A 55,112-nucleotide genomic window follows, 5' to 3' on the forward strand; every position below is an offset into this window, starting at 1 on the left:
TCTGGATATAGACCAGGATAACAACCTTACAGAAAGTGAGTACATAATTCATGGAGTCTATAGAGATACCCTCGACTACATAGTTACCCCGGAGAACCTCTCAATAGCTTTAGCAGACTTCTCTCCAATAAATTCAACGAATGCAGAGGCACACTTCTTCTGGGATGGACATGGTCACGGAACTCACGTCTCCGGAACAATAGCGGGAGTTGGCCTTCCAACGGATCCACTATTCAACGGAACCTATGGAATAGCACCAAACGCCCAGATAATGGGAGTTAGGGTCTTAGTGTCTGCAGGGTATGGATATGCCAGCTGGATAATAGCGGGAATGCTATATGCTGCAGTAGGTCCAGATGGAATCCCAGGTACCGGAGATGAAGCAGATGTCATCAACATGAGCCTTGGAGGATGGCTAGATTACAATGATGGAACTGATAATCCAGAAGACTTCTTTGTAAACTATATAACAGAGAAATTCGGAGTTGTGTTTGCAATAGCTGCAGGAAACGAGGGTCCAGCCCTTAATACTGGAGGATCCCCCGGAACAGCCGACTTCGCAATTACCGTCGGAGCATATGCTGAGGGAATAAGATGGGAGGTATTCTATGACATCCCAGGAGTACAAAATGGCATGGCATACTTCTCCTCAAGAGGTCCTAGGATGGATGGAATGCTCGACCCCGACATATCAGCACCTGGAAGATTAATATTCTCATCCCTACCAATATGGAGGCCAAGAAGGTATGGAATTTGGAGTGGTACCTCAATGGCAACACCGCATGTTGCAGGAGCAGCAGCATTGCTGATTAGCTATGCCAAGTCTCACAACCTTAATTATGATCCATTCAAGATAAAGCAGGCACTAATGTTATCAGCAACCAAGACAGAAGGGCTTAGCTATGCCGACGAGGGATTCGGATTCCTCAACATACCGGGAGCAATCCAGATCCTTGAGAACTTAAGCAACGAGAAGTCAGTTATCATATACGCCGGAGTTCCCGTTACAACATTCAAGACTCCTCTAGGAACTCCATGGATTCCAGCCAATAAGCTTAACTCCTACATGGTAGTTGAATATGGATTGCCTTACCTGTACAGAGGTATCTACCTGAGGAATGAGCACCCTGCCTCTGTACCAGTAGAAGTTTATAGCCTCAACTACAATGGCACTCTTAAGGTTTACACCACGGCAGACTGGATTAAACCCTCAGTAACTGAACTTAATGTATCTACATCAAAACCATCTTCCTTCACTGTAAGCATTGATTATACTAAACTCCAGAAACCAGGGTTGTACGAAGCGATTATTTACATCGATGATCCATCTACTACATACATTGAAGGATATGTGCCAGTAACAATACTCATTCCAGAGAAACCAGAAAACGGAGAAGTGAAGTTTGTAGGGGAGTATGATACAAAGTCAATGAGGGTTAACAGGTACTTCTTTGAGATCCCTGAAGACGTAAGTAAAGTAGAAGTGAGTGTTACAACTAACTCACACAATGACATTTGCTTCCAGCTAGTACCACCACAAGGAACCCAGATGCTAAGATACATTGGATATGATTGCTTTGGATTGAGAAATAGAACAATAACATTCAACAATCCAACGCCAGGAACCTGGGAGCTTGTAGTATTTGGAGAGCCACAATGGACAGACAAGGAAAAGATAACATATGAATTTGACATTAAGCTCTATGGAATAATGGCAGAGCCAAACGTCATAAGGGTTGACCTACAGCCTGGAGAGGAAAAAACTGTTGAAGTAAAAGTCACAAACAAATACTCAACATTCCTCGGTAAGACATTCACAACAGATAACGTAGAGAAGATCACAATGGTACTAAATTCAGGGAACTGGACATATTTCGGGTTCCCAGATACATCAGACATCCTATACTTAGAAGCAGGGACAATTCCACTTGACTCCCTAGAAGAACTATGGATTGAGATGGGCACAGACCTAAATTCAGATTATCCAATGTTCAGAGTCGCAAGGGGAGGAGTTGTTGACGCTATTCTCCCTAAGGCCCCAGCATATGTCTACGCAGAAGGATATTATGGAGAATGGGTGTTCTACCTCCTCACAATAAGGAAAGGAGACAAGGAATCATCAATGCTCACAGTATCACCAACTGACTTAGCATACTTCTTCCCAGGGGAATCAAGGACGCTCAAGCTCAAAGTGAAGGCTGGTGAAAAAGAAGGAACATACTTTGGAGCGATAGGGATAGAGGATCAATTTGGAAATGTCCTAGGAGTAATCCCAGTTATAATCCAGGTAGGCATGCCAGAGCTTGAAGTGAAGCTAGTACAACCAGAAAGCCTTGAAGTGGGTGAAGAAGGTAACTTCACGCTATGGATACTAGACAAGGCAACATCAGAGCCAATAACTGGGAAGCTACTCAAAGTCATAATAAACGGAGTCGAATATTATACCAATGATGGAAAGGTAGAGTTCTCATACACCCCAACCAAGCTGGATGATAAGATAGCTGTGGATGTAATCTCAGAAGAGTACCAAGACTTCCATGGAACATTCAATATAAATGTAAAAGAACCAGTAACAACTTATGTAACCCAGCCACAAACTAAGATCGTTGAGGGAACAAACGTCAAGATAACTAAGGAAACAAAGGTATCTGATGGACTAGAAATTACAGTGGAGGGCGAAACAGGTACTACGGCAACTCTCATGATCATGCTTCCAGAGAATGCCAAAGTTACAGGAGTTGAAGCAGAAGTTGGACACGTACTCAGCTGGTGGGTAGACAAGGGAGACAAGGCCACATACCTATTCGTTGAGGTCAAGTTCTCATCACCAGTAGTTCTTAAGGTAAGGTACTATATCCCAAGACCCGTGTCAATAGAATCATTGAACATGCTAAGCTATGCATACTACAACATTTATCTCGAAAAATACAAGGAGATCTTGAAGAAAGCCAAAGAAGTTGGAGTAAGTGACGATGTCCTTAAACAAGCAGAAGCCCTATACAGCCAAGCTCTTGAATATTATCAGAAAGTCTTAGAGCTCACGGGAGGGGACATAATAGGACACCTCAGAGACATAAGGATGCTACCATTCCTAAGACAAGCATACGTATCATTGAGAAAAGCAACAGAGTTACTAGAAGAAGCTATAGCAGAAGCACAAGGAGGCTCTGAGTAGTTTCTCTAATTCTTTTTCTCTCCTTTAATTATCTCATATATCTTCTGGTATGCCTCAATTATATCCCTCGAGTCTTCTTCGATATTAAAAAAGGATATATCACCAGCAATGATTCTATTAAGCAAAGAGCAAAAGTATTTGACATTACTTCCTGACATCCCCAATATGTGCCTAATGAATTCTTCAGAGTCATTCAGCACAAAAAGTCCATATGTTTTGAGAAGCTTATGGGAAGTTCCACCAAATTTATCCAAATCGAACTCATGAGTGAGCTTCAAATATGCCAAGCCAATTGCATATGGAACACCAATTACAAAACCCATCATCCTATCATGAGTTTCAGCATCAACGACAACAACTTCTCCTCCAAAGTCTTCTGATATTATAGTCTTAACAACATCCCCATCCATTTCCCTTCCTGGAACAGGAACAATTAGAAACTTCTCTCCATGGAACGAATTAACACCCGGCCCAAACATCGGATGTACGCTAGCAACCTTCACTTCTTCAGGAAATCCGGAGTAGAGTGGAACAATTTCTCTTTTGAAAGACGCTATATCAAATATCACGATATCCTTCGGAACTTCGGAGCTTATTTCCTTAAGTTCAAGTATCTGAGCCTTAATTTTCTCTATTGAGGTTGCAAGGATCATTAAATCGGCCCACTCATAGGCATCTTTTAAGGATGAGAAATCTAAAGAAACATGGGAAGAATAAAACTTTACATCATGCTTTTTCTTCAGAATTTTTCCAAATAGTTTTCCCATTTTCCCATAGCCACTTATTGCAATGCGCATTCTACTTCCTCCCTAATAATTTTAAGCCCTTCCTCAAGCCTGTCACTTGTAAGTGAGATCCTAATGAAGTTCGAGTAGTTTCCGAAGGCTATTCCAGGGAATGCAGAGACTCCTCTATTCAAGATTCTCTCAACAAACGCTAAGCCGTCAGTAGGAACTTTCAGGAATAAGTAGAATGCTCCCTCAGGTTCATAGAACTCCAATCCCCTTAAAATCTTTGAAGCAAGCTTCGCTCTCCGCTCGTACTCCTTGGTCACAGTCCTAATTAATTTATCTCTCAGTTCGAGAGCCTTCACTCCAGCCTTCTGAACAAAAGGAGGAACACAAGTTACAGTGGATTCAATGAACTTCCTTATTCTCCTAATCTCATCCTTACTACTAATGGCATAGCCGAGTCTAAAGCCTGTCATCGAGTACAGCTTAGAGAATCCCTTTATTGTAACCACGTTGTCATAGAGATCCCGAGCAGGGGTAAATTCCTTGAACGATATTTCAGCATATATTTCATCGGATAGAACCTTCATTCCCTTATCCTCTGCAACCTCAAGAATACTTCTCAACTCCTCTCTAGACAGAACCCTTCCAGTTGGATTATTGGGATAGTTGATTATCAGCAAGTCAGCGTCAGCCCCATCAACTTCAGGTACCCATGCGTTTTCTAGTGTTGTTTCTATTATTGTTACATCTTTCCCAAATTGACTGGCCATGAGTAGGTAGGCATTCCAATACGGGGAGATTACCGCTATCTTTTCCGCCATAGCTATTTCTGCAGCTATGAGTATTTTAGCTCCTGGCCCCACAATAACTTCTTCTGGTTCTACTCCCTCAACTTCTGCTATTTTCTCTCTGAGCTCAGGGATTCCTGCAGTACTCACATATCCCGTCTCCCTATTTCGGAGAGATTCTATCGCTGCACTAATAATTTCCTCTGCAACTGGAATATCAGGTTGCCCAACGTCAAGCCTTATCCTCGGCTTTAATTCATTGATCTTGTTGAAAAGTTCATAAACGTTGAACATCCTTACTTACCTCCAGGATTTTTTCAAAGATTTCTCTAAACCTACCTGCCCGGGATAGAATCTCCACTTCTCTTTCCTTATCCTCTATAGGAAGGCCCAAGTTCTTCTTAATTTCCCCAATTTGCCTTGCAATGTCCAATCTCTTTTCAAGAAGAGCTATTATCTGCCTATCTATTTCGTCTATTTCTCTTCTCAATGATTTCAGCTTCGTCATTCCTTCACCCTTATCTATGTATATTGGCGTGGCATCACCAATCCCCGCAGATAAGTTGAACAAGAATATAAAACAATTTGGCCAGGATCACATGTCCATAAAACTTTCCCAAGATTTCCTAATGAGAAGATGATCTGCCAAGACAAATGACATCATAGCTTCAACTACTGGCAGGGCTTTTGGAACTATGCATGAGTCAAACCTACCTCTAAGCTTTATTTCAACCTCCTTCATTTTCTCAAGGTCTACAGTCCTCTGGGGAAGATAAATTGAGGGGGTAGGTTTGAAGGCGATTCTAGCAACTATCGGCATTCCAGTCGTTATTCCTCCCAATATTCCCCCATGATTATTAGTTTCAGTGACGACCTTACCGTCTTTTATAACAAATGGATCGTTAACTTCACTTCCTCTTTTTTCAGCAAATTTAAAGCCCAAGCCAAACTCAACGCCCTTAACGGCAGGTATCCTGAAGAATGCCGATGCCAAATCGGCTTCTATGTCTTCATCGTGAGGACCCCCTAAACCCGGAGGAACGTTGATTGCAACAACTTCAACGACCCCACCGATACTGTCTCCAGCCTTTCTGACACTTTCCATTTCTTCAAGCATCTTTTGAAAGGCTTCCTCATCCGGACAGTAAGGGTTAGGAGATGAGAATATTTCAGAAATCTCTACCTCCCTAGCTTCCACTCTCCCTATCCTTTTTATGTAAGCCTTTACCTTTATCCCATACTTCTCGAGGATCTTCTTAGCAAAGTATCCAGCTATAACGATGCCCACCGTGAGTCTTCCCGAAAAGTACCCCCCACCCCTATAGTCGTTGAAGCCAAAGTACTTGAGTTTAGCAGGATAATCGGCATGACCTGGCCTCGGAGTGTTCTTTATCTCCTCATAATATGAGGAATCAACATCCTTATTCCATACAACGACTGCAATTGGCGTCCCAGTTGTGTAACCCCTAAAAATCCCAGAAATTATCATCGGCTCATCTGGTTCCTTTCTCTTCGTTGAGAATCTCTGAATGCCTTTTCTCCTCTCCAGCTCTTTCTTGATCTCTTGAACATTGACCCTAATTCCGGGGGGGATGCCCTCAATTAAAACCCCAACACCCTTACCATGGCTTTCCCCAAAGAGCGTGAAGCTTAGTATCCTTCCCTTCATTGAGACACCCTCCTCAAATCCTCAAAAAAGCCAGGATAGGATTTATTTACAACATTGGGATCAGGTATTACAACTCCCTTTTCAGATCCTAATGCTAGAATTGCCATTGCCATTGCTATCCTGTGATCCCCAAATGTTTCTACTCTACCTCCTTTTGGTCTCCCACCATTAATTTCAAGGCCATTGGGAAGCTCTCTGACATTAACTCCAACTTTTGAGAGATTGAATGCCATTGCCCTAACTCTATCACTCTCCTTCAGCCTAAGCTGTTTACCAGTTATAATGCTCCTTCCGGGAATATAAGAAGCTAGGACAGAGAGTATTGGAAATAAGTCTGGAAAATTAGAGCAATCGACTGAAAAAGGTCTGAGTTCGCCTTTTTCTACCTCAACATAATCTTTCCCTACTCGAACTTTCGCTCCAACTTTCCTGAGAATTTCAATGATCTTCATGTCAGCTTGCACATCATCGGAATGAAGGTTCTCAACCCTAACTCTCCCAAATAAAGCCCCTGCAATAAGAAAGAATGCCGCCGATGAGTAATCCCCTGGAACCCTAAACTTTGAACCCCTAACTCCTGGCTCTATTTCGAATGTATTCTCAAATACCCTAAACTTCACACCAAACGCCTTCATTGTTCTGAGTGTCATATCTATGTACGGCCTAGAGACAGGATTTAGGGCTGTGATTTTCAATCCAGCCCTTGAACCCAGTAGGAGGAGAGCCGTTACAAACTGTGATGACTTTGAGGCATTAACAACAACTTCATGTTTGCTTAGTCCTCTCCCCCCATAAACTTTAACAGGCAATGTTTTTCCATAAACTTTAACCCCCATTGAAGATAATGCCTTAACTAAGTCCTCCATCGGCCTCTCCTTAAGTCGGCCTCTCCCCTCCACAATACTTATGCCATCTGCAAGTGACGATATTGCCACTGTTATTCTAGCCGTCGTACCTGATTCTCTGACAAAGAAGTAATTTGGTCTGAGCTTCTCGGGAGGAATAACAATAGAATCTATAAAATCTGCTCCAAACCCCCTAATTACATTGATTGTAGCAAGTGTGTCATCACTGATCAGAGGATTTATTATCTTACTTTCTCTTTCAGCTAGTAATGCCAAAAAGAAAGCCCTATGCGTGTAACTCTTCGAGGGAGGTGCACTTATTTTACCCTCCACATTATTCGCTGGTTCAATTTTCAACATGGATGCATAATGAAAGTTTTATTTTATCACGTTTTAGCTAGGTGAACATAGCCTAAAGTTCGTCCATATAATTGGAAAGCATTTAAATATATTCAACAAAGAAATAATGAGGAGAGACCATGAAGATAAGGAGTTTTTTAGAAGATATAAAGCAGGGAATAGTACTTATAGAATATTTTCCCCCAGATCATCCAGAGAAAGTGCTGTATGAGCTTCTAACATACTTCAAAGATAAAAACATTCGCCCATTGCTGATAGACATTAGGGATACTTTGCACGTATTCCTACAACAACTGAAGCTCCAAGGGATAGACATCGATGCAGAGGGTTACCCAACAATAAAAGAGGGAGGAAAAGTAAAGATAGGAAAGATCATTGGAAGTATTAACGTGTTTGAGGATTTTGAACATCATCTAGGAAAATATTTACAATTATGCAGGGATGTACCGGATGAGATAAAGAAAGTTACAATAGTTCTTGGCATAAACAAGTTCCTTGACCAAATAAACCAAAATTATAGCATTGTAGAGAGATACTTTGAAGTTATAGGAAGAAGACACCTCGAAGATTACGATAGACTAGTCTTTATCTTCATAAATGTGGCTGCATCTTCCCAGTATTTCTTGAAGTCATTTGAAGAATATTCAGACTACGTCGTTAGAGTAACTAAGGGAGGAGAATTTATACTTCAAAAGATTCCGGGGGGAGAAACATGAATATTTCAGAAATATTAAATTCAATAAATCCTGGGGAAATTGTTCTAATAGAGCACACTTCCCTCTCACCCTATCCTATAGTATTCTCAGAGGTTCTCAAGAATAGCAAAAATACATTGATAATTGATTTTCTTGACTCAAGCCTCTACGTTATAAGATGGCTCAAATTTGCTGGTTATGAGATCCCAGAGAAATTAAAAAGAATCAAGATAGGTGGAACGTCAAAATGGGGAAATGTAATAGCAGAGATAGACCCGTACAAAGATCCACTTGTTCTAGTGACGAAGTTCATAACCGAAATTATGAAGGTATACAAGGAGAACCCGAATACCACAACGATAGTCCTAAATCATGAGAAGTTACTTGGTTTGTACAACTATGACCAGTACCTTGTCCTGGAAGTTCTCTCTATCCCCACAAGCCTAATTGGGAATCCTCTTAGAAGAGCATTCGTGTTTATGAATTATGAACTTACAGAACCAAAATATCTGGCCCTCTTTGAAGAAGTGGCAACGAGAGTTATAAGAATCGGAAATAAAGGAGAAGTAAAGATTATAAAATCGATAAGACCTGAAGAAGAGGACATAGTCTTCAAGCTCCAATTGTTGTAGGTGAGAAAGTTATGAAAGCATTAGTTCTCCATGGTCCTGGAGATATAAGGCTTGAGGAAGTTGAAGATCCCAGCATCACTAAAAATTGGGTGAAAATCAAGGTGAAAAGAGTTGGTATTTGCGGAACCGATAAGGCTTTCTACAAAGGAACGTACAAGCCACTTAGGCTCCCCATAATTCCAGGCCATGAGATTTCTGGAGTTATTAAAGAGGCACCCCCAGAGTTTGAACATCTACTTGGAATGAGAGTCACAACTGAAATCAATGTTAATTGTGGAAAATGCTGGTACTGCAAGCATGGAATGCCCACTCACTGTCCATATAGAGAGACAATAGGAATTAGCATCAACGGGGGAATGGCGGAATACATGATAACTAGTGTTGACTTGCTACATTCCATAGAGGGACTGTCATGGGAAGAAGGTGCGATGGTCGAGCCATTAGCAGCCGTTGTTGAGATGATTGAAATGGAAAACGTAAAGCCTTCCGCAAACGTCGCTGTTATTGGTATAGGAACTATAGGAATACTCTCCATGCAATTACTTAGTCTTATAACACCAAATGTTATCGCCATAGCCAGAGAGGACTCACCAAAGAGGAGAATAGCAGAGAAGTTCGGTGAAGTTTTAACGTTTGAGGAGGCCAAGAAGTGGATTAAGGAAAAGACTCCAGAAGGTCAAGGGTTTGACTATGTCGTAGAAGCAACTGGAAGCTCCCAGGGGCTTGAAATGGCGCTAGAACTTGTTAGACCTAGAGGAGTAATAGCAGCAAAATCAACCCATGGAAGCCCAGTAACATTCAACTATACCATGATGGTCGTTAAAGAGGCCAGGATAGTAGGTAGCAGATGTGGACCATTTGACAAAGCAATAACATTAATAAAGAGCGGAAAAATTGACGTTAGTTCACTGATAACATCAAAGTATAAACTTAATGAGGGAGTTAAAGCATTTGAAAAAAGCTTTGATAGGAAAGAAATAAAAATCCAGCTTATTCCTTGATGTAAGGCTTTCCTAGAGCCCTTGGCATTTTCACTTTCTTCATTATTATTGACACGATTATCAACGTTGCAAGATAAGGAATTGTCCTGAACAAGTTTGATTCGGCCGTTATTATTCTTCCAGTCATCTCTTGTAATTTTATTGGAATATATATCGAGAGACCATCAAAGAATCCAAAAAGAGCACCACCAATAATTGCCATTAGTGGATTCCAATTGCTGAACGCCACATTCGCTAATGCTATAAATCCTCTTCCGGCGGATATGAACTTCGTAAACTGACCGAGCCATCCAACGACCAAATATGAACCAGCCAAACCAGTCAAGGCACCACCAAAGACTGTTGCATAGAACCTTGTTCTATGAACATTTACTCCCATTGCCTCTGCAGCTCTTGGGTCTTCACCGCAAGCCCTAAGCTTAAGCCCTCCTGGAGTTTTATAAAGCCACCACCAAGAGACTATTCCAATTGCGATTGCAACTATCGTTAACGGAGAAAATGTCAGGGGGCCGATAATTATCATGGATATCTTGTTTACAGGCGGCGAGGAGCCATGGCTCTTCCATAGGGCCACAAGGGAAAGGAGACTTATTCCATATGCGAAGGAATTAAATCCAACTCCCGCAATTATCTGATCCCCATTAAGGTAAACACTTAAGAATCCATGAAGAGCTCCAGAGAGTATTCCAACAATTATCCCCACCAACAGCCCCAGATAGGGATTTCCAGTATAAAAGGTGACCACAGATGATGTGAATGCGGAAAGGATTAAAATACCTTCTAATCCTATATTTACCACACCAGATTTTTCTGTTATTATCTCCCCAACAGCTGCAAGGGTTAGAGGAACCATAGAGATCAGTGTGTTTGAAATTATTGTAAAAATATCCTCGATCATTTCCTACCCTCCTTAATTCTTCTTATGATTTCCCTATAAGCATAAGGAACGGCAAGAGCCAGAACTATAACTCCGATGAGGGTATCTGCAAGCTCCGGAGGAGCACCGGTTTTTAGCTCGACCCACTGCCCACCTATCAGAAGACCGGACATGAAAATTGATGAGAATATTATACCAATGGGATGATTTCTCCCAAGGAGTCCTATTCCTATTCCCATGAACCCTACCCCATAAACGGTCGATAGCGTGTTATCTATACTATAGGTAATCCCCAAAACTAGCAGAGACCCACCTAAACCAGCTGATGCACCTCCAAGGAGCATTGAAAATATTGCAGATTTTCTCGGATCAAAGCCAGCATACTTTGCAGAGGCAGGGGATAATCCAGAAACTCGAAGCTTGTATCCAACATCAGTAAAGTACACTAGGAAGTAATAGAGCACTGCTACTAAAGTTGCTATTATAAAAATGCCCCCTATCCTTGCACTTTCGGGAACCGGGACAGATTCATAGGGAATTTTTGGATTTGAGTATTTGGCCGTGATCAAGTATGCTAAAAGAAAGTAGAAAATCCAATTGATCATTATAGCCGTTATCACCTCGTTTATTCCCCTATAAACTCTAAGAGCTGCTATGAAGAACCCAAGAGCTGCTCCTGCTAAGATTCCCACAATTATCGCCAATAATGCATTCCCAGTATAGTAGGCAACGAGCAGGGAAGTAAAAGCCCCCACGTAAAGTTGACTCTCTCCCCCTATATTAAAGAACCCAGCTATTGCAGGGATTGAAAAGGCTAAACCCGTTAGCAGAAGAGGAGTTGCCTTGTTTAAGAGATAATCAGTATTTCCATATCCATATTTGAAGAGTATCCCATAGACCTCAAAGGGATTATAGCCGAGAACAACTAGTGCGATAAACCCAATTGCAAATGCTATCACTAGGGACATTGCTATCTCAAATACCCCTTCTAACCTAACACCTCTAGGCATTGACACCACCCATTAAGAGGCCTAACCTTTCTACGGTAAATTCCTCAGGTTTTCCTATGGCCATAATCTTCCCCTCATATATAACGGCAATCCTATCACTTAGCTGGAGTATCTCATCCAAGTCTGTAGAAATCAATAGAACAGCCTTTCCTTTATCCCTCAACGAAACCAAGGTTCTTCTTATGAATTCAGTCGCTCCGATGTCTAAACCTTGGGTAGGTTCGGAAACTATGAAGACCTTTGGCTCTCTAACTATCTCCCTCCCCACCATAACCTTCTGCTGATTTCCTCCACTCAAATGCTTTATCGGTGTTTTTAGTGATGAAACAACAACTTCAAACTCTTTGACTACCTTTCTCGCAACCTCCTCTGCTTTATTCCAACTTATTCTTCCAGCAGATGTTATGCTATCTAAATTTGTTAAAATTGAGTTTTCCACAACGTTCATCTCTGCTATAAGCCCAACTTTTCTTGAATCTGGAACGTAAGCAATTCCCAGCTTGTATCTCTCACTCGCTGACAAATTTGTAATGTCCTTTCCAAGAAGATATATTTTACCCTTCTCAACTTTTCTAATACCAGCCAAAACCTCTGCAAGCTCTTTCTGTCCATTTCCTTGAACTCCAGCTATTCCTAGAATCTCACCCTCTCTTAGCTCAAAGGATGCTCCCCTTACGGCCTCAACTCCCCGATCATCCCTGGCCCAGACATTTTCAACCTTCAGAACAATTTCACCAGGATGTGCGGGCTTTTTCTCTATTTTCATCACGACTTCCCTTTGAACCATCATTCTTGCAAGATCTTTCTCGCTAACCTCGGCCGTTTTTACAGTTCCAACGACTTTTCCTCTTCTAAGAACCGTGACTTTGTCAGTTATCTCTTTGACTTCCTTGAGCTTGTGGGTTATAAAGATAGTCGTTATTCCTTTTTCCTTTAAAGATCTCAAGGTCTTGAAAAGTTCCTCAACTTCTATTGGAGTTAAGACAGAAGTAGGCTCGTCAAGAATCAATATCTTAGCGTTCTGCATGAGTGCTTTAATTATCTCTACCCTTTGCTGAACTCCCACAGGGAGATCTTCAACTACTTCATCCAAAGGGATAGAGAGACCCGTTTCTTTCATTTTCTCTTCTGCTAATTTTCTAACTTCATTAAGGGTTATTTTTGGGTTTAATGGGAGCATGGCAAGGTAAAGATTTTCAAGAACAGTAAAAGTTGGGACAAGAGTAAAATGCTGATACACCATTCCTATCCCATGTCTTATTGCATCCCACGGCCCAGAAAATTCGACTATCTTACCAAAAACCTTTATTGTTCCTTGAGTTGGTTTTATTTCCCCATATAAGATTCTCATAAGAGTCGATTTTCCGGCTCCGTTCTCCCCAAGGAGTCCATGAATTTCACCCTCCTCAACAATGAAATCAACTCCTCTAAGTGCAACAACGCCATCGGGATAAACTTTGACTATCCCTTTCATTTCTACAGCGTTCATAATTAACACCTTGATAGTAGGGGAACAAAACCTAAATAAAAAGCTTTCACTAGAACACAACAAAATAAATAGGGTAGAAAAAAGAGGAGACATCAGTCAACAGAGCCCTTTTCAAGGGCAGCATTGAGGTTGCCCTTTTGGAGTTCATTTATTATCTGTTCATACTCCTCATGAGTCTTAGGAGTCTTAAACACTATCTCCCCGTTCTTGATTTTTTCTGAGAGTTCGTTGACTATATCCCAGACATACGGCTTTATGTACTTCTCCCTCTGCTCCTTAACTATCTCCACAACCTGATCTGGGGTTAAATCCTTGAGCTTTCCTGCCTCTTTGGCAAATTCTGCAAATTGTCTGACTCCATCAAGATCCCAATAGCCAACGCCGTTCTCCTTGAGGCCAAGTGTTATTATTCCCCCCTTCCACGTGTTGTCGACGACCATCTTTATTGCATCGTAAACGGCCACATCGACTCTCTTCGCACCACTTATTGGAATATACTTAGGAGCATACCACTCTTGGCTAGCATCCTGACCCATTGCAAGGGCCTTTCCTTTACCCTGCTCATTCCAGTCCTTTACTGCATCGAACATTCCAACGTGAGTAAGGCCTGCAAGACCATAAATCACCTTAACTCCTTGCTGAAGAAGTTGCATTCCGGTGTTATAACCTACCTGTGTATCAGTAAATGTTCCCGTATACTGCCAGATGAGGGTTACTGGCTTTCCAGTCTTCTTCTCGAAATACTTTGCTCCGAAAAGATAACCTATGTGGAACTTCCAGAGTGGTGGAATGTCCATACCTGCAACGGCACCGATTTTATTTCCTCCAAGCTCATAAGCCATCCCAGAGGCTATGACCCCCATAAGAGCGGCAACTTCCTGCTCCCTGAAAAGAATGTCAACTTCATTATTCCTAACCTTTCCAGTAGTCGAGTCTATAAGAGCAAATTTCTGGTTAGGGTATTTATCGGCAACTTCGTCAAGAGGCTTGGTCCATAAGAAGCCTATGAGGACAAGTAAATCGTACTCTCCACTACTAGCTAGTTGCTCAAGGAGAGGCACCATGTCCTCGGGCTTCTTTGGTGTCATGTATTCAATCTCTACTCCAAGCTCCTTCTTAGCCCTTTCAGCTCCAAGATATGCCATGTCATTAAAGCTTAGGTCACCTCTTCCTCCAACATCAAAGAGAATTGCAACCTTGACCTTCTTTTCCTGTGTCGCCGTTTGCGTTCCTCCTATACACCCACTTACAATTGCCATGAAAACTAAAGCAACAACAGCAATTCCTACCTGAAGCCTTCTCATCCAGATCCACCCCTAGCCTTCGTTCTATTGGGATTGATGTCATTACAAGATTGCTGGATTAGGATATATAATTTCTGATCCCAGGAACCTCAGATAGTATGAATACTACCCATATTTCCATAAGTTAAGGTTCCTATTTTCAAGGTGTTATGATCTAATTTTAGTTACTAAAGTGTTACCAAGACCTTCCCAGGCTTCAATTATTTTTTCCGGCTCTTCAGTTACAGCAAATACTGTTGGACCTTTACCACTTAGGCCTACAACAGCCCCCAGCTTTAAAGCTCGGGATATTGGTTCCGGGTTATAGGAGAAGAATGTTGAGTACACTAGCCCATTTAGCACCGTTGCCTTTTCCCATTCTCCCCTTATGGCAAGTTTAAATGCCTCCTCTATATAAGGAGATATCACAGAAAAGTCTATCCCCTTAAGAGTCTCCGTTAACTTAATTTCACTTGGAACAAGCAACACTACAGGGTAAGCCTCCAGTTCCCTTCTTATCAACAGCTCCATTCTTATGTTGTCAGTTATGCAGAGACCCCCAAAATACGAAGCAGATGCATCGTCAAAAGCCCCCGTCAAGGTAACACCAGCCCTTTTTGCCGCCTCAACTCCCAACTTAACAATTTTGATATCGGGAATTTCAAGGCCTAGGGCATTTGCTATTGCTACAGAAAGAGCATTAGCAGCAGCAGAACTGCTCTTGAGCCCCCTACCCACAGGAATATCGGAGGTTATCCTGAACTTTATGCCGAAATTTTCGTTCACATACTCTCTAAAAACATCAACAACACTCTTAACTACCCTGAGATCGTGATATTCCTTTCCATTGACCTCTATCTTCCCTTCTATCCCCTCTTCAGTTATCTTAACCTCCGCATGTGTCCAAAGGTCTATCCCGATTGCAGCACCCTTCCCCGTGGCAAATGCGTTTACAACAGTAACAGCACTACTTGCCTTTCCTGAGCCCTTCAAGGGCGACCCTCCTCATAAGCTCAACATCCGGGTGAATGCCCGTCCATAATTTGAAGCTTTCAGCTCCTTGATACACAAGCATCCAGAGACCGTCTACAGTTAAGCAACCGGCCTTCTCAGCATCTTTAAGTAGCTTTGTTTTAATCGGCTTATATACAATATCCATGACAACGAGCCCTTCTCGAAGAAGTTCTTTAGGGACTAAGCTTTCATACTTTCCCATTCCAACTGAAGTTGCATTGATTAGTATGTCAGCCCATTCAATGTAGTAACTCAGGTTCTCCATTGTCAAAGCATCACCTTTTATACCAAATTTTTCTAAGGCTCTCGCCTTTTCAGGCGTCCTATTTAGAACGACAACATCAGAGTACTTTGCTAGTTCATAAGCTATTGCCTTTCCGGCACCACCCGCACCTAGAATTAAAACCCTGCTTCCTTCCACGTTTGTAAATCGCTCAAGAGCTTTTCTAGCCCCTGTTCCGTCTGTTGTATAACCTATGAGTTCTCCATTACTGTTAATCACTGTGTTGACGCTACTAATAGCCTTCGAGTCAGGAGAAACCTTGTCTAGATACTCAATGATTTTCTCTTTATGAGGCATCGTAACATTCAATCCCGCTATTCCCAATGCTCTAACGCCTAAAATCGCATCTCTTAACTGCTCTGGAAACACTTCAAATGCCACATAAACAGCGTTTATTCCATATTTCTTGAAAAGGGCATTGTGCATCACAGGACTTAATGAGTGTCTGACTGGCTTTCCAATCACCGCATACACCTTCGTTTCCCCATTCATTCCCACTCACCCAAAAGCTTCATAAGCTCGCGCATCTCCTCAACACTCAACTGTCCAGGGGCAGCTTCTTCAAATATTGAAGCATAAGTAAAGGGAGCGTAAAAGAGGCTTACAACCCTTGATATCTTACCCACAGGTCCCATGCAGAAGGCAATCAGATTATTTGCATGTTCATAAAGCTTAATTATCCTCAGATTATCCTCCTTGTCCCTAGCATATGTAACTATCTTCACAACATCTGGATCTTCATCTTCAATTGAATGCAAAAGGGACAGCAAAGATTCAAAATCTGGAGTCCCCAATAAGTCATGGTAAGATAAAATAATCTTGGAGCCAGCTTCTTCTGCCAACCTTATAGCTTCATACCTTATCCTTGACCTAAATTCAATGTCAATGTAAGCAGGGCTAATTTTTAAAAAGCTCTCAAATAGGGATATTCTCTCATCATCACTAAGTTCTTTAAAACCACCTTCTTCCTTAGATCTAACGGTTATTATTAGTTTGTTAGAAAAAGGCTCCAGCAAATCAATGTCAGATGTGTTTTCTAGATAATCAACCCTAAGCTCGTAAAGGTCTGCATCTGTAGAGTTCATGATTCTTACTGCTTCCTTTATTGTTCTAGCTAACACAACACCAGCTATCATGATCTCATCTCTCCAAGGACTTTGAGTATTAAATCTTCTGGAACTTCCTCTATAGAAACATTGCCGATATCAATTGGGATTATAAAGATTATTTTCCCATACCACGCTTTTTTATCCATTTTCATGGCCTCAACAACCTTTTCAGGCGGAAAAGGATTATGCAGAGGAAGACCAAACTTCTTTATTAACTCTATAACTTTCTCCGAATCAAACCCATAAAGCTCCTCTCCAATTTTTGCTGCAGCAACTAGCCCTACAGAAACTGCAAATCCATGCTTTATCTTATAGTTGGATAGTTTCTCTATTGCATGCCCCACAGTATGTCCAAGATTTAGAATCCTCCTCTTTCCACTTTCCTTCAGGTCTTCTTCGACGACTCTAACCTTGACGGCCACTGATTTTCTTATAAGCTCTTCACTCTCTATGGCCTCCTTGGGTGTGGAGATTCCTTTTAGAATATTATAGACCTCTTTATCCAAAACGGCATACTTAATTACCTCGGCCATCCCATTCAGAACCTCAACAAGAGGCAAGGTTGTTAGGGTCCTTATGTCGATCAGCACAAAGTTTGGAAGATAAAAGGTTCCGATCATATTTTTCCCATGAAAGTTTATCCCAGTCTTACCCCCAATAGCGGCATCAACTTGGGCCAAAAGAGTCGTTGGTATTAACCCGAGGTACGTTCCCCTCATATATGTAGAGGCCACAAAGCCAGCTATATCAGTAACTACTCCTCCGCCAAGCCCTATAAGCAGAGATTTCCTTGTAAACCCAATTTCATATAACCTATCCCAAATGTACCTAGCAGTCTCAAGATCCTTGTACTTCTCCCCATCAGGAATAATTATTGGGATAGGAGAATGGTCAGACAAGGCATCAAGAACTTCTTTTAACCAGAGGTTTGCAACGGTAGAGTTCGTCAAAATAGCAATTTTGAATGGAGAGAGGGACTCAATAAGCCCCTCAATATCTTCAATCTTTCCAAACACTATCCCTTCCATCCAAGGCCCTCCAGCTCCTGAAGGAGTATTTTAAACTCTTCGAATGTCAGTTGCTGCTTTGAATCTGAGAGAGCTTTCTCTGGATTTGGGTGAACTTCTACCATTATTCCATCAGCACCAACTGCATATGCGGCCTTGGCCAGGGGAATCACAAGACTTCTTCTACCGGCTGGATGTGAAGGATCCACTATTATCGGAAGATGAGATATCTCTTTCACTACTGGAACCGCGGAAATATCCAGTGTAAATCTTGTTGATGTTTCAAAAGTTCTTATTCCTCTTTCACAGAGAATAACGTTCTCATTTCCCTGAGCCATTATGTATTCAGCAGAGTAGAGAAGTTCCTGGACTGTATTACCCATGCCCCTCTTAAGGAGAACAGGATTTTCAGTTTTACCAACTTCTTTGAGAAGCTCAAAATTTTGTGAATTTCTTGCCCCTATTTGTATGATATCCGAGTATTTAGCCACCAGGGGAACCTGCCTAGTGTCCATAACCTCCGTCACAGTAACCAAACCGTACTCCTCCGCGGCCTTCTTCATCCACTGTAGGGCCTTTTCCCCATATCCCTGGAATGAATAAGGGGATGTTCTCGGCTTAAAAGCCCCTCCCCTAAGAACTCTCACTCCAAGCTCAGCTAAAAATTCCGCAACTTTCATAATCTGTTCTTCACTTTCAATTGCACACGGCCCAGCTATTATCGTAAACCCTTCTCCGATTTTAACATCCCCAATCTTAACGACGGTTTTATCCTTGTACTCCTTAGAGTACTTCATGACGTTCATCTAAACTACCCCCGCGATTTTATCATACACCTTATCGGCAGTTAGCCCATACCTATCCAGCAGGGAGATATAATCTCTACTCGACCTTCCAAACTCCGTAGTTCCAATCCTGATAACTCTTTTTGGCATTTTTTCACTAAGAATTTCTGCAACAGCTCCACCAAGGCCCCCATAGATTGTATGTTCCTCTAGAGTGACGACTGTATTTACCCTCTTAGCCAGCTTCAGCAGAGTATCTTCATCGAAGGGCTTTATTGTATGAACATCAATAACTCCAGCACTTATTCCCGCCTCCCTGAGCTTGTCAGCAACTTGCAGAGCCACAGAAACCATGATCCCCGTTGCCACCAACAGAATATCTTCTCCTTCCCGAAGAACATTTGCCCTTCCGAGCACTATCTCTTCCCCATCATTATACACTCTCGGAGCGTAGTCCCTGCCAAGTCTCATGTATACAGGGCCTTCAATCTCTATTATCTGCTTTAAAAGAACCCTTGTAGCATAGGCATCTGCTGGCACAACAACCCTCATATTGGGAAGAACCCTCATTAGAGCAATGTCTTCAAGGCATTGATGAGACGACCCATCCATATGGTCAGAAAATCCTGAATGAGTGGACACTATTTTAACATTAAGGTTGTCCCTTGCTACTGTGTTTCTTATCTGCTCCCATGCACGCATAAGAAAGGAGGCAAAAGCGGAAGCTACTGGGATTTTCCCAGCTATTGCTAACCCCGCCGCTGTTCCTATCATGTCCTGTTCACTTATTCCCACCTGGATAAACCTTTTAGGGAAGGCCTTTTCAAAGTATACCGTTCTAGTGGACCCTTTGACGTCAGCGTCTATAACAACGACTCTCTCATTTTCCCTTCCTATCTCCACAAGTGCCCTTCCAAATGCCTCTCTGAAGCTCTCTATCACTCAACCCACCTCGCTATTATAACCTTAGGCTTTCCTTTAACCTTCTCAAGTTCCATTATCACCTTCTTCAGCTTTTCAACGTCATTTTCTACCTCCCTAACTTCCCATCCAAAGGCCTTCCACTTTTCAGCAAGAGGTTCTTTGGCAAGTATCTCCTCAGTACCCCCAGTAAGCTGGTGGAAGTTTCTGTCTACTATGGCGATAACGTTGTCAAGCTTGTGATGGGCTGAAGTCATAGCAGCTTCCCAAATCTGACCCTCGTCAAGCTCTCCATCACCCAATATTACGAATATTCTTCCTTCCTTGCCGTCAATTCTGTTTGCTAAGGCTATTCCGTTAGCAACTGACAATCCTTGGCCCAGTGAACCAGAAGATACTTCAATGAAGGGAAGCCCCCTAGCTACGTGACTGGGCAGACCATCTATGTGGGCAAATGTCATCAGTTCATCGTCTGTTAAAAGACCAAGCTTCCAGAGCATTACGTAGAATGCTGGAGCTGAGTGACCTTTGCTAACAATTACTATATCATTATCTTTCTTAATTTCGAGCACAGCCTGCATGATTCTGAGACATGTTATGGAGGAATTCATATGAAATCCATTAACGGGTTTCAGCATCTCCTTTAGCTTAGCTGTTAAAACTTCACTCAACTCCATCACCTCCAAGAATGCTGAGAACAAGCTTACCCTCTTCGGTTAGTCTTACGGGCCTTGGGTTCTCCTTCGTTCCATAGTCAATTAGGCCGAGTTCTTTGAGGATCCTTGCATTAAGCTTTAGTGTTGAGAGTGGCTTCTTCTCTTTCCTACTTAACTCTTCTAAAAGCGCATTTAGTGACCTGTGCTGGCCGTTTATGCTCTTCAATATAAGCCTCTGATTCTCATTTAAGGCTCTCAGAAGGAGTCTCCTGAGAACCTCTACCCCGCCTTCAGCTATAGATATTGGCAGGGCATCACCCATTGGCGGGGCATCACCTTTGACTGTGTAAATTGGCGTGGCATCACCTGACCACCAACAAATGTGCACAGTTAATCCCTATTTAAACTCTTGGATAGCTGACCCTATCCATCCGACGAATTTTGTCGTAAAAGCAGGTAAAGATTGTATTTATTTGTCAAAGATATGAGAAAAGTCGTGATATTTGGAACAGACTTAAACGCTTAGATCTTCCTCTCAAAAAGATGGACTAGAATGAATGAAACAAAACTCAAAAGAACATCTATGTCGATAGCTCCTTAAGTACGATCTTCAGTACCTCTATAGCCCTAAGATACTCCTCAAGGTGAATGTGCTCGTTTGGAGTGTGGTCCAGACTAGAATCACCCGGACCATAAGCTACAGCATCGACGCCATATTTTGGAGCAAGGATATTCATATCAGCCGTTCCCATTTTCTTCTTCAACCTTGGTCGGAATCCTGCCTTTCTTATCCCTCTAACAAATGCTCTCACTAAAGGGGATCTCCTGTCAACCTCATAAGCTGGAACGAAGTCTATTATGTCCCAGTCACTGGGCGGAGTGTATCCAGGAGGAGTCCTAAGGTTTATCACCATCTCCCCATAAAAATCGAAATCCCTTTCATAGGCTATAAATCTCACTATTCTGCCACTCAAAGCGTTAAACCCCTCGTTGAATTCTCTAGATATCACCAACCACCTTTCAATAAGCTTCTCTGCCGCCCCAACACCCATACTACCATGGACTTTCTCAACTTTCTCCACGAACCTTGCGGTTAAGCTTCCCTTGTATCCTATTGTAACACTATCAACACCACTTGGCTCTCCGATTATTATGTAGTCGGGCCTAGGGACCTCGAGATTTTTTGCCCCCTTCGAAAAGCCTTCCTCATCAACGAGACCCGCAAAGATTATGTTAGCCTCGCTCTCTATTGTTGCAAAGAAGAATGTTGCCAATGGACCCTTGGCATCAACGCTTCCTCTTCCCCATAGAATCCCGTTCTCAATCCTAACAGGAATGTATCCCGGCACCGTATCTATATGGCCAGCCAACAGGATTAAAGGCCCCTTCCCTTTTTTAACAGCTATTACATTGCCGACCTCATCAATGTAGCTCTCAATACCATAGCTTTCAAAAGAATCCTTAACGAACCTTGCTGCCTCTTCTTCCCTACCCGTTGGGCTATATATCTCAACCAGCTTCCTGAGAAACTCTACTTTCTCCTCCGGAGATATCATTTATTACACCCTCTATTGCTGATTTAACTTCCATAATTTGATCCTTAGTAATTATCAACGGAGGCAACAATCTAATTACCCTCTGACCTGCCGTGTGGACGAGATAACCCCTATTCTGTAACTCTTCCACGAATCTTCCAACGGGCTTTCTCATAACTATTCCGATCATGAGACCCATTCCCCTTGTCATTATCACATTTGGGGCCTCAACTTCAATGAACTTCTCCTCAGCTTTTTCAACCAGCTTTTCTTTTCTCAATATTCTTAATGTTGTCGCAACCGCCTTACAAGCCAGCGGATTTCCACCAAAGGTTGATCCATGCTTGCCCCTTTCTACATCAAAGTTAGTTAGCGTTAAACTTACGGGAACTCCGTTTCCAATCCCCTTCCCCATTGTAACTATATCGGGCATTACTTTATAGTGTTCTATAGCTAGAAACCTTCCAGTTCTGAGTCCCGTCTGGACTTCATCCGCTATAAGTAAGGCCCCAACATCTTCTGTCAAGTCTCTCAGAGTTTTTACGAATTCCTTCTTTGCAGGAACAATTCCTCCTTCTCCTTGGATTGGCTCAAAGATTACAGCTGCAGTTTCCCGAGTTATTGCCTCTTTTGCAGCCTCTACGTTGTTAAAGGGTATGTGCTTAAACCCAGGGACGAGAGGCTCAAAGTCTTTTCTATATTTAGGTTTCCATGTTGCGCTTAGTGCCCCCATTGTCCTACCATGAAAAGCGTTTGTCATTGCAACGATCTCCTTTCTTCCAGTATAAAGTCTGGCAAACTTTATGGCCGCCTCAACGGCTTCAGTCCCGGAATTTCCCATGTAGACATACTCATAGTCCGCCCACTTTGCTAACTCCTCCAGCATTTCATCCCTTTCCTCGTGTTCGAACATTGGGCCCGCCACAACGAGTTTTTCAAGTTGCTCTTTTATCGCAGAAACCCATTCAGGATGGTTATGGCCCAAAACATTAACCCCTATTCCAGCTACTAAATCCATATACCTCCTGCCTTGTGAATCCCAAACATAGACGCCTTCTCCTTTGACGAGCTTAAGCCTCTTTCTATAGAGGCTCATTTCCCTCAATATATCACCGTCCTACCGTTTAGACCTTCAATTACAACGCTCTCCACTCCACTTTCAATGGCCTTCTTTGCCATCATCAACTTCTTCTTCATTCCTCCCGTCGCATAGCTTAGAAAGTCCTCAACCCTCTCAACTGGTATTTCCTCAACTACCCTACCATTTGCAATAAAGGCCGTGTCAGAGAGGAAATAGAGTTCACTAGCCTTCATTGCCAATGCCATATGATATGCAACCTTGTCACCGTCCACATTGAGGGGCACATTTTCAACTGGGTCATAGGCAATTGAAGCAACAACGGGAACACCAACTTTCATGTACTCCCTAAGGGCTGGGACGTTAATCTTCCTGATTATCCCAGAATAATCATCCCTAATAGCTACTACCTTACCATTAATAACCGCCTTTATCAGCTTCTTCCTCTGTCCAATTATAAGGCCCCTATCTAAGCCACTAAGTCCAATTGCATTAATTCCCTGGCTCCTTAGGAAGTTAACTATTTCTCTGTTAGCTTTCATAAGAGCTGCCACGTAAACATCAAGAACTTCTCGCGTGGTCCTTCTAAAGGAAACTCCAGAGGGACTAGTGAGTTTTTCAATCTTAATCCCTAACCTCCTTGAAAGCTCATCTACATGCCTTGATCCCCCATGGACGATAACTGTATCCTCTATAAGGCCCGATATTCCATCACTCCTCCAGAGTTCTTCCAGCATAGATATAACAGAGCCTCCAATCTTCACAACTCTCATCTCACATCACCTCACACGGGATAAACCGGATAGTACTCTAAGCCCATCCTCTCGTCTAAACCAAACATTATGTTCATGTTCTGAATGGCCTGGCCAGAGCCACCTTTAATTAAGTTGTCTATAGCGGAGAGGACAATTGCCCTCGAATTTTCGGCATCGTACGAGAATCCTATGTCCACAAAATTGCTCCCTATCACGTACTTTGGATCCGGATACCTTTGAAGGCCTCCTTTATCGGTTACCAACCTTATAAAGGGTTCATCTTTGTACATCAACAGCCTCCTCAATAGATCCCTTTCACTGCCCTCAAAATGGAAGTATATAGTGGCCAAAAGGCCCCTAACGAGGTCCACCGAATGAACTGTGAACATTGCCTTTACTCCGGTTTCCTGAATAACTTCAGCCTCATGTCTATGATGATAAGGTTTGTACACCCTAACGACATGACTCCTTTCAGGATGAATGCTTGCAATATTCTCTCTCCTCCCCCCAGCTGACGAACTTACCTTTAGGTCAACTATAGCCTCCTCGGCTACATCTCTAAACGGATACAGAGCAAGGATAGTTGCAGTTGCATTACATCCCGGATTTGCCACTAGTTCAGCTTTCTTTATCTCCTTCCTGTGAAGCTCTGGTAATCCGTAAACAAACTTCTCAATAAGTTCAGGTTTTTCATGGGGACCATAGTACTTTTCATACAGCTCCTTACTTACCCTGAAGTCAGCGCTCATGTCGATTATCTTAGCACTTCCAAGAAACTCATCTATGATTTTCATGGACGTTCCATGCGGAACTGCAAGGAATATAACATCAGCATCGAAGTCATACCTGTCTGTAAATCTCAGGTTTAACCCTCTTAGATTTGGGTGAACCTTGTGAATCTTTTTTCCAGCATATTTTCTTGAAGTTACTGCAGTTATCTCAACTTCCGGATGCATTGCCAACAATCTAACAAGTTCACCCCCTATGTAACCGCTGGCACCAACCACAGCCGCTTTAATCATCTTCTTGCCACCTCCACAGCGTATTCAACAAGCTTCCTCGCTATATCAACTCCAGTAACCCTAGCAGCGTTTTTGAATTCCATATTTGGATTAACTTCATTGACAAGAAGCCCATTAGGGCCCTCAAATATGTCAATAGCCAATGCTCCTTCCCCAAAAGCCTCCCATGCCTTTATTGATAACTCAGCAACTTCTTCGTCTTGGCAGGGTTCGGCTCTTCCTCCCCTAGCTGTATTCGTGATCCAATGATTTGAATACCTATATATCGCGGTTACAAATTCTCCACCAATCACGTAACTTCTGATGTCTCTTCCAGGCTTCTCAACAAACTCCTGAATATAGTGGATATTATAGAGGGGATTCTTCATCCACTTTCTATGCTCAAGCACGCTTTCGAGAGAGTCCTCGTCGTTAATCTTTGCCAGCAATCTGCCCCAGCTTCCAAAAATGGGCTTTGAAACTAGCGGAAATCCAATGCTCTCAGCAACTTTTTTGGCCGCGTTTTCGCTAACAGCGGCCCCCCACCTAGGGACAGGAACTTTCTTAGAGAGTTTTAAGGTTGCCAACAACTTGTCTCCTGCCTCAAACATTAAATTGAAGGAGTTTACGGTCGGTATTCCCTCTTCTTCAAACAACTTTGCTAAGTACATCCCCTTGAAGTGGCTAACATTCCTTATTATAACCACATCAACGTCATATTTGCGTGGAAACGTTAAATCATCCTCGTGCAACATTACAACTTCTCCAAACTCACCTGCCCGTTCTTTAATCATCAATTCCTCCTTTCTCACAATGCTATATGTTATGCCTATTTTCATTGGTTAACCTCCAAAAAATTGAAAGATTTAGGGGCTTACTCGCCCCAATCCTCCTCTACCTCTGGAATCTCTTCAAGTGTCAGGGGGTTCAAGCTGACAACCTCAAGCTCTGCCCCGCAAACTGGACACTCAACTATCTGGTGCAGTTCGACATTTTCAAGCTCAATTTCAGCCCCACATACAGGGCACTCAGCTTTTGGCATTCAAATCACCTCCAAACCTTTACTAACGACAAGCTGTTTCAAACATTATGAGTTTGTAATGTTTTCGTAATATTTGGTTGTATATTACAATATTTTGTTGCATATATAACATAAGGTGTTTTTACTCATCCATCCTTAGAGGTATTCTCCCGAGCCTAACCTCCTCCATCCACATTTCATCCAAGTCAAGGGGATCTAAAGAGTGTATTTCAGCAATTATTCCCCGCGTAACTTCCATAGTAGTTGCAGTTCCTCCCATATCGGGAGTCAAGTTACCTTTTGCCACATAGCTCCTGACAGCATCCCAGATTCTCCTTCCATCCAGGCCAAGATAATCAAGCATCATTGCCGCACTTAGAATAGCTCCAATTGGATTTGCGATACCCTTTCCTGCAATATCAGGTGCTGACCCATGTATAGGTTCAAACAATGCTATGTTCTCTCCATAGTTACCAGTGGGCACTATTCCTATGCTCCCAGCATGAATCGTCGCCAAATCAGAAAGTATATCCCCAAACAAGTTTTCACTAAGTATCACACCATGATTCCAAGGATTCCTCACAAGTTTTATTGTAAATGAATCGACTATTGCTTCCCTTACTTCGACTCCTTCTTCTCTAGCAACCTCGAAAACTATTTTCCTAAAGTACTTATCACTTGTAAGAACATTCGCCTTATGAACAAATGTTATAAATGAATTCCTGTCCTTTGCAATTCTTGCAGCAAATCTAGCTATCCTTTCGGCTCCTCTCCTTGTGATTAACCTGACATCCACAGCCTTATCCTCATAGGCCCTACCCTGGCCAGAATACAGCCCTTCGCTGTTTTCCCTTACTATAACTATTTCCCGCCCATTTCTCAAATCTGGTATTATCCTCAAGTTGGCATAAAGATCAAGCTCCTGTCTAAGAGTTATTATTAGGCTCTTATATCCAGGCAGGTCAAATGGGGTCGTTGTCGCCCCAAATAACACGGCATCCATTTTTCTTATCTGTTCCAAATCCTCTTCGGTTATTGGCACACCATATCTTTTAAAGACCTCTACTCCTCCCTCAAACTCATAAAATCTTATTTTGCTGGTAATAGAGTTAACAACTTCGATTGCAGCATTGATGACCTCAGGTCCAATTCCATCTCCCTTTATGACTGCTACTCTATACATAGATCACCCCTCCTTTTCACATACTCAATTATCCCGCCTTCTTCAACGATTTTCCAGAGAAAGCCCTCTAGAGGTTTAAAGTACCTAATCTCATCTCCCTTCTTCACTTCTCCCGTTTTCCAGTTCACCTCCACTATATCCCCGTCCTTAAGCCAATCTGTATCTCCAATAAGCAGAGGAAGGCCCAAATTTATTGCATTCCTATAGAATATCCTTCCAAATGACTTTGCAATAACTCCAGCAACACCAGCCGCTTTTAATGAGAGAGCAGCTGACTCCCTTGATGATCCAATTCCAAAATTACGACCTCCAACAACCACATCACCTGGTTTGACTTCCTTTGCGAATTCTGGCCTGGCCTCAATAAACGCTATCCTAGCGAGCTCCTGAGGATCTTTTGTAAGATTATAGCGTCCCGGAGTTATTGCATCTGTAGAAACATTGTCTCCAAACTTCCAAACTCTCCCCCTAGTTATCATAACGATCCCTCCGGGTTTGTTATCTCCCCATATATCGCGCTGATAGCTGCAGTAACAGGACTTGCGAGGTAAATTTCAGCGTTTGGAGAGCCCATTCTTCCTCTGAAGTTTCTGTTAGTGGTGCTGAGAATTATCTCACCATCAGCCGCAACACCCATATGTCTGCCAAGACAGGGCCCGCATCCTGGCGGGATTATAACTGCCCCCGCTTCTAAGAACACATTAACGAGGCCTTCCTCAACCATTCTTCTGTAAACGTTAACAGATGCTGGGCCAATTATTGTTCTGACACTTACCCTCTCCCCTTTAAGAATCTCAGCAGCCCTCTTTATGTGTTCAAATCTCCCATTAGTACAGGAGCCTATGAAAACCTGGTCAATCTTTGTTCCTTCAACTTGTTCAACGGGAACACCGTTTGATGGGTGGTGAGGTTTAGCAACCATTGGAGGAAGGGATGATAAATCAACTTCCAGCTCCTTTACATACCCCTCTCCATCGTATGTTTCACCAATAAGTGCCGTCTTTGCATTTGCCTCTACACTAAAGTTCGTAAGGGTTAACCTGTCGTCAAACGAGAAGGGAACGTTGAAAAACTCAATGGCCTTATAATTCATTTCATAATCCCTAAGGGACGTTATAATATGTATCATAGCATCTGCAGCCATTACGTTGCTTGATGGCCTTCCATCAAAGATTACTGCAACACTTTCGGGAACCCTCAGCCATGTCTTTCCAAGCCCAAGGGCTACTGCAGTGTCAGTTGCGCCCATTCCAACTGCAAAAACCCCCAAAGCCCCTACTGTTGGGGTGTGTGAATCTGCACCAATAACCACCTTTGCTCCATCTAAAAGCCCCATCTCAACAACGAGTTGATGACTTATTCCCTGTCCTTCTATCACGGGAATCCCATGAATTCTAGCAAATTCCCTTATTTCCCGTTGTAGATTTGCTACCTTAACGGTAGGAGCTGGAAATACGTGGTCAAAGAACACATAAGCCCTTGCCCTAACTTTAGTAAATGCCCTCTTAAATGCCTCAATTATCAGCGGCATTGTTCCATCATGAGCGTAAACAAGATCGACCTCCCTTATTACAGCCTCCCCAGACTTCACATTCAACAGCTCCTCAACAAGGGTCATGTCATCAACCTCCTAGCTTCTTCAATGAGCCTTTCCCATGTAAAAGGCTCTCTCGAGCTCTTCACTTTTCTAAGAAGTTCGTCAACAATTCTATCATCTCTTATCCCAGCTTTCTCGAGGTAGTATCGTATTGTTGCTCTTCCTGCGAATCTGTCAACGTATATCGTTCTTTCTCTGCCAAAGGTTTCCGCAGGAAGGAATTCGTAAAACGTCGGGTCCTTTATTACCGCAGAAACGTGGAGACCTGCCTTGTGAGTGAACGCATTTGCCCCAACTATCGGGTAATTTGGCTGAACACTTATCCCAGTAATCCTGGTTACAAGATTGCTTAAATAGTACAGCATATCAATCCTGTACTTTCTGATTCCATAGTGATAGTAGAGAACAGTCGCAATTTGGGCCAAATCGACTATACCTGCCCTTTCTCCGAGTCCATTGACCGTTGCGTCAACTAAACTTGCCCCTGCCTCAATTCCCATCACGGCATTTGCTAGGGCCAATCCAAGGTCATTGTGACAGTGAACATTAACGGGAATCCCGAAGCTCACAACTTTCTGAACGAGTATGTAGAACTTGAGGGGGTGTGTACTTCCAGTTGTATCGGCAATGCTTACTCTATCAACTTTCAGCTCCCTAGCCAATCTAAGAGCAGCTTCTAAATTTTTCCATTCTGTGCGGGTGGTGTCCTCCGGAGTGAATCTAACTTTAAGTCCGTGGTCTTTTGCATATTCAATTGCCCGAGAAATCCTATCCAACGCCTGCTCTAGGGTAATGCCAAACCTCTTCTTTAAACAGGCCTCGGAGAGGCAGAAGAATATCCCTATCCAATCGACCTCGGACTTTAACACATGGTCTACATCACTTATTAAAGCCCTTGAATGAGCCAGCAGATTTGCTTTCAATCCCTGATTTGAGACGAGCTTTATTCCAGCAAAGACATCTTCACTTACGGCAGGATGTCCAACTTCGATGAAATCTACTCCAAACTCATCTAACGCTAATGCTATTTCAAGCCTCTGCTCTGGTGTGTAGTTCACTCCAGGTGTCTGCTCTCCTTCCCTTAACGTTGAGTCCAAGATCAATATTTCCCTTCTCTTGCTTAATACTCACCACCCCTCAGCCCTCTGGAATTACCCTATATAAAATTTTCGAGAAAATCTTTGTCACATCGAACAAGTTTTTATATTTTTAAAAATAATTAAAAAAATTTCGAAAAAATAAATTCAATATCTAAGAAAATTCTGTACATTCGAAAATAATATTCCAAATAGAAAAATTAAAGTTAACAAATGTCAAGATGAAATTTCTTCAGCTAATCTCTTAATACCCTCCTGAATTCTTTCCGTAGTTTCGAATGTGAAGTTCAATCTCATTTGATCACTGCGTGGATTAACAGCATAAAATACACTACCAGGAACGTAAGCCACTCCCTTTCCAACGGCCCTTTCCAAAAGTTCATCCGTGTTAACCCCTTCCACCGTAGCCCAAACAAACATTCCACCATCTGGTTTTGTCCATGAGACATTATCTGGCATATAATCTTCAAGCGCCTCTAGCATAGCATCCCTCTTGGGCTTGTAGTAAGACACTATTTTTTCAATTTGCTCATCTAAGAGACCCTTTCTTAGGAAAAGGGCAGCAGCATACTGTCCAAAGGAGTTTGTACAGACATCAATTGTCTGCTTAGCAACAAGAAACCTCTCATACAACTCTTCCGGAACAACCATCCATGCTATTCTGAATCCGGGAGTGAATATTTTGGAGAATGATCCAAGGTATATGACCCTGTCATTAGAGTACGCCTTTATTGCTTTAACTTTCTTTCCAGAATATCTTATATCCCCATATGGATTGTCCTCGACTATATAGAAATTGTACTCCTCAGCAAGCTCAACAAGGTACTTTCTCCTCTCTTCACTCAACGTTGTACCAGTTGGATTTTGAAATGTTGGAACGGTATACAGAATCTTTGGCCTCAGAGTTTTAAGGAGAACCTCTAAATCCTCAACGAGAAGGCCATTCTCATCAACATGTATTTGAGCAAATTTCGGCTCATAAACCTGGAAGGTGTTGAGGGCAACAAAGTACGTTGGAGCTTCTACTAGGATTAAATCTCCTGGATTTATCATTGCCCTACCGACTATATCTATTCCCTGCTGAGAACCGTGAGTTATGATAACATTCTCAGCAGAAGTTTTAGCTCCCCATCTTTCCTTCATATAATCAGCTATCTCCTCTCTTAATTCTGGGATGCCTTCAGATGGCCCATATTGAAATGCTGAAGGGATTGAAGAAACTTCTTCCACTATCTCTCTAAGCTTATCCAGTGGAAATGTTTCAACACTTGGAACTCCTCCCGCAAAGGATATAACATCCCCCGAGCTTATCAAATCGAGAACCCTTTTTAGGGCAGTTGTGTCTATGGCTTTTATCCTCTCCGAAAGCATTTTAGCACACCTAACCTCTAACCAGAAACTAAAATATTTTTACGATTTTTCCAAACTTTTCTGAAAAAATGACCAATAAAAGCTAAAAAAGCAAAAATTTTTTAACAAAATGAAATCACTCTTGAGTAGCGAGTTCTATAAGCTTCCTCATATGAATCTCAGCGGAATCAAAGACTTCAACGCTAACATCTCCTTGCTTGATTGCAAGCGGTAGTTCGGTGCATCCTAGGATAACCCCTTCAATTCCCTTTTCCTTTGCATATTTCTCTATCAGGCTCACTATCCAGTCCTTACTCCTTAAGTCTTCAAAAGCCAATTCCTCAAATATTATCCTGTTAAGCTTTTCCTTCTCCTCATCACTGGGTACTACAACTTCAAGACCCTTATCTTTTAGGGCATTTATATAGAAATCGGCACTCATTGTAGTCTTCGTTCCAAGCAAAAGAACCTTCTTAACACCCCTACGAAGAACCTCTTCTGCAACAGCATCTATTATGCTTACCATCGGAACATTGACTTCCTTCTGAACATCATCAAAAACTATGTGGGGGGTGTTTGCCGAAAAGGCTATTAACTCTGCCCCTGCCCTCTCCAAAGCTTTGGCAGCGTTTATCAGAATTTTCTTCCTCCCCTCCCATCCCTCAGGATTCTCAAAAAATTCCTTGAAATTTATCGAATAAATTATCAGCTCAGGATAAACATACTTCTCAAACTTTTCCCTGCTTATCTCTATGTACTTCCTGTAATAATAACAGGTCGACTCTGGTGTTGTCCCTCCAATGATTCCAATTTTCTTCATAACCATCACCATAAGAGCGTGAAAATAAAAATTTATGAGCATTTTTATGAAAGGAAATTCAGGGAGTCCCAAGATGGATGTCAGGTTCATTGATGAAAGCGTTGCATTTTCAAGAATGCCATATGAAGATGAACTAGAAGAATTAGTCAAAGAATTTCAGGCATTTGTTGTTTTAGTAGAAGAGTTTGAGCTCGTTTATAATTTGGATGATCTGAGAGCAAGAGCAGACGTGCTACATGTTCCAATCCCAGACTTCACGGCCCCAAGCTTGAAAGAGCTAACAACAATCGTCGAATGGATAGAAAGAAAAGTGAATGAAGGGAAGAAAGTTCTGATTCACTGCTATGGCGGAAGCGGAAGAAGTGGAACAATAGCAGTCGCTTGGCTCATGTATAAGCATAGACTACCGCTAAAGGAAGCTTTAAGAAAAGTAAGAATCCTGAAGCCTAGTGCGGTTGAAACCGAAGAGCAAATGAACATTCTTATGGAATTTGAAAAGATAATAAGGGATGATGACTCTGGAGCCCCCTGAGCTGTGATGACCAGTTCGCGGATCTGACCGGTGAATCCTCATCTTCCGAAAAGTTTTTAAGTTGGGGTTGGGGAGGTTATTTCGGCACGGCGGCCATAGCGGGGGGGCTACACCCGGTCTCATTTCGAACCCGGAAGTTAAGCCCCCCAGCGATCCCGGTTGTACTGCCCTCCGAGAGGGGGCGGGAAGCCGGGGACGCCGCCGGCCACTAAAGCGCCCGGGTGGTGTAGCCCGGCCTATCATGCGGGACTGTCACTCCCGCGACCCGGGTTCAAATCCCGGCCCGGGCGCCAGAATTCTCCCATTAATTATCTCATGGCGGTCCACTATATGGATCTTAGGATAGAGACTTCTCCAGAGGTTTACGAACCTGCCGAGGATACGTTTCTTATTGCAAGAGCTCTAGCAAAGGAGGTCAGAAAACATGACATAGTCTTAGACATGGGTACAGGAACTGGAATTCTAGCACTAATAGCGGCAAGAAAAGCTAGGTTTTGCATAGGAGTTGATATAAACAGAAAAGCACTCGAGCTTGCGTGGAAAAATGCAAAGCTAAACAACGTTAGGAATGTCATGTTTGTATTTAGTGACCTGTTCTCAAATATAAAAGGAAGCTTTGACCTTATAGTATTTAATCCCCCATATCTTCCAGGAGATGAAGAAGAGATAAAAGAGGACATAGATAGGGCTTTGATAGGCGGAAAGGGTGGTGGGGAGATAATTCAAAAGTTTCTACAAGAGGTCAAAGGTTATCTTGAGCCTGGAGGGAGGGTGCTACTTGTCTATAGCTCCCTAACAAAGCCAGATCCAGAAAAGCTATTCAGAACTAAAGGATTTAAAACTGAGATCATTGATTCTGAAAAGCTATTTTTTGAAGAGCTTTATGTCATGAGAGCTGAACTCTCTTCACATTGGTAATGAGTTTAACTTTTGGCCTTTCTTTTTCTTCCTCATTCCATTGTTCAAACGAAATCTCAATTCTTCTGAATTTCTCTATCATAGGCTCTGGTCTAAGCATGCCTTCGACTATTCCCTTACCTATTTAAGCCTTTCGTCGAAAATCTTCAAAGCCTCTGAAAATCCCAGCGGTTTAATCCCTAGCATTCTTGCAGAATTTGCAACAATATCGTACACTCCCTTGACCTTTTCTATAATTCCTGTATCAGCCGTTGCAACATATTCAAAATTCTTAAGTTCATAGTCTGGACTTTTAACTAGCTCAACCTCACCCCTAAGTCCGTAGTTTTTCATGATCCTCAATGTAATCTTCCTGATCTCCCCGCTCTTAGATATACTTCTGCCATAAAAGACAAACACTTCACCGGGAGATGCAGAAGCTAGTGTTTTTATCATGATATCTATGACTTTTTCCGTAAGATCTGAGAACCTATACTTCCCTTGATACTTTAAATCCCTCACAAGACCATCCTCACATATTACGGCAATCCCCTGGAGGAGGGATTCTAGTGTTATCAGAACATTAAAGCCATCAACACCAACTCTCAGTCCACTCAAATCCCTAAGAATCTTTTTCCTTACTTCTCTTACCCATGAATCAGGAAAAACACATCTGGCTAAAAAGTGCCTTTCCCTTAAAGTTAGCCTGTAGTGATTTGCAATGAATTCTAGAGCACTACTTTTCCTATACCCCCTGTTCAGCAAGAATTTCAGATCGAAGTACGCTTCATACATCCTTCCCATTTGGCAATCCTCCAGTTATGTTGAAGGAAACTTTTAAAATACTCGTTATAACGTTGTGACATGAGCTTAATTCTTGGGGTAAGCTTAGCTGTTGGTGCTGCGTTTGTATGGGCACTAACATCGGTGCTCTCAAAGATCCTCATGGAAAGGGTAAGTCCATTAGCTCTTAACGCTCTCAGACTGCTCATAAGCTCAGTATTCTATCTTCCCCTTATAGCCTTACTAGGTGCCATTCCAGATAGGGAAATTACATGGTGGGCTATATTAATAGCCTCTGGTATAATAGGATTCGCCATTGCAGATTGGCTATTCCTTGAGGGAATGAACATTATTGGAGTCTCGAGAGCCGGCATACTCGTAACTCCTCATCCAATATTAACTATGATACTCGCCCATTACCTCTTGAATAGGCCACTAAACGCCTCAATAGCCCTTGGCGCAGTTCTAATTGTTATTGCGGTAATAGTACTAGTGAGTGAAGCGATGGACAGTAAAGGAGGAATGAGCTGGAGGGGAATTGGATTTGTGATAGTTGCAGAGCTACTCTGGACGATTGCAGTCCTTGTTACAGATTGGCTTGTTAGTAATGAATCCGCCGTTGCAATAACCGGATTAAGAATAAGCTCCGGGGCATTAGGATCCTTAGTGTTCTTTAGAACAATTAGAGAGACAGTGAGAAAAATGAGTGTTGAGGATTGGGAGCTTGTAGTGGTTATAACGATCCTTGGAACAATGCTTGGCCAATATTTCTTCATAAAGTCAATAAGCCTAGTAGGTTCCAGCATAGCGACTCCTGTAACAGAGTCCAGTCCAGTAATGGCAGCCTTAATGGCCGTAGCATTTTTAAAAGAGAGGTTTACCAAAAGGCTGGGGATTTCCCTGGTTCTAACTACCCTCGGGATAATTCTAATAGGACTCGCCTAATCGCCTCGTTGACGTCTTTCACATCCCTCCCCACCCTTATAAATCCAAAATCTCCAAATTTTTTTCTATACTCTCGTATCATTGCTTCATCGCTTCCACTATCCCCAATATATATCCCATATTCTCCCCTCGTTAGGATATAAAGGGCCCTTGGGTCAGGCTTTTCTATTATATCTCTTGTAACAACGTTCCTGAATTTATAGCCTATTACTCTCTCCGCAAGTTCCATTTCAAGAGAATCCCTTCCAGTAACAACACCGACTTTAGCAACATTCTCAAGCTTTTTCAAAAGCTCAACATCCACAAGTGATTTCTCAACTCTCCACAGCCCAGGGAAGTCAAAAAGCCTCTGAGAATATAGAGTTCCTAAATAGTAAGTATTGAAGACCCTCTCAATTTCACACTCATCAAGGGCAATCCCAAACCTCTTCCTCACCCACTCAACTCCCTCCCCTTCAGGAAATTCACTACAAAAAGTCCTGAGATCACCAGAGAGTGCTCCAATTATTAAAGCTTCACTGAGCTTGAAGTCGTCAGGAAATACTCCCTTAGCCCTCAGGTTCCTTATCGCGTCAAGGGGAACATCAACTCTCTTTCCGAACTTTTCAAGGAAATATTCAGCGGTAAGCTTAGTGGCATAGTCGTAACTTTCGCTCGTATCTATGAGAACGCCATCAACGTCAAAAACCACCCACACCGTTATCACCCGCGAACTCCTTTAAGGCAGAGATTACTTCGTCATTTTCATCCCTTCTTCCGATTGTAACTCTTATATGACCGCTAAGCCTTCCAGAGAGCTTTCTCACAACTATCCCCTTTGACAGGAGATATTCATAAGCATCAAGCTTAATCAAAAGAAAGTTCGCGTCACTTGGATATGCATAGTCTCTTAACTCTCTGAACATTCTCTCCCTCTCGGCAACTATGAACTTAACGCGCTCTTCAACGACTTCATAATGGTCGAGAAGAGTTTCAGCTATAATCATTGTTACAGAGCTAACACTAAATGGGGATTTTATTCTATATATGGCATTAATTACTTCGTCACTAGCAACCATATAGCCAGCTCTTATCGCCGCGAGGCCAAATGCCTTAGAAAAAGTTCTCAACAGGATCAAGTTTGGATACTCCAACACTTTGTCAAGCAGAGACTTACCAGCAAATTCAACATAAGCCTCATCAACAACAACAGGAACTCCAGTCTCCACGACCTTTAAAATTTCTTCTTCAGGCTGTAAGTTTCCAGTAGGGTTGTTTGGCGATGCTATAAAAACTGCTAGTGCATCCCTGCTTTTCTCCGCTATCTCATCTCCATTAATGTGAAAGTCTTCATCTAAGGGAATCTCCACTATAGGGATTCCATAAAGCTTTGAGTAAAAGGAGTACATTCCGAACGTAGGTGGAGTCGTTATGATGTACTTTCCCTCAAACATCCTCACCAGATAATTTATCAGCTCATCGCTTCCGTTCCCAACGGCTATGTTATTCACATCAAATCCCAAGAATTCAGCTAGTTTCTCCCTCAGGGGAAGGGAGGTAATATGAGGATACCTGTTAAACTCGAGAGCCCTTAGCTTCCAAAATATCTCTTCCTTTATCTCAAGAGGAACATCAAAAGGATTTTCGTTCTTGTCTAGCCAAATCCTATAATTACCCTCAAGAACCCGGTAGGGTTCAAACTCCAGAACTTCCCTCCTGATCTTCATTTTCTTCTCCTCCTTAGCTCAGCCATCACTTCTCCTAGTGATATATCATTATATGCTAATAAAACTAACAAGTGATACAGCATGTCTGCAACCTCATAGATTATCCTCTCCCTACTCTCTGCAACCAAAACCTCTATTGCCTCCTCCCCAAATTTTTTGTATATCTTCTCCCTACCCTCTCTAAATAGCTTGGACGTATATGAGCCCTCAACTGGATTTTCTTTTCTTTTCCGTATAAGCTCCTCAAGCTCTCTCAGAATTGTTAAAGAGTAGTCCATTGGGAGGACTCTTTCAGGCTCTCCAAGCTTTCTGTAGAAGCAGGAATAGTTGCCAGTATGGCATGCAGGGCCCTTGGGTTCAACTATCAAGAGGAGGGCATCATTGTCACAATCTATTCTGACTTCCTTCACAATTTGGACGTTACCACTAACCTCTCCCTTCATCCTTATCCTCTCTTGAGATCTTGAATAGTAGTGAGCATAGCCCGTCTCCAAGGTCCTCCTAAGGGCTTCTCTATCCATATAGGCAAGGGTTAGAACTTCCCCTTTAGTGTCTTGAACTATCACTGGGACTATCCCATTATTCTTTTCCCAGTTTACTTGCTCTATTAACTCTTCAATATTCAAAGCTAACCCTCCTTCAATAATCAAGCCTAATGGGCACTCCTCTCATGGCCAAAAACTCTTTAAGTTCCCTAACCGTATACTCACCGTAATGGAATATTGAAGCCGCTAATGCGGCTTCAACACCAATTTGAAATACCTCAAGAAAATGCTCCGGCTTTCCAGCGCCTCCAGACGCAATTACCGGAATTTCAACTGTATCAACAACGGCCCTTGTCAAAGGGATATCAAAACCATTTTTTGTTCCATCCGTGTCCATACTTGTTAAGAGTATCTCACCAGCTCCCAGAGTCTCAACTTCTTTTGCCCATTCAACAGCATTTATTCCCCTCGGCTTTCTTCCACCGTGGGTATAAACTTCCCAGAACTTGCCGTTCCATTTAGCATCTATTGCAACAACCAAATTCGCCGTTCCTATAACCTGAGCAATTTCCTCCACAAGTCTTGGATTATCAACAGCCGCAGTGTTTATGAACACCTTATCAGCTCCTCTCTTTATTATTTCTCTTGCCTCTTCGACTGTTCTTATTCCTCCTCCCACGGTAAAAGGTACATATATTTCCTCAGCTATTTTTTCAACTAAATCAAGTAGAATTCTTCTTTTCTCGTAAGACGCCGTGATGTCTAAGAATACGATCTCATCTATTCCTTCTTTCTCATATCTCCTCGCAAGCTCTATTGGATCCCCAGCATCTCGAATGTTCCTGAACTTTATGCCCTTAACCACTCTCCCTTCCTTTATATCGAGGGCCGCTATTATTCTCTTAGCTAACATTTTTTCGCAACCTCCACCAGCTCTTCTAGAGAGAAAAACCCCTCGTAAAGGGCCTTACCCACTATAACTCCAGAAAATCCTATCTTAGACAACTTAACCACGTCGCTTAACTTGGAAACCCCACCAGCATATATGAACTCTTCATCACCCCAGAATTTCTCTATTTCCTCTATCCCCGTCAGGGTACCGTCCCTTTCAACAGAAGTATAAACAAACCTGCTAACATATGGTTTCACAAGTGAGTAAGCCTCTTTAACAGGTATTCCACCCTCAACCCATCCTTTAATGGCTATTTTACCGTCTTTGGAGTCCAAACTGACAGTTATTCCATCAAACTCTTTGGTTATCCTCTCGAGAAAGTCCAAGTCAAAGGCCCTAGTTCCGATTATCACGTTTTCAACACCAATGCTATAGGCCTTAGCAATCCATTCATACTCCCTGAAACCACCGCCTATCTGAACCTTAACTCCGATCTCTTCTATTATCCTCCTCACAACATCCAGATTCCTCGGCTTCCCCGTAAAGGCTCCATCTAAATCAACAATGTGAATCTTGTCAACTACTTCAGAGAACTTTTCGGCAAATCTCAGGGGATCTCCATAAACTTTCACGCTATCCCTCTTTCCCTTATACAGCCTAACCGCCTGACCATTCATTAGATCTATAGCTGGATATACTTCCATTTTACATCCCCCTGAAGTTTTTCATGACAATCAAGCCGTTTCTGCTACTCTTCTCGGGATGAAACTGAACTGCATAGATATTGTCCCTACATACGGCCGAGACGAATTCGATATTCCCGTAATCCGTAACACCCACAACTATGTCCTCTTCCGGAATTGCATGATATGAGTGAACAAAGTAAAAGTACGCCCCGTTCTTAACGCCCTCAAACAAGGGGCAACTCCTTTTAATCCACACCTGGTTCCATCCAATGTGGGGGGTCCTAACTCCCCTAAGCCTGACGACTTTGCCCCTAAATACCCCAAGGCCTTTTCTCCCGGGGCTTTCCTCACTTTCCTCAAAGAGGAGCTGTAACCCTAGACATATCCCAAGAAACGGCTTTCCCTCCCTTATTCCTTCAAGAATGATATCTTTCAGAGGCTCCAGCTTATCCATCACGGCACCAAAATTGCCCACTCCAGGTAGGACTATTTTCTCGGCCTTCTCTATTCTGTAGGGATCATCCGTTATCTCACCCTTAAGGGCCTTCCTCACATTGGCTAAATTGCCTATACCAAGATCCACTATTGCTATCATTGTCCATCCTTAATGAGAATTTAATATCAGAATTTAACTTCTACATTAAAAAAATTGTACAAACGACAAAAGCTACTCGAGGTGAAGTACAGCAACATCCCCTGTCCAAAATTTAACCTCTATAGACTTCGCCGTCTTGGGCATTGAGAGATGAACTACCTGCCTTCCATTAACGAATTCACGTGGATTCCCCGAATATACAACCCTTCCATCAACCCGAACTTCCGTTATGCATAGCTTCTCCACACATGGAAACTCATAAACCAACACTCCCCTTATTTCATCCCCTTCAATATTGCCAAAGAACTTGAGATCCCCATCCTCAACGACGATGTCATACGAGGGAAGCAGTGCTGAGACAAGCAGATATGATAGAATTAGAGATGCCAAGGGAAACACCAAGAACTTCTGCTTGTCGATTGTTATGCTCTTTCCTTTTATCGTTTGAACCTTTGATGGCATTTTGTTATAGGCCATTACCTCAACTATCCTACCCCCTATAGCAACAAAACCCCCAACAACAGTTGGCAGTAATAGAGCACCATAAAGAACGAGCTTTCCGGCAAGTAAGAAGTCATTAACTCCAGTAGCTTCATAAAAGTATTTCAGCACTTCTTTTTGAAGGAGTGCCTCAACAACAAGGAAGGGATACAAGAAGAGTAAGAACACGTATAGAATCTTAAAAAACGAAAAGTTGTATATCAGAGCAATGCTAACCCTCGAAAGCCCGTATGCAGCTATAGCAATCCCAAAAATCCCAATTATCACGGCAATTATTTCAAGCTTTAATGGCCTTTCATCTACTAGCTGACTCCACTTATATAATCCATAAAGATAAATTATAGCCCCTATTAACCCAATTAATGACCCAACACCCGGAATTAACGACACTAAAGTTAAAACAGCCCCAATCGTTAGGAATAATTTTATATTTTCAATACTTACCAAATTCACAACATCCCACCCGGTAGTAATACCGGATAGCAGGATAAAAACTTTGTCCTAATGCACTAAATAAAGGATATGAGAATGATGAACCCGCGCAGCTCTGATTGGTGATGAGGATCTTAAGTGCTGATTATAACACTCCCTTCGTGCTCTCTACCCTACTTTTTTCCCTAATCGCCTGAGATAGGGCCCTTCCCAGTCCCTTAAAAGTTGCTTCAATGATATGGTGAGCATTTATTCCTGCAAGCTTCTTTACGTGGATAGTTGCCCTCAGAGATCTAGCCAATCCCCAAAGGAACTCCCTTAAGAGCGATACTTCAAATCCCTCCTCCCCCTCAACAATGTCCAGATCGAGATTTAGATAGGGCCTCCCCGATATATCCACAGCAACAAGCACCAATGCATCGTCCATGGGCATTATGACAGTACCGAACCTTGAAAACATCTCTGGGAGATTTTTTCTGATCTCTTTCCCAAGGGTTATCCCCAGATCCTCCCAGAGGTGATGTCTGAGGTCGTAGCTAGCCCTAACCTCTGCATTTACTTCCATATAAAAGAACATTGCTTCAAGCATGTGGTCAAGAATCTTATCTCCCGTATTTATTTCCCCTTTCTTCCCTATTTCCACAACTATATCCGTCTCCTTGGTTTTCCTCCTCAATATGACCACCCCACAATAACAGTTCGGGGCTTTCCCTAGGGATGCAGTAAAGAACACAGTGATTAGCCTTAATCCTCATTTCCTAACCTCCATGCTTTTCTTATGCATATCCATCCCCTCTATTTCGGCGAGTCTGATTCCAAGATATCTCTCCCTCAGGAATTCCTCCCTATCCACCATGGCCAGGCTTATCGGCTTCATAAAATCGAGAACCGTTAGGACACCCATGAACTTTGCAGCACCTCCGGTAGGAAGAACATGATTAACCCCAAGAAAGTAATCAGCTGCAGGAACTGGAGTATAGGGGCCCAGATAAACTGCACCAGCATTTTCTATTAAATCCAAAAGAAGTAGTGGATCCTTAGTTATTATTTCCAGGTGCTCTGGGGCTATTTCATTCGCCCTTTCAGCACATTCTTCAAGCGTCTTACATAGTATAACCTCAATCCCATTCCGAGAGCAAAACTCCGCAAGCTCCTTTGAAGTCGTGAGAAGCCATGCCTTGCTGTCCTTCCCATGTTCAAGCTGACTTAGTAAATCTGCCAAAACATACTCCTTATTGGCAGTTTCATCAGCTATAACGGCTATCTCGGAAGGACCTGCAAGACTATCTATACCCACAATTCCAAAAACCTGCCTCTTTGCCTCATTTACGAATTTATTCCCTGGTCCAAAAATTTTTTCAACTTTTCTCATTCCAACGCCATAGGCCATAGCCGCTATAGCCTGAATGCCTCCCAGCTTATACACCTCACTAATCCCAAGTAGCTTTGCCACATAAAGGATGTAGGGGTTAACCTTACCCTCTTTCGGGGGCGTTGTCACAACGATCTCCTTAACCCCAGCAATCCTTGCGGGAACCCCCACCATCATTAGAGTCGAAGGCAGGGGCTTCCCTCCAGGAACGTAAATTCCGATTCTCCTTATTGGCCTGTAAATTATTCCATAAAGAGATCCGTTCCTGATTAACAGCTTATCTCGGGGAAGCTGAGTCAAATGATACTTCTTTATCCTCTCAATTGTCCTTTTAATTATTTCCTTATCCCTATCCGATATCTGAGATTCAGCTTCTTCAAACTCCTCATCACTAACCCTGAAAGGGCCCTCATAATTGTCAAACTTCCGAGAGTACTCCTTGAGTGCTTCAATCCCTCTCCTCTTGATATCCTCCAGTATTTCCCTAACATATGCCTCAAGTTCCATAAACCACCCTCCTAATCCTCATTATCAAGGAGTTTATCTCCTCGAACAAAACTTTCTGAGATATCCTATTTACCAAAAGCAGAGCAGAAACATCCATTATTTTAGCAACTTCCACTAAACCATTAGCCTTGAGAGTGTTCCCTGTCTCCACTATGTCAACTATAGCATCAGCTATTCCAACCCTAGGTGCCAACTCAACGCTTCCATGTAGCTTTATTATTTCAACTTCAACCCCTATTCTCGAGAAAAACTTCCTAGTAACGTTCACGTATTTTGTAGCTATCCTAAATCCATCCATATCCTCTGGAGAAACAACTTTACTTCTTGGCATGGCCAAGCTAAGTCTACACTTTCCAAAGGGAAGCTCTAGAGGAATGAAGACATCACTCTCCCTTTCCTCTACAACATCGCTCCCGGCAATTCCAACGTCTATACCGTGCTCAACATATACTGGAACGTCATATGCCCGGGATAATAGGAATTCATCCCTACCATTGCTCCAAATCAAGGCCCTTTCGGGTTTTTCAGGGATCTCAACGCCTGATCTTCGAAGGATATCTACTGAATCTTTGTAAAGCCTTCCTTTAGGAAGAACGAATTTCATCGTTTCTCACCTTTCTCGGATTTAAGGGCCACCTCAACCGGAATTCCTAACCGCACCATTTCTCTCGCTAAAGCATATGCTTTTCCGATATCTTCATTCGAGATTATCTGCCTACTCCTCTCCTTTGGAGAATAGAGCCTCGAAAGCCTATCAAGATAAAACACAAATCCAATTCCAACTTTTCCGTTTAGTTTGTACTCTCCCCCACCACCAATAGGCTTTCCAAGCCTCGGGGAATATACCTCAAAGATTATATCTGTGTAATACGGAAGGGGTCTCACTGTTCCTAGATCTATGAAGATTCTTTCATCATTAACAGCTTCAACTATGGAATCCAGCTTTTCATATCCACTTCTCTTTCCTCTAAAGTTGAAAAGTCTCCATAATCTTTCTTTTTTCTCTGCCGGAAGAGGAAGTCTTTCAATTATTTCAAAGTTTCTCTTTATTAGCGCCTCCCTAACCTTGGGCCAAAATTCCCCTGCTTCCTTCTTCCAAATCCCAATACTCCCCAAATCTATGTAGAAGTCCTCGATCCCTATAGATTCAAGTGCTGTTATCATTATAGAAAGCACTTCAACATGTCTCTCAATTCCTCCCTCACCTATAAGCTCAACTCCAGCCTGCCATTCTCCTCTAATATCCCCATTTAACACTTCAGCTACGTAAAATACCTTCGTCTGCCCTTCGATTTTCTTGACTATCCTGGATGTTACGTCGGGATTGAGGAGATAAAACTCGTTGTTGTAAGAGAATTTCGTTCCTTTTCTTATCTCCGGAGAGTACTCCTCAATTGTGGGGAATATTATCTCCCTATACCCCCATAACTCGAACGTGCGTCTTAAGCGGTTTCCTATCTCTGCCAACTGTAGGTAGTCAAGGATCGTGCGCCTCAAAAAAGACACCTCCCGAGCAAAGTAAGTCCAGTAGAATAATCAAATATGGTGGAATATCATTACGAGCAACACTTTTATGCCCATTGGTCTCTCACTTAGGCTCATTACTCTCTCACCCTTCTTCACCCACGCTCGTTGTTTCGGGTAGTTAAGGATGTCGGTAGAATTTCTGTCACATATGCACTAATATTCAGAAAAATGCATAAACATTTGTCGAATATACAAAGAAAGCACGTGAATGTGAATGGCATGAGCAAAGGACTAACCATTAACTTTTCAATTTCCCATACTTTTTCTTGCTTTCCTTAAGGAACTTTCTATACTCTCCTAAGATGTCTCTACAGTCATTCCCTATCTTCCTCCTGCTAATCCTCACGAGAATCCCCAGGGATAACAAGTACACCCCAAGAACCAGGGTGATAATTATCAAGGCCGAAACGTCGCCTGCACTAAGCAAGAAACCCACGAACAGGGGAAGTAAGTACAGAAGGTTCAACAAAACATTAACTCCCTTTCCGGGAGTAGGAATATCAGAAATACACCTCACAATATCCCTCCATCTTGAACATGCCTTAAGCAATCTCCCTCCAACCAAAATGTAATCCTTAAACTTGTACACGCCAATGCTCTCTGAGTCCATGAGACATCTATAGCCAAACTTCTCAACGAAGGACTTGACATCGTCACTACAGGGTTTAGCATTTAGAATCATGAAGAGATCCCTTTCCCAAAGCCAAGTAACACCTAAATAGATGACAATTGATGGGATTGCAAGTATCTTCCAACCAGTAATAGCAAGACCAAGCTGGCCCGCTATTAATGGGTAGCGGAAATTTGAGAAGCTTGGGAACTCATCGACTGAAAACGTGTTCTTAGACCTAATATGAAGATACAAAACAACTAAGATGACTGCTAGAAAGGTGTTTACTCCAACTAATTCATCCCCCTTAAAATCCCCAAAGGGCGTTGAAAGGAAAACATTACTATTCCAGCCCCCATAGAAGCCCAGCGATATTATATATACAACAAGGGGAGTTAACATAATCATGCTGATTTCCTTTTTCTTATTAGACAACTTTCCAAGAAGTATTCCCATCCCAAATCCCACGATTAAACCTAATACAAGAGGTATCATTCAACCACCTTACAAGAATTACTATTTGAACTTTTAAATTTGCCCACCTCAATGCTTTTTAATTGAGTGCATAAATCGAGGAAGTGAAAGGTGTGAAAGAGATGATAAATGAAATAAAAGGTAGGATATCAAATAAGGAAATCTTGATAAGGCTAAACGGATTCATTATAAGCTACTTTGGATGGATTATTTTCACTCTCCTATATGAATACTTCGGAAGATGGAGTATTGACGTAACCGAAGAATTTTTGAAACTCCCCCTAACATCGAAATCTCTCGTCTTGGAACTTTTGGATATTACTAAGTCAATTTTTCCCCTATACGTTTTGCTTAGAGGAGTTTACTACATAGGATTTGCCGGTTCTATAGGGTTTATGGTTATTTACATCCTTCTTTATTTAAGAGACATTAGAACTTCTGACGAACTTCTTGGAGGCTATCTCTCAGCTTACATAATTGCTGGTGTAACATACACTCTTTTCCATGTTTATGCTCCCCATTATGTCTATCATATCCCTGGATACCCACTTACTAACACTCTTCTAACTAGACAAGAGTTTGTCTTTCCTTCCCTTCACAACGCCTTTGCCGCGATCAACATAATTGTTATATGGAAGTACAAAAGAAAAATTGGTGCCAAGGTCTTACTCTTATTGAACACCTTAATTCCCTTCGCAACGGTATTTTTAGCTCACCACTGGATATATGATGTTGTCTCTGGATTTGCCCTAGGTATTGCTGCATTAAAGATTTCAAAGAAAGTCATGAAAGGGGTTCCCAAAACTATCTATAATATTGAGTTAAAGGTTCTGAGGGCACTCACAGTGTTTAATGTTGCTCTTGTAGTCCTATTGCTCTTTTTATCCTTAGAATACTAAGCCTCTTGCAATTGGGAAGTATAAAAGGTGTAAAAGTACCCCTTCTTCCCCAAGAGCTCTTCAAAACTTCCCTCTTCGACTATCTTACCATCATCTACAACAACTATCTTATCAACGAATCTAGTTATAGACAGCCTGTGGGCAATTATTATGCTAGTTCTTCCCTCCATCAGCTTAAGCATTGCATCTTGAACCAGCCTTTCAGTTTTGGGATCAACGCTTGAAAGTGCTTCATCCAGTATCACTATATCAGGATCTTTAAGCATGGCCCTTGCAAGGGAGATAAGCTGTCTCTCACCAACTGAAAGCAGTTTACCAGCCTCGCCAGCACTTGTATTATAGCCCTTTGGAAGCCTCATTATAAAATCATGTATGCCAAGCTTCCTACATACCCTAATAACGTCTTCTTCCTTTGCATCGGGATTCGCTATCAGTATATTTTCCATAATAGTTCCCGGGAATAAATAGGTCTCCTGGGGAACGTAGCCTATTCTTCTTCTCAGGCTTTTTCTGCTTATTTCCCTGCCATCTATACCATCATAGAGCACTTTCCCTCTTGTTGGATCGTAGAACCGCATTATTAGGTTAACTATTGTAGTTTTCCCCGCTCCAGTCTTCCCAACTATCGCAATCTTTGAGGCAGGAGATATCTGGAGATTTATCCCTTTAAGAACTGGCCTCCCCTTTTCGTATTCAAACCAAACATCCTTGAACTCTAATTCTCCTTTGAGCTTTTCAACTTCAATCCCATCATAGCTCTCAACGTTTTCATCGTCAAGAACCTCATATATTCTCTCCAATGCCGCCAATGCTGATTGAAGGCTATCATACATACTCACAACATTGTTTATTGGTCCTCTGAATCTCTGGGCATACTGGACAAAAGCCACGACAACACCAATGCTCACGGCTCCTTTGTAGGCTAGGTACCCCCCATAGGCTATAACCAGAATAACTGAGAGAAGACTTGTAATGTTCATTAGTGGCCAGAAAATTCCCATATAAACCGCCACTCTGAGATAAGCTTTAACTGTCTCTCTTGAAACTTTCGAAAATTCCCTCTCAACTTCCCCTTCCCTTCCAAAGGCCCTTATCGTCTCTACTCCTGCGACACTTTCCTCAACTACACTGGATATCTTGGCTATTTTCTGTCTAGTTTCTCTATAGGCCCTCCTCATCCTGGTTCCAAAGTAGAAGGCCACAAAGACCATGAGGGGAACACTAGCGAGGGTTACCAACGTGAGCCTAAGGTCAAGAAGCAACATTGCAACCATTATTCCCGCTATGCTGAGAAGGCTACTTATGCCCCCAAGGAGGCCAGAAACCAAAATGTCATTCACCATATTCGTATCGTTTATTATTCTCGAAACCAAATCCCCCGTTGACTTCTCCTTAAAGAAGTCAAGATTAGAATAGAGAACCTTTTCATGGAGTTTTGCTCTAAGCTTCTGAAGAACCTGTTGGCCAAAGACGTTTGTATAGTAAGTTTGAAGCATCGTGAAGAACCACTGAGCCACGAGGGCCACTAAGTACAGAAGAGCTATCTTCCAGAATTCTTCATACTTTTTCGGAATTATGTACTCATCAATGGCTATCCTAAGGATGTAAGGCGAGGCTAGGGTTGATAAGGTTGAGCCTATTATAGCGATAATAACTATTCCAAGAACCCTTTTATAAGAGAATGCCTCACCAAGGAACCTCATAAATAGTGATAGGCTAGATCTCTCACCCATTGTCCTCACCCACCCCAGAAGCCCTCAACATCTCACTAAATACTCCTCCTTTTTTGGCGAGTTCCTCTGGTGAGCCCTCCTCTATTATTTTCCCATCTTCCATCACTATGACCCTATCAACGATTCTAGCTAGGGAAAGTCTTTGGGAAACTATTATGGCAGTTTTATCCCTGAGGATATCTTTCAAATCTTCAACAAGCCTTCTTTCCGTTTCAGCGTCAAGGTTCGAAACAGGATCATCAAGAAGAACTATCTTCGGATTAAGCAACATGGCCCTTGCCAGCGCTATCCTCTGTCTCTGCCCTCCTGAAAGAGTTATCCCTTTTTCTCCAACAACGGTTTCATAACCCTGGGGAAGACTCTCTATAAAGTCCCGGATCTTTGCTATCTCAGCCGCTTTCTTAATTTCCTCTAACGTTGCATCAGGCTTGGCAAGGGCTATATTTTCCCTAAGGCTTCTGTTGAATATGAAAGGCTCTTGAGGAACGTATGCAACTATTCTTCTCAGGCTGTCAGTTTTTATTTTACTCACACTTATCCCGTCTATGAGCACATCTCCCTTATCAGGCTCGTAGAGCTTCGCTATAAGCTTAAGAATAGTACTCTTTCCGGAGCCAGGAGGACCAGTAATCAAAACTTTCTCACCCGGCTTTACCTTAAAGCTTATACCCTTGAGAACCGTTTTACCGGTGTGATAAGTAAACCACACATCTCTAAATTCAACCTCTCCCCGAGGATTGGGAAGATCAACGGCGTCTGGAGGATCAACGCTCTTTGGTGCACTGTCGATTACGTCAAAAAGCCTTGAGGCCGCAGCTAGGCTCCTCTGGATGTCCCCTATTATAAACCCAAATGCTCTTAAGGGCCACATTAGAGTGAGCATGTAAGTTAAAAAGGCTGTAAGTTCTCCAACTGTCAACGTTCCATTCATTATTCCCCTTCCACCGTAATACAGCATTGAACTCATGGCAAGGCCCATAATAAGGAAGGGAGCATTACCGTACATTGAAGTAACTTTCGTTGCCTGAACGTTTAGTGCAAAGAGCTGTTCATTTTCCTTTGAGAATTTCTCCTGAGCATAACCCTCTGCAGCTAAAGATTTTATTGTTTTTATTCCAGCTATCGTCCCCGTTGCTATTGAGGCTATAACTCCAGTCTGGTGTCTTATCTTGTCATAAATGGGTCTAACTTTTTTAGCATAAGTAAAGTTAATTATAACAACTATTGCTATCGTAATTAGAGCAACAACCGTCAACTTTCCGCTCATTTTAGCCATATAGTAAAGGGAAACTCCTATTAGGAAGGTAGAATATACGAGCATTCTAAGTCTAAATGATAAGAAAGCAGTCACTCTTTCCGCGTCATTAGTAATCCTACTTATCAACTGCCCTGTGAAAGTTTTATCAAAGAACTCCATTCTCTGCCTCTGAAGCGCCCTGAACGCGTCCATTCTAAGCTCATATATTGCATGTTGAGAAGCTTTGACGAGAAGATATCTGCCAGCAAAGCTAAAGACACCGTTAAGAACTCCAGCCAGAAGTATTAGAAAGCCATAGTGAACGGCAGACGTGTAGTTCCCAACAGAAATACCCTTGTCAATGGCATTTCTTATCAAAACTGGAATAATACCATTTGTGTAAGACATCAGAACAACTAACACTATTCCAATGATAAATTCGAGCTTATAATTTTTCAAATACCCCATTAGTCTTATGAATTGTGAAAATGACCGTTTCATATCCCCTCGTCCTAACTATGTCGCACGGTTATATAAATGTTTACTGGTTAAGATATCCATCTAATTGAACCTTATGCATTTTCCTTGTTCTAATTTTTCTAAACCTCAAGATATTTAATGAAGACGGCAAGTCAAATTTAGGAAACAGCTCTTCAACGAGCTCATCTGCGAGATCTTTAGGGAAGCCATTCTCGATTAGAGCCCTTTTAAAGCTTCTCCTGCCTTTATTAGCCATCCTAACAAGACCTGCAATTCTAAAAGATATTCGGATAATGTATAAAATCAAGAAAAATGTGGAGAGAATAAGCCTCTTCACTCCTCTTTCTTCTCCAATGGCTTCAAATATCTTCTTCCCAATGTTCATTGAATCCATATATTCTTTTGTTAATTCCAACGCCATCTCCTTATTCCCCGTTCTCCATTAGCCTCAACTACTATTCCTAGTTGTTCCAGTTTCTTAATTTTCGATCTCACGGTGTTCCTTGAGGCTTTTCCCCTTCTACCTCTCAGTTCCCTTGTTATTTCACTTATATTAGCTTTTTTAAGATCAAAGAGTATCCTTACAATCTCCCTAGCTATTGGATCGTTTTTTATTTCCGGTATAACGACATCTATACCTACTCCCCCATACTCCGCATAAACGTTAAGCAACCTAAGGTACGCCTGAGCCATTTGAGAGATTATGGCGAATGTTTTCATGATCTCATTGAGTGTCTCTCTAAGCCGCTGAACTTCCCTGACGAGCTCATCATTTTCCATGATTGAACGTTAAGTGGTCAAAACTATAGGTTTTCTGGTCACTCTTGACTATGATAGGCAAGACTTAAAAATACAAATAATATGAAGCTGAGGTCAAATGAAGTGGAGTGAAATCCCAAGGGATGCAAGAGCCTATATGCTCTATCACACAATAATAGAGCCCCAACTGATCGTCTGGTTGCTTCTACCCTTATATATGATGTACTCAGGTTACTCAGTCCTAGATGTCGGAATAATATTTACAGTCGTTAACATAGCCTCAATTCCAATAACCTATGTTATTGGAAAGATATTCAACAAGTTTGATATCAAGAAGGGTCTCATGATAATAGACATTCTTGATGGAATTGCATACATTCTATACGGGCTTGCACATGGCACATATTCTTCCCTAATGTTCTTTCTTGGTAGGCTCATAGAGAAGATATCTACCTTATTTTATCCACTATATAGAGCATACGAGCAGATAATATATCCCAAGGATAAGTATGAAGAAATCTTCGCCTGGCACTTAAGGTTGCCAGAGATCAGCAAAATGGTAGCCTTTCCGATTTTAGGGTATCTCTTTGGCTATGTCTTTACAGGATTAGAAAACTACAGAAAGGCATTCATACTCTTTGGACTTCTGTCAATCCCAACAACCCTGTATATTTACTATTTTCTTCCACCAGTACGAGCTCAAGAGAAAATAACCCAAGAAACGTTTAAATTTAAAGTTGGAGAATTCAAAGTTCTGCTTATATTTGAAGCTCTTTTTATCCTCGGCTGGAGCCTAGCTCCAGATTTTATCATGATAAACTACATAGTGTTTGAGCTTAAGAAGACGATATTCGAGGTAACAATAGTTAGTTGTATCAGTAGTGCATTTTCAATAATCGGAACGTACATTAGTGAGAAAATTCCCAAGAAAAAAGGTTTCCAAGCAATAGCGGCTGGAATGGCATTAAACGCTATATATGCTCTTATAATGTCTTTATCTCCCCCATTCTCCATTGTAATGATCGCTTATGCAATAGGCTCAATGGGAGATTCTATATGGTTTCCATTCTACAGAGCGTGGCAGTTTTCCCTGATTCCAGAATTTAGAGCTCCTGAGTTCCATGCTGCAATATCAAGCTACAGAAAAATAATAACACTAATCACCCCATTTATCGCCGGAATTTTGGCAAGTATTCATCCAACTATGCCCTACGCAACTAGTTTGGCGACTTTCTTAGCCGCGGCCGGCCTCTTCATATATTTGTCAAGAGAGGAAAAATAAATCACAGAGGCTCGAACTCATTTAACAGCAACGTGTACTGTCTTTGCTCCAATGCTTTTTCATCAACAGCCAGAACTAGGGCAGAGTTCAACATGAGAAGATGATCCTTAAGGTTCACGAGAAACTTGAACACGCTCGGGAATTCATTGTATATCAGGAGATACTCAAGACAATCTATAATTATAACAGCATAACCATTTTCCTTTGCAAACCTTATTGCATATTCTTGAATGACGTGAAGCTTCGTTGGGGGAATTCCTTCTTCTGAGGCTTGAGTTATCCAAACTGTTCTTATATTCTCGCCGAGCCCTCTATAAAAGTCAGGTGATCTCGTGAAAACAAGGATTGGGGCATTTAATTCCCTTATCATATTTATGAGGTCTACAATTCTAGATCTTGCCCCAGATACTATATAAGCCCCAAGAAGCTTTTCTCCGTTACCCCCGGGAGATCCTCTTTCCATAGGTTTAATTATAAAGGGATATTCCTCCTCCAAGAACCTTACATACCATGTTATTGCAACTATCATCCCGAATATTATAAAGGAGTATGTCACATATATGACTTCAGGTATCAACTGCCATCCAAAAGCTTTCGCAATAACTTCGACACCCCTCACCACCACCCCCAAAAATGAGGTGGTTACTAAGATTAAGACAGCTCTTCTTATTTTTCCGGAATACCTACTCACCCTTTTAATAAAAAACAGGAAGAGATAAAGTAAAGACAGTGTTAGCATTAAGGAGTATATTAGGATAATGTCCAAACATTCCACCTCCAGATTGAATGGAACTTAATTTGGTGACTATTTCCCGAATATTGAAGAAGATTTTAATATTTTTCTGTTGAAATTTTGTAACAAATGGTAAGAAATAACAAGAGGAATTTTCACAACTCTCCAACACATAGAATTGACCTCCTCCTCACCCTAGAGGGCAAGGCTTTCAAAGGAAAATGTAAGAGCTAAGAAATTCGACTTTTCTCCTTTTTTATTGAATAAGTTAACCCATATGCAGGCCATATCCCTGGAGGCTGAGAGTAGTGGTGAAGGTTTCTCAGAATTTTCTCAGCATCTTTTCTTGTTTTTGCCTTCACTATTAACTTTCCAGGCCTAAGTATGACTTCAGCCTTTGGGAGATATAAGATTATTTTGTCTCCATTAATTTCAGGCTTTGCTCTCATTAAAAGAGACTTCAACTCCCTGTATGCATCGTCAGTTATTTCCTGTTCTAAAACTTCCTCACTATTTTTCTTAAATATCCTAGACCAGAAACTATTCGACTCATCCTCCTCCATCGGCGTTCATAACCTCCTTCACTATTTTCCAATAGACCTTTTAAGAAACGCTCTTTTAAGCTTTTCTCAAGAATAAACAGAGAAACGGCAAAAAGATCAGAGGATCATCCTAGCATCTACGGCAACTGCCGAATCCTCATATGCGAAGATTGGATTGATGTCAATTTCTCTTATCTCCGGAAGCTCGAGAGCTAGCTCACCGACCTTAACTATAATATCAGCCAGGGCGTCAATGTTTACCGGCTTTTCTCCTCTTGCACCTGCTAAAATTGGATATGCTTTTATCTCCTTGATCATCTCAAGAGCATCGTCCTTAGTAACGGGAGCCACCCTGAAGCTAACGTCCTTAAGAATCTCAACGAATATCCCACCAAGGCCAAACATTATTGCAGGACCAAACTGTGGATCCCTTATCATTCCGACAATTACTTCCTTGCCAAGGGGAAGCATCTTGTAGATTATAACCCCCCAAAGATCTGCATCCGGCTTGTAGTTCCTTGCATTCTGCATAATTGTCCTAAAGGCTTCCCTTGCCTCCTCATCGTTTTTTATGTTTATTTTCACGCCACCAGCATCACTCTTATGGATTATCTGGGGTGAAACTATTTTCATAACAACTGGATACCCAATCTCCCTTGAGAACTGAACAGCTTCCTCTTCATTCCTAGCAACCTTAAATTCTGGAACGGGAATTCCATAGAGCTTAAGGATTTCCTTTGCCTCAGGTTCAACTAGAGGCCTGTTTTCTGCTTTTGCTTTTTCAATAATTTCTCTGGCTTTTGCAACCCTATCCATTTGAATCACCCCTATTATCTTGACGTTTTTCAAATATTTTTGAGTGGTTAAAAGTATTTCCATTCACTTTTGAACCACTTAAAGGTCTCTGCCAACCCATCTTCCAAAGAATATTCGGGAGAGAATCCAAGGGATCTAAGCTTACTTATATCAGCAAGGCTCCTCCTTATATCTCCCGGCCTTGGAGGACCGAATACTATGGAAGAAGAGGAAGAAGTTAGATCTATTATCTTTAAGGCAAGCTCAAGGATTGTAGTTTCTCTTCCAGTCGCGACATTAAATACCTCCCCCTCAGCCCTCTTTTTTTCAGCCACAAGGATGTTCGCCTTAACAACATCCTTAACAAATATGAAATCTCTAGTCTGCTTTCCATCCCCAAATATAACTAGGGGCTTACCCTCCAATGCACGCTTAATGAAAATACTAATTACTCCAGCATAAGCTGAGCTCTGTCTTGGGCCAAAAACGTTGAAGTACCTCAAGATTACGACCGGAACCCCATAGGTTTCATGAAACACCTTGCAGTAGTACTCACCGGCAACTTTGCTAACTCCATATGGAGATATTGGATTCGGAGGTTCATCCTCTCTAAGGGGTAAATTCTGGTTGTTTCCATAGACAGCTGCTGAAGATGCAAAGATCATTTTCCCATTTCCCTCGCTTAGGGCATTGAGAATATTTAAGGTTCCAATGACATTAACTTCCTCAGTAAATATTGGATCCCTGATGCTCTCTTCAACGCTTATTTGAGCGGCTTCATGAAAAACATAATCCGCCTCCCTTATAATTTCGGCTATACTCGTGTAGTCTCTTATGTCAGCCTTGACGAGTTTTGCTCCCTCCGGCACATTTTCCTCCCTTCCAGAATAGAGATTATCTATGACAACAACATCGTTGTCTTCAACGAGGGCTTCCGCTAGATGGGAACCTATGAAACCGGCCCCTCCGGTTATTACAACGAGCTTATTCTTCATGGGGAAGTATTTATAGAGGCGGAAATAAAACTGTTGCGGGGGATGGAATGATAAAGTGTGTCATTTTCGATGTCGATGAGACGCTCGTGTATTATGAAGGCTACAATCTAAAGGAGTGGTATGAAAAGATAGCCCTTCCAGCAATGAAAAGACTCGGAGTAATTGTAGACTGGGAAGTATTCAGGAAGATGGCAAAAGGGGAACTCCCTAGGAGTTACGTTGAAAAGTTTGGCATTGATCATGTAGAGTTCTGGAAGGCTATGGATAGGGCCAATAGAGTATACAGGGAAGAACTACTCAAAGAGGGAAAAATTCATGTTTATCCAGATGTGGAAGCATTGAAAGAGCTTAAGAAAATGGGGATAAAGCTTGCAGCAGTTAGTAATGCTTCCCAGGATAATACAGAGCTCGTTCTTAAGGCGTTCAACTTGCTCAAGTACTTTGACGTTGTTTACGGGAAAGACTACAGCTACCTAGACGGGGTTAAACCAAATCCATATTTGATAAACAAGGCTCTAAAAAGCTTAGGAGTTAAAAAGGAAGAAGCCCTGCTCGTTGGTGATAGTGAGCTGGATATAAGAGCTGGAAAGAATGCTGGAATTAAAGTCGTTCAGATATTAAGAGAGAGGAAGTATGAGGGAGCCGACTACTATATTAATAACCTATGGGAGCTGGTGGAGATTATAAGGCGTGAGCTCTGAACTCCACAAGTTTCTTTAGCATTTTTGCTATCTCGTCATCAACTTCTGCCTCTGGATCCATTTTTTCTAATTTCTTCCTCAACTCCTTAAGCTCATCTAGGATATCCATGAGTTCCAAACTCCTCTGAGTAAATTCCCAGGAAGTGTGAGGACTTTCAAGTATTCTTGTCTGGAAAGTTACAATAGCAACTTTCACGTTCGCCTCTGCTTCATCTAGAAGCTTTAACACTTCTTTTGCTTTC

62 protein-coding genes, 1 tRNA gene, 1 rRNA gene and 1 other RNA gene (2 of these 65 only partly in view) are annotated in these 55,112 nt (G+C 42.0%); 13 read left to right on the plus strand and 52 right to left on the minus strand.

Going from position 1 to position 55,112, the window contains the following annotated elements; genetic code table 11:
- On the plus strand, nt 1-3,175 hold the 3' portion of the coding sequence (locus PY04_RS08435) for a S8 family serine peptidase (protein WP_014734703.1). It extends 821 nt beyond the left edge of the window; 3,175 of the gene's 3,996 nt are visible here — the last part of the coding sequence; its start codon lies off the left edge, out of view; its stop codon occupies nt 3,173-3,175.
- Nucleotides 3,176-3,180: 5 nt separating this feature from the next.
- On the opposite strand, the gene PY04_RS08440 is transcribed toward PY04_RS08435, so the two are convergent.
- From PY04_RS08440 to aroA, 5 genes are all read right to left on the minus strand, one after another.
- Nucleotides 3,181-3,972 carry a prephenate dehydrogenase/arogenate dehydrogenase family protein gene (locus tag PY04_RS08440; protein WP_014734704.1) on the minus strand — a complete coding sequence of 264 codons (792 nt, stop codon included), beginning with the start codon at nt 3,970-3,972 and terminating at the stop codon, nt 3,181-3,183.
- Nucleotides 3,957-4,991 carry a pyridoxal phosphate-dependent aminotransferase gene (locus PY04_RS08445; RefSeq protein ID WP_014734705.1) on the minus strand — a complete coding sequence of 345 codons (1,035 nt, stop codon included), beginning with the start codon at nt 4,989-4,991 and terminating at the stop codon, nt 3,957-3,959. Before PY04_RS08445 ends, PY04_RS08440 begins: the two co-directional genes overlap by 16 nt.
- Nucleotides 4,975-5,205 (minus strand): chorismate mutase, encoded by a 231-nt coding sequence (locus PY04_RS08450; RefSeq protein ID WP_048056129.1) that lies wholly within the window; start codon nt 5,203-5,205, stop codon nt 4,975-4,977. Before PY04_RS08450 ends, PY04_RS08445 begins: the two co-directional genes overlap by 17 nt.
- Nucleotides 5,206-5,292: 87 nt before the next feature.
- Complete coding sequence (gene aroC / locus PY04_RS08455) at nt 5,293-6,366, minus strand: chorismate synthase (RefSeq protein WP_014734706.1); 1,074 nt, start codon at nt 6,364-6,366, stop codon at nt 5,293-5,295.
- Complete coding sequence (aroA, locus tag PY04_RS08460; protein WP_014734707.1) at nt 6,363-7,571, minus strand: 3-phosphoshikimate 1-carboxyvinyltransferase; 1,209 nt, start codon at nt 7,569-7,571, stop codon at nt 6,363-6,365. The genes aroC and aroA overlap by 4 nt, the downstream gene beginning before the upstream one ends.
- A gap of 119 nt (nt 7,572-7,690) precedes the next feature.
- On the opposite strand from aroA, the gene PY04_RS08465 reads away from it, so the two are divergent.
- Genes PY04_RS08465 through PY04_RS08475 form a run of 3 tightly spaced genes read left to right on the plus strand, consistent with a single transcriptional unit; the run spans nt 7,691 to nt 9,899 of the window.
- Entirely contained in the window at nt 7,691-8,287 is a 597-nt protein-coding gene (locus tag PY04_RS08465; RefSeq protein ID WP_014734708.1) for a DUF257 family protein, read from the plus strand.
- Nucleotides 8,284-8,898 carry a DUF257 family protein gene (locus PY04_RS08470; protein WP_014734709.1) on the plus strand — a complete coding sequence of 205 codons (615 nt, stop codon included), beginning with the start codon at nt 8,284-8,286 and terminating at the stop codon, nt 8,896-8,898. The genes PY04_RS08465 and PY04_RS08470 overlap by 4 nt, the downstream gene beginning before the upstream one ends.
- An 11-nt stretch (nt 8,899-8,909) precedes the next feature.
- Nucleotides 8,910-9,899: an alcohol dehydrogenase catalytic domain-containing protein gene (locus tag PY04_RS08475; RefSeq protein ID WP_014734710.1), complete on the plus strand. Its 990-nt coding sequence runs from the start codon at nt 8,910-8,912 to the stop codon at nt 9,897-9,899.
- Here PY04_RS08475 and PY04_RS08480 read toward each other — a convergent pair.
- From PY04_RS08480 to PY04_RS08595, 24 genes are all read right to left on the minus strand, one after another.
- Complete coding sequence (locus PY04_RS08480; RefSeq protein ID WP_014734711.1) at nt 9,889-10,797, minus strand: ABC transporter permease; 909 nt, start codon at nt 10,795-10,797, stop codon at nt 9,889-9,891. The two genes, PY04_RS08475 and PY04_RS08480, sit on opposite strands and share 11 nt — an antisense overlap.
- The gene (locus PY04_RS08485; RefSeq protein ID WP_014734712.1) at nt 10,794-11,786 is read right to left on the minus strand and encodes an ABC transporter permease; all 993 of its coding nucleotides are present in this window, start codon (nt 11,784-11,786) and stop codon (nt 10,794-10,796) included. The genes PY04_RS08480 and PY04_RS08485 overlap by 4 nt, the downstream gene beginning before the upstream one ends.
- Entirely contained in the window at nt 11,779-13,275 is a 1,497-nt protein-coding gene (locus PY04_RS08490) for an ABC transporter ATP-binding protein (RefSeq protein WP_014734713.1), read from the minus strand. The genes PY04_RS08485 and PY04_RS08490 overlap by 8 nt, the downstream gene beginning before the upstream one ends.
- Nucleotides 13,276-13,367: 92 nt before the next feature.
- The gene (locus PY04_RS08495; RefSeq protein ID WP_014734714.1) at nt 13,368-14,579 is read right to left on the minus strand and encodes a BMP family protein; all 1,212 of its coding nucleotides are present in this window, start codon (nt 14,577-14,579) and stop codon (nt 13,368-13,370) included.
- A gap of 147 nt (nt 14,580-14,726) precedes the next feature.
- Entirely contained in the window at nt 14,727-15,551 is an 825-nt protein-coding gene (locus PY04_RS08500; protein ID WP_014734715.1) for a shikimate kinase, read from the minus strand.
- The gene (locus tag PY04_RS08505; protein ID WP_014734716.1) at nt 15,526-16,347 is read right to left on the minus strand and encodes a shikimate dehydrogenase; all 822 of its coding nucleotides are present in this window, start codon (nt 16,345-16,347) and stop codon (nt 15,526-15,528) included. The genes PY04_RS08500 and PY04_RS08505 overlap by 26 nt, the downstream gene beginning before the upstream one ends.
- Nucleotides 16,344-16,991, minus strand: a complete 648-nt coding sequence (gene aroD / locus PY04_RS08510) for a type I 3-dehydroquinate dehydratase (RefSeq protein WP_014734717.1) — start codon at nt 16,989-16,991, stop codon at nt 16,344-16,346. Before aroD ends, PY04_RS08505 begins: the two co-directional genes overlap by 4 nt.
- Nucleotides 16,988-17,992, minus strand: a complete 1,005-nt coding sequence (gene aroB, locus PY04_RS08515) for a 3-dehydroquinate synthase (RefSeq protein WP_014734718.1) — start codon at nt 17,990-17,992, stop codon at nt 16,988-16,990. The genes aroD and aroB overlap by 4 nt, the downstream gene beginning before the upstream one ends.
- Nucleotides 17,980-18,768: a 3-deoxy-7-phosphoheptulonate synthase gene (aroF, locus tag PY04_RS08520; RefSeq protein ID WP_148266052.1), complete on the minus strand. Its 789-nt coding sequence runs from the start codon at nt 18,766-18,768 to the stop codon at nt 17,980-17,982. Before aroF ends, aroB begins: the two co-directional genes overlap by 13 nt.
- Before the next feature lie 9 nt (nt 18,769-18,777).
- Complete coding sequence (locus PY04_RS08525) at nt 18,778-19,698, minus strand: transketolase family protein (RefSeq protein ID WP_014734720.1); 921 nt, start codon at nt 19,696-19,698, stop codon at nt 18,778-18,780.
- Nucleotides 19,695-20,354 (minus strand): 1-deoxy-D-xylulose-5-phosphate synthase N-terminal domain-containing protein, encoded by a 660-nt coding sequence (locus tag PY04_RS08530; RefSeq protein WP_237710119.1) that lies wholly within the window; start codon nt 20,352-20,354, stop codon nt 19,695-19,697. The genes PY04_RS08525 and PY04_RS08530 overlap by 4 nt, the downstream gene beginning before the upstream one ends.
- Nucleotides 20,341-20,655 carry a hypothetical protein gene (locus PY04_RS08535; protein ID WP_014734722.1) on the minus strand — a complete coding sequence of 105 codons (315 nt, stop codon included), beginning with the start codon at nt 20,653-20,655 and terminating at the stop codon, nt 20,341-20,343. Before PY04_RS08535 ends, PY04_RS08530 begins: the two co-directional genes overlap by 14 nt.
- A gap of 259 nt (nt 20,656-20,914) precedes the next feature.
- Nucleotides 20,915-21,889: a [LysW]-lysine hydrolase gene (locus PY04_RS08540; protein ID WP_014734723.1), complete on the minus strand. Its 975-nt coding sequence runs from the start codon at nt 21,887-21,889 to the stop codon at nt 20,915-20,917.
- On the minus strand, nt 21,843-22,964 hold the full coding sequence (locus tag PY04_RS08545) for an acetylornithine/succinylornithine family transaminase (protein WP_052306427.1): 1,122 nt from the start codon (nt 22,962-22,964) through the stop codon (nt 21,843-21,845). The genes PY04_RS08540 and PY04_RS08545 overlap by 47 nt, the downstream gene beginning before the upstream one ends.
- 5 nt (nt 22,965-22,969) lie before the next feature.
- Nucleotides 22,970-23,719, minus strand: coding sequence for a [LysW]-aminoadipate/[LysW]-glutamate kinase (locus PY04_RS08550; protein ID WP_014734725.1), 750 nt, complete (start codon nt 23,717-23,719; stop codon nt 22,970-22,972).
- Between the two features lie 11 nt (nt 23,720-23,730).
- Nucleotides 23,731-24,723 carry an N-acetyl-gamma-glutamyl-phosphate reductase gene (argC, locus tag PY04_RS08555; protein ID WP_014734726.1) on the minus strand — a complete coding sequence of 331 codons (993 nt, stop codon included), beginning with the start codon at nt 24,721-24,723 and terminating at the stop codon, nt 23,731-23,733.
- Nucleotides 24,720-25,541, minus strand: coding sequence for a lysine biosynthesis protein LysX (gene lysX / locus PY04_RS08560; protein ID WP_048056131.1), 822 nt, complete (start codon nt 25,539-25,541; stop codon nt 24,720-24,722). Before lysX ends, argC begins: the two co-directional genes overlap by 4 nt.
- A gap of 35 nt (nt 25,542-25,576) precedes the next feature.
- The gene (gene lysW, locus PY04_RS08565) at nt 25,577-25,744 is read right to left on the minus strand and encodes a lysine biosynthesis protein LysW (protein WP_014734728.1); all 168 of its coding nucleotides are present in this window, start codon (nt 25,742-25,744) and stop codon (nt 25,577-25,579) included.
- A gap of 121 nt (nt 25,745-25,865) precedes the next feature.
- Complete coding sequence (locus tag PY04_RS08570; protein ID WP_014734729.1) at nt 25,866-26,906, minus strand: isocitrate--homoisocitrate dehydrogenase; 1,041 nt, start codon at nt 26,904-26,906, stop codon at nt 25,866-25,868.
- A complete protein-coding gene (locus tag PY04_RS08575; protein WP_014734730.1) occupies nt 26,894-27,385 on the minus strand; it encodes a 3-isopropylmalate dehydratase small subunit in 492 nt (163 codons plus the stop codon). Before PY04_RS08575 ends, PY04_RS08570 begins: the two co-directional genes overlap by 13 nt.
- Nucleotides 27,382-28,524: a 3-isopropylmalate dehydratase large subunit gene (locus PY04_RS08580; RefSeq protein WP_014734731.1), complete on the minus strand. Its 1,143-nt coding sequence runs from the start codon at nt 28,522-28,524 to the stop codon at nt 27,382-27,384. Before PY04_RS08580 ends, PY04_RS08575 begins: the two co-directional genes overlap by 4 nt.
- The gene (gene lysS, locus PY04_RS08585; RefSeq protein ID WP_081482824.1) at nt 28,521-29,606 is read right to left on the minus strand and encodes a homocitrate synthase; all 1,086 of its coding nucleotides are present in this window, start codon (nt 29,604-29,606) and stop codon (nt 28,521-28,523) included. The genes PY04_RS08580 and lysS overlap by 4 nt, the downstream gene beginning before the upstream one ends.
- A 210-nt stretch (nt 29,607-29,816) precedes the next feature.
- A complete protein-coding gene (locus PY04_RS08590; protein WP_014734733.1) occupies nt 29,817-30,971 on the minus strand; it encodes a PLP-dependent aminotransferase family protein in 1,155 nt (384 codons plus the stop codon).
- Nucleotides 30,972-31,086: 115 nt separating this feature from the next.
- Nucleotides 31,087-31,770, minus strand: a complete 684-nt coding sequence (locus tag PY04_RS08595; RefSeq protein ID WP_014734734.1) for an aspartate/glutamate racemase family protein — start codon at nt 31,768-31,770, stop codon at nt 31,087-31,089.
- A gap of 73 nt (nt 31,771-31,843) precedes the next feature.
- On the opposite strand from PY04_RS08595, the gene PY04_RS08600 reads away from it, so the two are divergent.
- The 4 genes from PY04_RS08600 (at nt 31,844) to PY04_RS08615 (ending at nt 33,220) form a co-directional block, all read left to right on the plus strand.
- Entirely contained in the window at nt 31,844-32,302 is a 459-nt protein-coding gene (locus PY04_RS08600) for a dual specificity protein phosphatase family protein (RefSeq protein WP_014734735.1), read from the plus strand.
- 85 nt (nt 32,303-32,387) lie between these two features.
- Nucleotides 32,388-32,509 (plus strand): 5S ribosomal RNA (gene rrf, locus PY04_RS08605).
- An 8-nt stretch (nt 32,510-32,517) separates the two neighbouring features.
- Nucleotides 32,518-32,595 (plus strand) — tRNA-Asp (locus tag PY04_RS08610).
- Nucleotides 32,596-32,632: 37 nt separating this feature from the next.
- A complete protein-coding gene (locus PY04_RS08615; RefSeq protein ID WP_237710120.1) occupies nt 32,633-33,220 on the plus strand; it encodes a HemK2/MTQ2 family protein methyltransferase in 588 nt (195 codons plus the stop codon).
- Here the strand turns inward: PY04_RS08615 and PY04_RS09770 are convergent.
- Both PY04_RS09770 and PY04_RS08620 read right to left on the minus strand, forming a co-directional pair.
- Nucleotides 33,189-33,320, minus strand: coding sequence for a hypothetical protein (locus tag PY04_RS09770; protein WP_256359061.1), 132 nt, complete (start codon nt 33,318-33,320; stop codon nt 33,189-33,191). The two genes, PY04_RS08615 and PY04_RS09770, sit on opposite strands and share 32 nt — an antisense overlap.
- Nucleotides 33,321-33,340: 20 nt before the next feature.
- Complete coding sequence (locus tag PY04_RS08620; protein WP_014734737.1) at nt 33,341-34,003, minus strand: DUF434 domain-containing protein; 663 nt, start codon at nt 34,001-34,003, stop codon at nt 33,341-33,343.
- A 60-nt stretch (nt 34,004-34,063) separates the two neighbouring features.
- Between PY04_RS08620 and PY04_RS08625 the strand changes: the two genes are divergently transcribed.
- Nucleotides 34,064-34,927 carry a DMT family transporter gene (locus tag PY04_RS08625; protein WP_048056134.1) on the plus strand — a complete coding sequence of 288 codons (864 nt, stop codon included), beginning with the start codon at nt 34,064-34,066 and terminating at the stop codon, nt 34,925-34,927.
- Here the strand turns inward: PY04_RS08625 and PY04_RS08630 are convergent.
- The 7 genes from PY04_RS08630 to PY04_RS08660 all read right to left on the minus strand — a co-directional run bounded on the left by PY04_RS08630 (nt 34,893) and on the right by PY04_RS08660 (nt 40,245).
- Nucleotides 34,893-35,624 carry an HAD family hydrolase gene (locus PY04_RS08630; protein WP_014734739.1) on the minus strand — a complete coding sequence of 244 codons (732 nt, stop codon included), beginning with the start codon at nt 35,622-35,624 and terminating at the stop codon, nt 34,893-34,895. The genes PY04_RS08625 and PY04_RS08630 overlap by 35 nt on opposite strands.
- On the minus strand, nt 35,608-36,633 hold the full coding sequence (gene hisC / locus PY04_RS08635; protein WP_014734740.1) for a histidinol-phosphate transaminase: 1,026 nt from the start codon (nt 36,631-36,633) through the stop codon (nt 35,608-35,610). Before hisC ends, PY04_RS08630 begins: the two co-directional genes overlap by 17 nt.
- A complete protein-coding gene (gene hisIE / locus PY04_RS08640) occupies nt 36,630-37,259 on the minus strand; it encodes a bifunctional phosphoribosyl-AMP cyclohydrolase/phosphoribosyl-ATP diphosphatase HisIE (RefSeq protein WP_048056135.1) in 630 nt (209 codons plus the stop codon). Before hisIE ends, hisC begins: the two co-directional genes overlap by 4 nt.
- Nucleotides 37,260-37,272: 13 nt before the next feature.
- Nucleotides 37,273-38,031 carry an imidazole glycerol phosphate synthase subunit HisF gene (hisF, locus tag PY04_RS08645; protein ID WP_014734742.1) on the minus strand — a complete coding sequence of 253 codons (759 nt, stop codon included), beginning with the start codon at nt 38,029-38,031 and terminating at the stop codon, nt 37,273-37,275.
- Entirely contained in the window at nt 38,025-38,714 is a 690-nt protein-coding gene (gene hisA, locus PY04_RS08650) for a 1-(5-phosphoribosyl)-5-((5-phosphoribosylamino)methylideneamino)imidazole-4-carboxamide isomerase (protein WP_014734743.1), read from the minus strand. Before hisA ends, hisF begins: the two co-directional genes overlap by 7 nt.
- A gap of 1 nt (nt 38,715) precedes the next feature.
- Nucleotides 38,716-39,291, minus strand: coding sequence for an imidazole glycerol phosphate synthase subunit HisH (gene hisH, locus PY04_RS08655; protein WP_014734744.1), 576 nt, complete (start codon nt 39,289-39,291; stop codon nt 38,716-38,718).
- Nucleotides 39,292-39,363: 72 nt separating this feature from the next.
- Nucleotides 39,364-40,245: a DUF996 domain-containing protein gene (locus PY04_RS08660; RefSeq protein WP_014734745.1), complete on the minus strand. Its 882-nt coding sequence runs from the start codon at nt 40,243-40,245 to the stop codon at nt 39,364-39,366.
- A 71-nt stretch (nt 40,246-40,316) separates the two neighbouring features.
- Between PY04_RS08660 and PY04_RS09540 the strand changes: the two genes are divergently transcribed.
- Nucleotides 40,317-40,372, plus strand: an RNA gene (locus PY04_RS09540) — C/D box small nucleolar RNA.
- Here PY04_RS09540 and hisB read toward each other — a convergent pair.
- From hisB to PY04_RS08685, 5 genes are all read right to left on the minus strand, one after another.
- Nucleotides 40,370-40,900: an imidazoleglycerol-phosphate dehydratase HisB gene (gene hisB, locus PY04_RS08665; RefSeq protein WP_048056136.1), complete on the minus strand. Its 531-nt coding sequence runs from the start codon at nt 40,898-40,900 to the stop codon at nt 40,370-40,372. The genes PY04_RS09540 and hisB overlap by 3 nt on opposite strands.
- 75 nt (nt 40,901-40,975) lie before the next feature.
- Nucleotides 40,976-42,103, minus strand: coding sequence for a histidinol dehydrogenase (gene hisD, locus PY04_RS08670; RefSeq protein ID WP_014734747.1), 1,128 nt, complete (start codon nt 42,101-42,103; stop codon nt 40,976-40,978).
- Complete coding sequence (gene hisG, locus PY04_RS08675; protein WP_014734748.1) at nt 42,093-42,707, minus strand: ATP phosphoribosyltransferase; 615 nt, start codon at nt 42,705-42,707, stop codon at nt 42,093-42,095. Before hisG ends, hisD begins: the two co-directional genes overlap by 11 nt.
- Nucleotides 42,704-43,609, minus strand: a complete 906-nt coding sequence (locus tag PY04_RS08680) for an ATP phosphoribosyltransferase regulatory subunit (protein ID WP_014734749.1) — start codon at nt 43,607-43,609, stop codon at nt 42,704-42,706. Before PY04_RS08680 ends, hisG begins: the two co-directional genes overlap by 4 nt.
- A gap of 259 nt (nt 43,610-43,868) precedes the next feature.
- A complete protein-coding gene (locus PY04_RS08685; RefSeq protein ID WP_014734750.1) occupies nt 43,869-44,735 on the minus strand; it encodes a hypothetical protein in 867 nt (288 codons plus the stop codon).
- 83 nt (nt 44,736-44,818) lie between these two features.
- Between PY04_RS08685 and PY04_RS08690 the strand changes: the two genes are divergently transcribed.
- Nucleotides 44,819-45,613 carry a phosphatase PAP2 family protein gene (locus tag PY04_RS08690; protein WP_237710121.1) on the plus strand — a complete coding sequence of 265 codons (795 nt, stop codon included), beginning with the start codon at nt 44,819-44,821 and terminating at the stop codon, nt 45,611-45,613.
- Here PY04_RS08690 and PY04_RS08695 read toward each other — a convergent pair.
- From PY04_RS08695 to PY04_RS08705, 4 genes are all read right to left on the minus strand, one after another.
- Complete coding sequence (locus PY04_RS08695; RefSeq protein ID WP_014734752.1) at nt 45,610-47,346, minus strand: ABC transporter ATP-binding protein; 1,737 nt, start codon at nt 47,344-47,346, stop codon at nt 45,610-45,612. The genes PY04_RS08690 and PY04_RS08695 overlap by 4 nt on opposite strands.
- Complete coding sequence (locus PY04_RS08700; protein ID WP_014734753.1) at nt 47,339-49,051, minus strand: ABC transporter ATP-binding protein; 1,713 nt, start codon at nt 49,049-49,051, stop codon at nt 47,339-47,341. Before PY04_RS08700 ends, PY04_RS08695 begins: the two co-directional genes overlap by 8 nt.
- Before the next feature lie 73 nt (nt 49,052-49,124).
- Nucleotides 49,125-49,484, minus strand: coding sequence for a hypothetical protein (locus tag PY04_RS09700; protein ID WP_193384566.1), 360 nt, complete (start codon nt 49,482-49,484; stop codon nt 49,125-49,127).
- Nucleotides 49,469-49,843, minus strand: coding sequence for an ArsR family transcriptional regulator (locus tag PY04_RS08705; protein ID WP_014734755.1), 375 nt, complete (start codon nt 49,841-49,843; stop codon nt 49,469-49,471). Before PY04_RS08705 ends, PY04_RS09700 begins: the two co-directional genes overlap by 16 nt.
- A gap of 97 nt (nt 49,844-49,940) precedes the next feature.
- Between PY04_RS08705 and PY04_RS08710 the strand changes: the two genes are divergently transcribed.
- Complete coding sequence (locus PY04_RS08710; RefSeq protein WP_048056138.1) at nt 49,941-51,104, plus strand: MFS transporter; 1,164 nt, start codon at nt 49,941-49,943, stop codon at nt 51,102-51,104.
- Nucleotide 51,105: 1 nt separating this feature from the next.
- On the opposite strand, the gene PY04_RS08715 is transcribed toward PY04_RS08710, so the two are convergent.
- From PY04_RS08715 to PY04_RS08730, 4 genes are all read right to left on the minus strand, one after another.
- Nucleotides 51,106-51,726 (minus strand): DUF835 domain-containing protein, encoded by a 621-nt coding sequence (locus tag PY04_RS08715; protein ID WP_237710122.1) that lies wholly within the window; start codon nt 51,724-51,726, stop codon nt 51,106-51,108.
- 341 nt (nt 51,727-52,067) lie between these two features.
- Nucleotides 52,068-52,400, minus strand: coding sequence for a hypothetical protein (locus PY04_RS08720; RefSeq protein ID WP_014734758.1), 333 nt, complete (start codon nt 52,398-52,400; stop codon nt 52,068-52,070).
- A 96-nt stretch (nt 52,401-52,496) separates the two neighbouring features.
- A complete protein-coding gene (acdBI, locus tag PY04_RS08725) occupies nt 52,497-53,195 on the minus strand; it encodes an acetate--CoA ligase II subunit beta (RefSeq protein ID WP_014734759.1) in 699 nt (232 codons plus the stop codon).
- Nucleotides 53,196-53,242: 47 nt separating this feature from the next.
- On the minus strand, nt 53,243-54,169 hold the full coding sequence (locus tag PY04_RS08730; protein WP_048056139.1) for an SDR family oxidoreductase: 927 nt from the start codon (nt 54,167-54,169) through the stop codon (nt 53,243-53,245).
- Nucleotides 54,170-54,216: 47 nt separating this feature from the next.
- Between PY04_RS08730 and PY04_RS08735 the strand changes: the two genes are divergently transcribed.
- Nucleotides 54,217-54,870 carry an HAD family hydrolase gene (locus tag PY04_RS08735; protein WP_014734761.1) on the plus strand — a complete coding sequence of 218 codons (654 nt, stop codon included), beginning with the start codon at nt 54,217-54,219 and terminating at the stop codon, nt 54,868-54,870.
- On the opposite strand, the gene PY04_RS08740 is transcribed toward PY04_RS08735, so the two are convergent.
- On the minus strand, nt 54,851-55,112 hold the 3' portion of the coding sequence (locus tag PY04_RS08740; protein WP_014734762.1) for a hypothetical protein. The gene runs 2 nt beyond the window's last position; only the last 262 of its 264 coding nucleotides appear in the window; the start codon is cut by the window's right edge — 1 of its three bases falls inside, at nt 55,112; the stop codon is at nt 54,851-54,853. The two genes, PY04_RS08735 and PY04_RS08740, sit on opposite strands and share 20 nt — an antisense overlap.

It is taken from the genome of Pyrococcus sp. ST04 (assembly GCF_000263735.1).
GTDB lineage: Archaea > Methanobacteriota_B > Thermococci > Thermococcales > Thermococcaceae > Pyrococcus.

Coding starts and splice junctions, on each gene's coding strand:
- PY04_RS08590 (WP_014734733.1), bottom strand. CDS start 30,971: ATGCTTTCGGAGAGGATAAAAGCCATAGACACAACTGCCCTAAAAAGG.
- PY04_RS08470 (WP_014734709.1), top strand. CDS start 8,284: ATGAATATTTCAGAAATATTAAATTCAATAAATCCTGGGGAAATTGTT.
- hisH (WP_014734744.1), bottom strand. CDS start 39,291: ATGATAGCAATAGTGGATCTTGGTATAGGCAATTTAGCCAATGTGAGG.
- PY04_RS08620 (WP_014734737.1), bottom strand. CDS start 34,003: ATGGGAAGGATGTATGAAGCGTACTTCGATCTGAAATTCTTGCTGAAC.
- aroD (WP_014734717.1), bottom strand. CDS start 16,991: ATGATAGCTGGTGTTGTGTTAGCTAGAACAATAAAGGAAGCAGTAAGA.
- aroA (WP_014734707.1), bottom strand. CDS start 7,571: ATGTTGAAAATTGAACCAGCGAATAATGTGGAGGGTAAAATAAGTGCA.
- PY04_RS08705 (WP_014734755.1), bottom strand. CDS start 49,843: ATGGAAAATGATGAGCTCGTCAGGGAAGTTCAGCGGCTTAGAGAGACA.
- PY04_RS09700 (WP_193384566.1), bottom strand. CDS start 49,484: ATGGCGTTGGAATTAACAAAAGAATATATGGATTCAATGAACATTGGG.
- PY04_RS08540 (WP_014734723.1), bottom strand. CDS start 21,889: ATGATATCTCCGGAGGAGAAAGTAGAGTTTCTCAGGAAGCTGGTTGAG.
- PY04_RS08600 (WP_014734735.1), top strand. CDS start 31,844: ATGGATGTCAGGTTCATTGATGAAAGCGTTGCATTTTCAAGAATGCCA.
- PY04_RS08700 (WP_014734753.1), bottom strand. CDS start 49,051: ATGGGGTATTTGAAAAATTATAAGCTCGAATTTATCATTGGAATAGTG.
- PY04_RS08535 (WP_014734722.1), bottom strand. CDS start 20,655: ATGGGTGATGCCCTGCCAATATCTATAGCTGAAGGCGGGGTAGAGGTT.
- aroC (WP_014734706.1), bottom strand. CDS start 6,366: ATGAAGGGAAGGATACTAAGCTTCACGCTCTTTGGGGAAAGCCATGGT.
- PY04_RS08595 (WP_014734734.1), bottom strand. CDS start 31,770: ATGAAGAAAATTGGAATCATTGGAGGGACAACACCAGAGTCGACCTGT.
- PY04_RS08485 (WP_014734712.1), bottom strand. CDS start 11,786: ATGCCTAGAGGTGTTAGGTTAGAAGGGGTATTTGAGATAGCAATGTCC.
- PY04_RS08480 (WP_014734711.1), bottom strand. CDS start 10,797: ATGATCGAGGATATTTTTACAATAATTTCAAACACACTGATCTCTATG.
- PY04_RS08720 (WP_014734758.1), bottom strand. CDS start 52,400: ATGGAGGAGGATGAGTCGAATAGTTTCTGGTCTAGGATATTTAAGAAA.
- PY04_RS08615 (WP_237710120.1), top strand. CDS start 32,633: ATGGATCTTAGGATAGAGACTTCTCCAGAGGTTTACGAACCTGCCGAG.
- acdBI (WP_014734759.1), bottom strand. CDS start 53,195: ATGGATAGGGTTGCAAAAGCCAGAGAAATTATTGAAAAAGCAAAAGCA.
- lysW (WP_014734728.1), bottom strand. CDS start 25,744: ATGCCAAAAGCTGAGTGCCCTGTATGTGGGGCTGAAATTGAGCTTGAA.
- PY04_RS08730 (WP_048056139.1), bottom strand. CDS start 54,169: ATGAAGAATAAGCTCGTTGTAATAACCGGAGGGGCCGGTTTCATAGGT.
- PY04_RS08570 (WP_014734729.1), bottom strand. CDS start 26,906: ATGTATAGAGTAGCAGTCATAAAGGGAGATGGAATTGGACCTGAGGTC.
- PY04_RS08445 (WP_014734705.1), bottom strand. CDS start 4,991: ATGTTCAACGTTTATGAACTTTTCAACAAGATCAATGAATTAAAGCCG.
- hisF (WP_014734742.1), bottom strand. CDS start 38,031: ATGTTAGCTAAGAGAATAATAGCGGCCCTCGATATAAAGGAAGGGAGA.
- PY04_RS08735 (WP_014734761.1), top strand. CDS start 54,217: ATGATAAAGTGTGTCATTTTCGATGTCGATGAGACGCTCGTGTATTAT.
- PY04_RS08710 (WP_048056138.1), top strand. CDS start 49,941: ATGAAGTGGAGTGAAATCCCAAGGGATGCAAGAGCCTATATGCTCTAT.
- PY04_RS08475 (WP_014734710.1), top strand. CDS start 8,910: ATGAAAGCATTAGTTCTCCATGGTCCTGGAGATATAAGGCTTGAGGAA.
- PY04_RS08695 (WP_014734752.1), bottom strand. CDS start 47,346: ATGGGTGAGAGATCTAGCCTATCACTATTTATGAGGTTCCTTGGTGAG.
- PY04_RS08685 (WP_014734750.1), bottom strand. CDS start 44,735: ATGATACCTCTTGTATTAGGTTTAATCGTGGGATTTGGGATGGGAATA.
- PY04_RS08505 (WP_014734716.1), bottom strand. CDS start 16,347: ATGAATGGGGAAACGAAGGTGTATGCGGTGATTGGAAAGCCAGTCAGA.
- PY04_RS08550 (WP_014734725.1), bottom strand. CDS start 23,719: ATGAGAGTTGTGAAGATTGGAGGCTCTGTTATATCTATGCTGGAAGAA.
- PY04_RS08580 (WP_014734731.1), bottom strand. CDS start 28,524: ATGACCCTTGTTGAGGAGCTGTTGAATGTGAAGTCTGGGGAGGCTGTA.
- PY04_RS08625 (WP_048056134.1), top strand. CDS start 34,064: ATGAGCTTAATTCTTGGGGTAAGCTTAGCTGTTGGTGCTGCGTTTGTA.
- hisG (WP_014734748.1), bottom strand. CDS start 42,707: ATGAAATTCGTTCTTCCTAAAGGAAGGCTTTACAAAGATTCAGTAGAT.
- PY04_RS08450 (WP_048056129.1), bottom strand. CDS start 5,205: ATGACGAAGCTGAAATCATTGAGAAGAGAAATAGACGAAATAGATAGG.
- hisC (WP_014734740.1), bottom strand. CDS start 36,633: ATGAAGATCAGGAGGGAAGTTCTGGAGTTTGAACCCTACCGGGTTCTT.
- PY04_RS08575 (WP_014734730.1), bottom strand. CDS start 27,385: ATGATAACTAGGGGGAGAGTTTGGAAGTTTGGAGACAATGTTTCTACA.
- PY04_RS08495 (WP_014734714.1), bottom strand. CDS start 14,579: ATGAGAAGGCTTCAGGTAGGAATTGCTGTTGTTGCTTTAGTTTTCATG.
- PY04_RS08490 (WP_014734713.1), bottom strand. CDS start 13,275: ATGAACGCTGTAGAAATGAAAGGGATAGTCAAAGTTTATCCCGATGGC.
- PY04_RS08440 (WP_014734704.1), bottom strand. CDS start 3,972: ATGCGCATTGCAATAAGTGGCTATGGGAAAATGGGAAAACTATTTGGA.
- argC (WP_014734726.1), bottom strand. CDS start 24,723: ATGATTAAAGCGGCTGTGGTTGGTGCCAGCGGTTACATAGGGGGTGAA.
- aroF (WP_148266052.1), bottom strand. CDS start 18,768: ATGAAGTACTCTAAGGAGTACAAGGATAAAACCGTCGTTAAGATTGGG.
- PY04_RS08530 (WP_237710119.1), bottom strand. CDS start 20,354: ATGGAGTTGAGTGAAGTTTTAACAGCTAAGCTAAAGGAGATGCTGAAA.
- hisA (WP_014734743.1), bottom strand. CDS start 38,714: ATGGAAGTATATCCAGCTATAGATCTAATGAATGGTCAGGCGGTTAGG.
- aroB (WP_014734718.1), bottom strand. CDS start 17,992: ATGGAAGGGATAGTGTTTGGAAAGATTGAAGATATTGAGGGGCTTATT.
- PY04_RS08465 (WP_014734708.1), top strand. CDS start 7,691: ATGAAGATAAGGAGTTTTTTAGAAGATATAAAGCAGGGAATAGTACTT.
- hisD (WP_014734747.1), bottom strand. CDS start 42,103: ATGGAACTTGAGGCATATGTTAGGGAAATACTGGAGGATATCAAGAGG.
- PY04_RS09770 (WP_256359061.1), bottom strand. CDS start 33,320: ATGCTTAGACCAGAGCCTATGATAGAGAAATTCAGAAGAATTGAGATT.
- lysX (WP_048056131.1), bottom strand. CDS start 25,541: ATGAAAATAGGCATAACATATAGCATTGTGAGAAAGGAGGAATTGATG.
- PY04_RS08545 (WP_052306427.1), bottom strand. CDS start 22,964: ATGAGCCTCTATAGAAAGAGGCTTAAGCTCGTCAAAGGAGAAGGCGTC.